General features: G+C 63.1%; 46 protein-coding genes and 1 pseudogene. 29 read left to right on the forward strand and 18 right to left on the reverse strand.

Annotated features, from left to right (window positions below):
• The 3 genes from GR702_RS19020 to GR702_RS19030 form a co-directional block, all read right to left on the reverse strand.
• Positions 1 to 599 (reverse strand): Crp/Fnr family transcriptional regulator (locus GR702_RS19020; RefSeq protein ID WP_160987248.1); only part of this gene is annotated, 599 nt, incomplete at its 3' end.
• A 7-nt stretch (positions 600 to 606) separates the two neighbouring features.
• Entirely contained in the window at positions 607 to 1275 is a 669-nt protein-coding gene (locus GR702_RS19025) for a DUF6969 family protein (protein WP_160987249.1), read from the reverse strand.
• A gap of 78 nt (positions 1276 to 1353) precedes the next feature.
• Positions 1354 to 1656, reverse strand: a complete 303-nt coding sequence (locus tag GR702_RS19030; protein ID WP_160987250.1) for a hypothetical protein — start codon at positions 1654 to 1656, stop codon at positions 1354 to 1356.
• Positions 1657 to 1933: 277 nt separating this feature from the next.
• On the opposite strand from GR702_RS19030, the gene GR702_RS19035 reads away from it, so the two are divergent.
• The 5 genes from GR702_RS19035 (at position 1934) to GR702_RS19055 (ending at position 5541) form a co-directional block, all read left to right on the forward strand.
• The gene (locus GR702_RS19035) at positions 1934 to 2512 is read left to right on the forward strand and encodes a GNAT family N-acetyltransferase (protein WP_160987251.1); all 579 of its coding nucleotides are present in this window, start codon (positions 1934 to 1936) and stop codon (positions 2510 to 2512) included.
• A 139-nt stretch (positions 2513 to 2651) separates the two neighbouring features.
• Complete coding sequence (locus GR702_RS19040) at positions 2652 to 3389, forward strand: hypothetical protein (protein ID WP_160987252.1); 738 nt, start codon at positions 2652 to 2654, stop codon at positions 3387 to 3389.
• Positions 3390 to 3583: 194 nt separating this feature from the next.
• The gene (locus GR702_RS19045) at positions 3584 to 4048 is read left to right on the forward strand and encodes a YHS domain-containing (seleno)protein (protein WP_202408381.1); all 465 of its coding nucleotides are present in this window, start codon (positions 3584 to 3586) and stop codon (positions 4046 to 4048) included.
• Positions 4049 to 4083: 35 nt separating this feature from the next.
• Positions 4084 to 4572 carry a hypothetical protein gene (locus GR702_RS19050; RefSeq protein ID WP_160987254.1) on the forward strand — a complete coding sequence of 163 codons (489 nt, stop codon included), beginning with the start codon at positions 4084 to 4086 and terminating at the stop codon, positions 4570 to 4572.
• A gap of 27 nt (positions 4573 to 4599) precedes the next feature.
• Complete coding sequence (locus GR702_RS19055) at positions 4600 to 5541, forward strand: YeeE/YedE thiosulfate transporter family protein (RefSeq protein ID WP_160987255.1); 942 nt, start codon at positions 4600 to 4602, stop codon at positions 5539 to 5541.
• A 369-nt stretch (positions 5542 to 5910) separates the two neighbouring features.
• Here the strand turns inward: GR702_RS19055 and GR702_RS19060 are convergent, their stop codons facing one another.
• Together GR702_RS19060 and GR702_RS19065 are read right to left on the reverse strand one after the other, a co-directional pair.
• Positions 5911 to 6204: a hypothetical protein gene (locus tag GR702_RS19060; RefSeq protein WP_160987256.1), complete on the reverse strand. Its 294-nt coding sequence runs from the start codon at positions 6202 to 6204 to the stop codon at positions 5911 to 5913.
• 88 nt (positions 6205 to 6292) lie between these two features.
• On the reverse strand, positions 6293 to 7018 hold the full coding sequence (locus GR702_RS19065) for a lysophospholipid acyltransferase family protein (RefSeq protein ID WP_160987257.1): 726 nt from the start codon (positions 7016 to 7018) through the stop codon (positions 6293 to 6295).
• 462 nt (positions 7019 to 7480) lie between these two features.
• Between GR702_RS19065 and GR702_RS19070 the strand changes: the two genes are divergently transcribed.
• On the forward strand, positions 7481 to 8359 hold the full coding sequence (locus tag GR702_RS19070) for a LysR family transcriptional regulator (protein WP_160987258.1): 879 nt from the start codon (positions 7481 to 7483) through the stop codon (positions 8357 to 8359).
• 17 nt (positions 8360 to 8376) lie between these two features.
• On the opposite strand, the gene GR702_RS19075 is transcribed toward GR702_RS19070, so the two are convergent.
• On the reverse strand, positions 8377 to 9021 hold the full coding sequence (locus GR702_RS19075) for a peroxiredoxin-like family protein (protein ID WP_160987259.1): 645 nt from the start codon (positions 9019 to 9021) through the stop codon (positions 8377 to 8379).
• Positions 9022 to 9220: 199 nt separating this feature from the next.
• On the opposite strand from GR702_RS19075, the gene GR702_RS19080 reads away from it, so the two are divergent.
• From GR702_RS19080 to GR702_RS19120, 10 genes and pseudogenes are all read left to right on the forward strand, one after another.
• On the forward strand, positions 9221 to 9826 hold the full coding sequence (locus GR702_RS19080; protein WP_160987260.1) for a VTT domain-containing protein: 606 nt from the start codon (positions 9221 to 9223) through the stop codon (positions 9824 to 9826).
• Positions 9823 to 10704 (forward strand): AraC family transcriptional regulator, encoded by an 882-nt coding sequence (locus GR702_RS19085; RefSeq protein WP_160987261.1) that lies wholly within the window; start codon positions 9823 to 9825, stop codon positions 10702 to 10704. Before GR702_RS19080 ends, GR702_RS19085 begins: the two co-directional genes overlap by 4 nt.
• On the forward strand, positions 10701 to 11924 hold the full coding sequence (locus GR702_RS19090) for a tetratricopeptide repeat protein (RefSeq protein ID WP_160987262.1): 1224 nt from the start codon (positions 10701 to 10703) through the stop codon (positions 11922 to 11924). Before GR702_RS19085 ends, GR702_RS19090 begins: the two co-directional genes overlap by 4 nt.
• 53 nt (positions 11925 to 11977) lie before the next feature.
• Positions 11978 to 12745 (forward strand): alpha/beta fold hydrolase, encoded by a 768-nt coding sequence (locus tag GR702_RS19095; protein ID WP_160987263.1) that lies wholly within the window; start codon positions 11978 to 11980, stop codon positions 12743 to 12745.
• Positions 12742 to 13827, forward strand: coding sequence for a D-alanine--D-alanine ligase (locus GR702_RS19100; protein WP_160987264.1), 1086 nt, complete (start codon positions 12742 to 12744; stop codon positions 13825 to 13827). Before GR702_RS19095 ends, GR702_RS19100 begins: the two co-directional genes overlap by 4 nt.
• Positions 13758 to 14927 (forward strand): serine hydrolase, encoded by a 1170-nt coding sequence (locus GR702_RS19105; RefSeq protein ID WP_160987265.1) that lies wholly within the window; start codon positions 13758 to 13760, stop codon positions 14925 to 14927. Before GR702_RS19100 ends, GR702_RS19105 begins: the two co-directional genes overlap by 70 nt.
• A gap of 23 nt (positions 14928 to 14950) precedes the next feature.
• On the forward strand, positions 14951 to 15388 hold the full coding sequence (locus GR702_RS22600) for an oxidoreductase (RefSeq protein WP_202408382.1): 438 nt from the start codon (positions 14951 to 14953) through the stop codon (positions 15386 to 15388).
• Positions 15388 to 16221: pseudogene (locus GR702_RS22445) on the forward strand (oxidoreductase). Before GR702_RS22600 ends, GR702_RS22445 begins: the two are co-directional and overlap by 1 nt.
• A gap of 18 nt (positions 16222 to 16239) precedes the next feature.
• Positions 16240 to 16707 (forward strand): MFS transporter, encoded by a 468-nt coding sequence (locus tag GR702_RS19115; protein WP_160987266.1) that lies wholly within the window; start codon positions 16240 to 16242, stop codon positions 16705 to 16707.
• Between the two features lie 101 nt (positions 16708 to 16808).
• A complete protein-coding gene (locus GR702_RS19120; protein WP_160987267.1) occupies positions 16809 to 17252 on the forward strand; it encodes a hypothetical protein in 444 nt (147 codons plus the stop codon).
• Here the strand turns inward: GR702_RS19120 and GR702_RS19125 are convergent.
• From GR702_RS19125 to GR702_RS19140, 4 genes are all read right to left on the reverse strand, one after another.
• Positions 17215 to 20184, reverse strand: coding sequence for a Tn3 family transposase (locus tag GR702_RS19125; RefSeq protein ID WP_014072601.1), 2970 nt, complete (start codon positions 20182 to 20184; stop codon positions 17215 to 17217). The genes GR702_RS19120 and GR702_RS19125 overlap by 38 nt on opposite strands.
• A gap of 91 nt (positions 20185 to 20275) precedes the next feature.
• On the reverse strand, positions 20276 to 21694 hold the full coding sequence (gene merA, locus GR702_RS19130; RefSeq protein ID WP_039330847.1) for a mercury(II) reductase: 1419 nt from the start codon (positions 21692 to 21694) through the stop codon (positions 20276 to 20278).
• Positions 21695 to 21731: 37 nt separating this feature from the next.
• The gene (locus tag GR702_RS19135; RefSeq protein WP_004213249.1) at positions 21732 to 22061 is read right to left on the reverse strand and encodes a heavy-metal-associated domain-containing protein; all 330 of its coding nucleotides are present in this window, start codon (positions 22059 to 22061) and stop codon (positions 21732 to 21734) included.
• A gap of 12 nt (positions 22062 to 22073) precedes the next feature.
• The gene (locus GR702_RS19140) at positions 22074 to 22469 is read right to left on the reverse strand and encodes a mercuric transporter MerT family protein (protein ID WP_014072602.1); all 396 of its coding nucleotides are present in this window, start codon (positions 22467 to 22469) and stop codon (positions 22074 to 22076) included.
• 76 nt (positions 22470 to 22545) lie between these two features.
• On the opposite strand from GR702_RS19140, the gene GR702_RS19145 reads away from it, so the two are divergent.
• Together GR702_RS19145 and GR702_RS19150 are read left to right on the forward strand one after the other, a co-directional pair.
• Complete coding sequence (locus tag GR702_RS19145; RefSeq protein WP_014072603.1) at positions 22546 to 22968, forward strand: MerR family transcriptional regulator; 423 nt, start codon at positions 22546 to 22548, stop codon at positions 22966 to 22968.
• 167 nt (positions 22969 to 23135) lie between these two features.
• Positions 23136 to 23696: a recombinase family protein gene (locus GR702_RS19150; RefSeq protein ID WP_017184234.1), complete on the forward strand. Its 561-nt coding sequence runs from the start codon at positions 23136 to 23138 to the stop codon at positions 23694 to 23696.
• A gap of 84 nt (positions 23697 to 23780) precedes the next feature.
• Here GR702_RS19150 and GR702_RS19155 read toward each other — a convergent pair whose 3' ends face one another.
• The 4 genes from GR702_RS19155 to GR702_RS19170 form a co-directional block, all read right to left on the reverse strand.
• Positions 23781 to 24875: a Cj0069 family protein gene (locus GR702_RS19155; protein ID WP_137776362.1), complete on the reverse strand. Its 1095-nt coding sequence runs from the start codon at positions 24873 to 24875 to the stop codon at positions 23781 to 23783.
• A 71-nt stretch (positions 24876 to 24946) separates the two neighbouring features.
• A complete protein-coding gene (locus GR702_RS19160) occupies positions 24947 to 25615 on the reverse strand; it encodes a superoxide dismutase (RefSeq protein WP_171007877.1) in 669 nt (222 codons plus the stop codon).
• Positions 25616 to 25690: 75 nt separating this feature from the next.
• Entirely contained in the window at positions 25691 to 27088 is a 1398-nt protein-coding gene (gene chrA, locus GR702_RS19165; protein ID WP_062342956.1) for a chromate efflux transporter, read from the reverse strand.
• A gap of 2 nt (positions 27089 to 27090) precedes the next feature.
• The gene (locus tag GR702_RS19170) at positions 27091 to 28041 is read right to left on the reverse strand and encodes a chromate resistance protein ChrB domain-containing protein (RefSeq protein WP_237449821.1); all 951 of its coding nucleotides are present in this window, start codon (positions 28039 to 28041) and stop codon (positions 27091 to 27093) included.
• Positions 28042 to 28209: 168 nt separating this feature from the next.
• Here GR702_RS19170 and GR702_RS19175 point away from each other — a divergent pair, with 168 nt between their 5' ends.
• The 3 genes from GR702_RS19175 to GR702_RS22810 all read left to right on the forward strand — a co-directional run bounded on the left by GR702_RS19175 (position 28210) and on the right by GR702_RS22810 (position 29903).
• Positions 28210 to 29100 (forward strand): DUF1259 domain-containing protein, encoded by an 891-nt coding sequence (locus GR702_RS19175; protein ID WP_066659794.1) that lies wholly within the window; start codon positions 28210 to 28212, stop codon positions 29098 to 29100.
• Between the two features lie 77 nt (positions 29101 to 29177).
• Complete coding sequence (locus tag GR702_RS19180) at positions 29178 to 29501, forward strand: PepSY domain-containing protein (RefSeq protein ID WP_202408384.1); 324 nt, start codon at positions 29178 to 29180, stop codon at positions 29499 to 29501.
• A gap of 75 nt (positions 29502 to 29576) precedes the next feature.
• Complete coding sequence (locus GR702_RS22810) at positions 29577 to 29903, forward strand: Rap1a/Tai family immunity protein (RefSeq protein WP_223178489.1); 327 nt, start codon at positions 29577 to 29579, stop codon at positions 29901 to 29903.
• Positions 29904 to 30015: 112 nt separating this feature from the next.
• On the opposite strand, the gene GR702_RS19185 is transcribed toward GR702_RS22810, so the two are convergent.
• Positions 30016 to 30303 (reverse strand): hypothetical protein, encoded by a 288-nt coding sequence (locus GR702_RS19185; RefSeq protein ID WP_062342959.1) that lies wholly within the window; start codon positions 30301 to 30303, stop codon positions 30016 to 30018.
• Between the two features lie 488 nt (positions 30304 to 30791).
• On the opposite strand from GR702_RS19185, the gene GR702_RS19190 reads away from it, so the two are divergent.
• From GR702_RS19190 to GR702_RS19210, 5 genes are all read left to right on the forward strand, one after another.
• On the forward strand, positions 30792 to 31103 hold the full coding sequence (locus GR702_RS19190) for a PadR family transcriptional regulator (protein ID WP_081096815.1): 312 nt from the start codon (positions 30792 to 30794) through the stop codon (positions 31101 to 31103).
• Entirely contained in the window at positions 31100 to 32278 is a 1179-nt protein-coding gene (locus tag GR702_RS22165; RefSeq protein ID WP_196490289.1) for a putative peptidoglycan glycosyltransferase FtsW/RodA, read from the forward strand. The genes GR702_RS19190 and GR702_RS22165 overlap by 4 nt, the downstream gene beginning before the upstream one ends.
• 5 nt (positions 32279 to 32283) lie before the next feature.
• Entirely contained in the window at positions 32284 to 33216 is a 933-nt protein-coding gene (locus GR702_RS19200; protein ID WP_062342963.1) for an alpha/beta hydrolase-fold protein, read from the forward strand.
• A 49-nt stretch (positions 33217 to 33265) separates the two neighbouring features.
• A complete protein-coding gene (locus GR702_RS19205; RefSeq protein WP_337192648.1) occupies positions 33266 to 34258 on the forward strand; it encodes an alpha/beta hydrolase in 993 nt (330 codons plus the stop codon).
• Positions 34259 to 34353: 95 nt separating this feature from the next.
• On the forward strand, positions 34354 to 35295 hold the full coding sequence (locus GR702_RS19210; protein WP_062342967.1) for an alpha/beta hydrolase: 942 nt from the start codon (positions 34354 to 34356) through the stop codon (positions 35293 to 35295).
• Between the two features lie 388 nt (positions 35296 to 35683).
• Here the strand turns inward: GR702_RS19210 and GR702_RS19215 are convergent, their stop codons facing one another.
• Together GR702_RS19215 and GR702_RS19220 are read right to left on the reverse strand one after the other, a co-directional pair.
• Positions 35684 to 36877, reverse strand: a complete 1194-nt coding sequence (locus tag GR702_RS19215) for an IS91 family transposase (protein WP_160987268.1) — start codon at positions 36875 to 36877, stop codon at positions 35684 to 35686.
• Positions 36878 to 36883: 6 nt separating this feature from the next.
• Positions 36884 to 37792 carry a tyrosine-type recombinase/integrase gene (locus GR702_RS19220; protein WP_160987269.1) on the reverse strand — a complete coding sequence of 303 codons (909 nt, stop codon included), beginning with the start codon at positions 37790 to 37792 and terminating at the stop codon, positions 36884 to 36886.
• A gap of 182 nt (positions 37793 to 37974) precedes the next feature.
• Between GR702_RS19220 and GR702_RS19225 the strand changes: the two genes are divergently transcribed.
• A complete protein-coding gene (locus GR702_RS19225) occupies positions 37975 to 38607 on the forward strand; it encodes a tyrosine-type recombinase/integrase (protein WP_053556534.1) in 633 nt (210 codons plus the stop codon).
• A 157-nt stretch (positions 38608 to 38764) separates the two neighbouring features.
• Here GR702_RS19225 and GR702_RS19230 read toward each other — a convergent pair whose 3' ends face one another.
• On the reverse strand, positions 38765 to 40138 hold the full coding sequence (locus GR702_RS19230; RefSeq protein ID WP_160987272.1) for a transposase: 1374 nt from the start codon (positions 40136 to 40138) through the stop codon (positions 38765 to 38767).
• Between the two features lie 200 nt (positions 40139 to 40338).
• On the opposite strand from GR702_RS19230, the gene GR702_RS19235 reads away from it, so the two are divergent.
• A complete protein-coding gene (locus GR702_RS19235; protein ID WP_067399893.1) occupies positions 40339 to 40971 on the forward strand; it encodes an imm11 family protein in 633 nt (210 codons plus the stop codon).
• Positions 40972 to 41102: 131 nt separating this feature from the next.
• The gene (locus tag GR702_RS19240; RefSeq protein WP_160987270.1) at positions 41103 to 42131 is read left to right on the forward strand and encodes an IS110 family RNA-guided transposase; all 1029 of its coding nucleotides are present in this window, start codon (positions 41103 to 41105) and stop codon (positions 42129 to 42131) included.
• Positions 42132 to 42490 lie beyond the last annotated feature (359 nt).

The raw sequence follows: 42490 nt of genomic DNA on the forward strand, positions 1-42490 counted from the left end.
GCCCAATCGGTGTCGTTGGCGCCGACGGCGCACAAGACAACGTCGTTCTCCGCCTCGACCTTGCTCCACCACGCGGGCGTCCGCGTGCCGACCCCAGCGCCCAGAACCGCGACGGATCGCCCTTCGCAACGGAGAGCGCGGGCAAGCCGCTCGCTCAACCCGCGGGCATCGGTCCGCTCGCTGAGCGTGGACAGCACGATGATCTTGGGCGGTGCGTAGCGCGCTGGCGCGCTTGCATGCTGCGCACGGCGAATAAGCAATCGGGCGATCTCGGTCATGACCTCGGGCCGGCGCCGGGCAGTTTCGAAGAAGGCAGGCGCGGGCAGGAGGGTGACTTCACTGTCGCGCAGCGCGACGACCGTCGCCGAACGGGGTGCGCCGGCGAGCACTGCGGCCTCACCGACAATCTCGCCGCTACGCACGAGACCAAGGAGGCTGCGGTTACCCGCAACCGTTTGGAACACCGCGAAGGTGCCGGCGACGACCAAATAGACCGCCTCGGCGGGCGCTCCCGCTTCGTAGAGCGCCTGGCCGCCCGCTACGCATAGCCGGGCTCCGCCGCGTTTGTCGAACAGGTCGGCAAAAACGGCTTGCTCCATGAGGCGTTCAGCGGTCGAGTTCAGTGACGCGATGTTGGAGGTCGATATCGACGGATGACAGGATTTCAGCCGAGCGATCCTCGAAGAAATCGTCGGAAACCGCGTCGAGCGCGAGATCGCGCGCGATGAGAATACGCTCGATTTCGGGGACAAATGTCGCGACGGCGGCGGTCAGCCAGCGGTTGACGAGGTCGTCGCCCTCAGATGCTTCGCTCAGATCGAACATCTCGAGCCGCTCGAGGATTGCGCGAGCGTCGTACAGCCATTCGTCTGTCACCCATCGGTTGACGGTGAAAAGCTTGGTCGGCAGCCCGTTGAGGTCGATCGACAGCGCGGCGATGTGCACCACGCCGGCGTCGGGCGCTTCGGGGTCGAGCGGTTTGGCGCGCGGCTGCAGGCCGTCGAACGTGTCCCGGTCCAGGAATAGGTGAAAATGGCCGTGCTCGCCTGCGTCGCGTTCTTCGGGGGGATGCGCGTGGTAGAACCAGCGCGCGCCGGTTTTGGCATCGACGGCGTCATCGGGGGGATAGTGGTCCCAGACCCGGTAATTGCTGTCGGGCACGACACGTAGCATCAGCGGGATGCCGCTTGCGGCCATCGCGACGGTCGCGGTGATCAGTTCGGCCGCTGCTTCGGCGCGGCGCTCGGTGCCGGTCAGTTTGGGATCGATGAGCATGGCTCGTCCTGAACGAACGAGGAAAAGAAAGGCGGCCGGCCCGAGGAGGGGGAGGAAGGCCGGCCGCCGGTCGCGCGCTTAGCGGGGCTTGCGCGACTTCTTCTTCGCGGCGCAGGGGTTCGCCGCGCAGGGGTTGGCCTTGGCCGCGCACGGATTGGCGGCGCAGGGGTTGCTCTTCGCGGCGCACGGGTTCGCGGCGCACGGATTGGCCTTCGCGGCGCAGGGGTTCGCCTTGGCGGCGCAGGGATTGGCAGCGCAGGGGTTCGCAGCCCGCGCGGCGGGGCTACACGGATTGTAGGTTTGCGCGGCGACCGGCGCAGCGACGGCGAGGCCGCCGGCGACGGCGAGAAGGGCGAGAAGGTTGGGGGTCGACTTGGTCATGATTGGCACTCCGTAGAAGGGGGGGTCAGAGAGCCGGAAGAGGGTTCGGTCTCCCGGTCCCGCTCCGACGCTCGTTCAATGCCGGGAACAGCGGACGCGCGGAAATGCCGATGGGCTATCCGTTTCATGCCTGACGCGCCGATAGCCACAGGTCGGGGTGAGATGGATGCGCATACAAGGGAGCGCGCGTTTACGATTGACCCGGTCACGCGATTGTGGCGAACGGGTTGCTGGCTGGGAACTCCCCAGCATGGAGATTAGATGACCCTCTGACTGGATGCTCTCCCGCGATGGAGAGCCGTCTCGGCGCGATCATCCGGTGCTTTTGCCGGATGCTTTCTCGCGTCCACAGTCAATCTACTGCCGAGTGGCAGTACATGAAGGTCAATCCATGCCAAATATTCAAATCTATGCGCTTGAGCGCGCGCATTTGCCCGCGCTTCGGCGCATCCTTGATCGTGTCGAGCTATTTCCCTCGGAGATGCTGCAAGACATGGCATCGCCGTTCCTCGAGCGGACGGCTCCGCATCACTGGCTGGTCGCTAAGATCGACGACGTGGTTGTTGGGTTTGCCTATGCAGAGCCGGAGCGCATGACCGAGGGTACCTTCAACCTTCTGGCGATCGCCACCGATCCCGACATGCGGGGAAGGGGTGTCCCAACCGTGCTCATATCGGCATTGGAGAACGAGTTGCGCGGACAGGGCGGGCGCATCTTGCTGGTCGAGACCTCGTCGATCGATCAATATGCGGCGACGCGCCACTTCTATCACAATCGCGCCTTTGTCGAAGCGGCGTGCATCCGCGACTTCTACACTGACGGAGAACATAAGATCGTCTTCTGGAAGCGGCTCTAACCGGCGGCGGGGGCGGCTGGACATCGGCCGCCCCACTCACCGGCGATGTCGCCACTTGTGGAAGCGTGCGCTTTTATTGGCGGCGATTGTGCGTGCACTCGCGCCTGCTAGACCTCGTCCAACATCAAGGAGCGTGCGTGTGGCGTCAGCAAGGGACCTCGAGCTAGAGGACGATGAGCTCGCCTTTTACTTCGCGAGTGAGGCGGGAATCGAAGCGAGCGATCTCGGTCAGTTCCTGCAGCGCGCAGCAGCTGTAGCACGTCAGGCCGGTGCAGAGCTGCGGGTGACCGCGCTCGAGCCCGGCAGCCTGTCGGTTATCATGAAGGCGGTCCGCAGCTCCAAAGCGGGAAGAGCGGCGGTCAAAGAATTCAATAAGGCGCCGATCCAGGTGACGGCCGCGGGCGCAGCACTCGCTGGCACGGTGGCGACGGCGATCGCGTTCGCGATGTCGCCGGACGAGGCGGGCGTCACACCGCTTGGCAAGGCGGGCGCGACGGTGATCGAGCACCATCATGTCGAGCGGATCGAAGTGGTGACGACCCGCGAGACCATCATCATCATGGACCCCGTGCGCGCGCGCGGGCTGCGAGCGCTGGAGGAACAGATGCGACGCGAGACGCCCTTGCTGCCCGCTCCCGACGTCCGCGTGCTGACCGACCAAAGCCGGCGAGGTGTGTTGACAGGGAGTGTGCACGAAGTCGCGGGTGAGCTTCACTTCCGTCCCGATGGCTATCGCTACTTGGTGCCGATCGACATGGCCGGCAGCGATGCGGCCGCGAGCCTGCAAGCCGGGGCGCACGTTCGGGTGTCTGGAAAGCTCCATCTGCATCGCGGACAACCGCATGCGATCAGCATCGGCGACGCAACGCGAATCTAGCGGGAAGGCGAGCGCTGCCCGTTTGTGTTCCGGAAGATAGATCGCACACAACGGCTCGCGACCTTTCAATCATCCGCGCGTGTATCGAAAGCATAGGCAACCGGCATTTCCGCTTGCGCACCGGTCGGGGCATTTGAGCGTCACGTCAGCGGATACCCCCGTCCGCTGCCGACAGACTTGAAAGGATGAACCCAATGCGTACCCCCAAACTCTTCGCGTTTATCGCCACCGGCCTGATGGCCGCCGCCGCGCTCCCGAGCGTCGCCCATGCCAAGACCGACGCGGTCTACACCGGCACCTTCAGCAATGTCGCCCTCGATGGGTACGATTCGGTCGGTTATTTCACCCAAGGGCGCCCTGTCCTCGGCAACGCCCAGTTCAAGACCGTCTACAAGGGCGCCGAATTCCGCTTCGCGAGCGCTGCCAACCTCGCCAAGTTCAAGGCGAACCCGGCCGCCTACGCGCCGCAGTATGGCGGCTATTGCGCCTGGGCCGTGAGCCAGGGCTATACTGCTTCGGGCGATCCGAAGGTGTGGAAGATCGTCGGCGGCAAGCTGTACGTCAACTACAACCGCGAGATCGGCAACAAGTGGGAGAAGAACATCCCCGGCTTCATCGCGTCGGCTAACAAGAACTGGCCGAAGATCCTCGCGAGCTAAGCCTCGCCAATCGATCCCCTAAAGGAGCCTGAGCCATGGCCATCCTTCGTAAAGCGCCGATCGCGCTCGTGCTGTTCATCGCTTTTGTGTTCGTGCAGTCGCTGTTCTTCAAGTTCACCGACTCGCCCGAGACGCAGTATATCTTCGGGACGCTCAATGATTGGGCGGGTGGGCTCGGGCTTCCGGGCATCTTCGCGCCTGACGGCGTTGCCTCGCAGTATGTCGTCGGCACCGCCGAGCTGGTCGCGAGCCTGCTCCTGCTCGCGAGCCTCGCACCGAAATTTCGCGGGATCCGTCCCGTCGGTGCGCTGCTGGCGCTCGGCGTGATCTCCGGCGCGATCTTCTTCCACCTATTCACCCCGCTCGGTGTGTCGGTGCTCAATACTGACGGCACGCGGGATGGCGGGCTGCTGTTCGCGATGGCCTGCGGTGTCTGGGCTTCCGCCGCGATGTTGCTCTGGATCGATCGTGATCGCGTTCGTGCGCTGATCCCGGGGTCCGCGGCGCGCCGCGCCACCGCCTGATCAGCGGCATCTATGTCGGCGCCGCTGATGCTGCTCATCTCCGCGTTGTGCGGCGTCGCCTTTGGCTACGCCGCACAACGCGGAAGCCTTTGCGTTGTGAGCGGCATCGAGGCACTGCTTGAAGGCAAGTCGCCTCGCGTTTTTCTATCGTTCCTGCGTTGCAGCGTCTGGGTGATCGCGGTCACGCTGCCGCTTGCCTGGTTGATCAACGGAGAGCAGCTCGACGTCATCGCCGCCCCTGGATTGATCACAGTCGCCGGCGGACTCCTGTTCGGCGTCGGCGCGGCAATCAACGGCGGCTGCTCGTTTGGCACCTTGATAAGGCTCGGAGGCGGCGATGCGAGTTTTATAGCGACGCTCGCTGGCCTGGCTTTCGGCTATCTCCTTCAGCGGCACGCACCGGCGTTTGACGTTTCGCTCGATGTGGTCGGCCCCAGCCCGCTCGAAACCCCGACACTTGTTGGCGCATTGGCATTGCTTTTGGCTGTCGCCTTCTGCGTTCGGGAACTCATGCTTGAACGACGACGAGGAAGCAGTTTGGGACGTTGGGCGCCCGAGCGTGCCGCGCTCGTCATGGGTGTTGCGGGCGGGGTTCTTTACGCACTTCATGGCTCATGGGCCTACACAATTGCGATCGAGCGCGGCTTGGCCCACATGCGTGCCGGTGGCATACCCGACCTAGACCTTGCATTGATCTTCATTGCCTGCCTGATCGGCGCCGCGCTCGGTGCGCGCCGGCTCGATCGCTTCCGAATTCAGTTGAACGCCCGCGACGTACCCAAGCATCTGCTTGGCGGCACGATAATGGGGGTCGCCGCCGCGCTGATCCCCGGCGGTAATGATGTTCTAGTCCTACATTCGCTGCCCGCGCTTTCGCCGCATGCGCCGGTGGCCTATCTGACGCTCGTTGTCGGCGCCGCCGGTGCGTTGGCCCTTTCGTCGCGACTTAGGCGGCGCGCGGCGATGTAATGGTGTGGGCATGCTCAACCGAAAGACTATGCGCGGTCGCCAGGCAGCGATGAGCCGAGACCGGTGAGTCCGCCGGGTCGGTGGAGATAGCGGTTAGCCTTCCGCAACGAGTATTCCGGCAGCTACCTCGTGAAGGATGTCGAGCGGATCGAGGGGCGTTGTCCTGAGGGAGTTTCTCAAATAGCGCGAAGGCACGCCATCGGCTCAAGCTGCTTGTGTAAGAGTGCTCCCAGCAAATAAGCCTACCGACGATGCCCCACGGGGCGTGGTGTGCTTCAAGCGTCGAGCCGTCACCCTGTGCCCGGAGCAACCGCTCGCCATCGGTTGGAACCAGCTTGCGATGGAGAAGCGGCGTCGCGCCTGCGCGCACTAAATATTGCGTGTTGAACAGGCTGTTTCCGAGACGTTCATGCGCGCCAAAGATACCAGCATGCCGCTCGCATCCATAAGCGCCTGGACGGGCTCAAGCCGTGAATCGCTTCGCCGAAACGCTCGGGAGAGGAGAATGCGGTGTAGCGCCGTCGTCCCTTCAGCCTGCCACATTGCGGCTCCAGTTGCGACATCGAACCGGAGCGGGTAGCCGTCGATGAAGCTTTCGCCATACGCGGCCAGCGCGATGCTGGACGCCGCAAGAGACTGGGCACGCGGGAGCAGGTCCCGCATCCCCGCATCGATCGATAATGACATCGGTGCGGCCTGAACGATCGCGACCCGCAGACCGGCTACCGCAATCCACGTAGTTCTCGGCTCATCACGTCAGATCCAGCGGCTCGCTCACGATCCTGCGACATAAGGTTGCCAGCGCCTTACGGTCGCGGACATCCGCCACCACTGGGGAATGTACCATCACGTGGCAGTCGATCGCCGCGCCACCGCTGACCTCGAGCAAATGTGGCCAGAACTCCTTGTCGCCATCCCAACTGAAACGGGCGAGTTCTCCAACTCGCCATGCTCGGCCACGGGGCCGGTAAAGGATGGAGACTGGCTGGACGCGCCCCTCTCCCGCCGCCGCGAACAGCGTCGGACGAAAAGGCAGGACTTCGGCGCCGTTCCCGGTGGTGCCTTCGGGGAATAGGATGACCGGGCCACGCACCAGCGCCGCCGACACCGCCGCGACCTGCTGGACCACCGAGGATCGCTCACCGCGACGGACAAAGACCGTACCGTTGAGCCGGGCCAGCAACCCAAGCAGCGGCCAGTTGCTAACTTCGGACTTCGCGATAAATGCCATTGGCCGCAGTGATCCCAATGCGAGGATATCCGTCCAGCTGATGTGGTTGGCAACGATGAGAGCGTTGGGGTCGAGGTCACCCGTACGATAGACCCGGATACGCAGACCCCAAAGCAGCAAGCGCTGAAAAAGCATGCCCAGAAGCGACGGTCGGCCAGGCGCGGCACTCTCGCTGAGCAACCGCGGCGGAAGCAAAATGAACAATGCAGCGCCAAGGACAAGAAACAGGCGCGCGCGCCGCGCCATTCGTCGCCATCTAACTCCGTCAGAGACCGAAGACAGATTGCTGGGCGGGACAGGCACTACGGTCGAGCTCAATTAAGTGGTCCCCTTCCTCCCGCCATAAAGCTTAGCTGAGCATGGGTAAAGTCGGCCGCCAGAAACGCCGCCAGACCGTTGGCGCGTGCGCCGCCGCGCCGATAGATCGCGTTCACGAACACACTTAGGCCCCCGTGCTGCGGATGGTGAGCGCGTTGTCGGTCTACCAAGCGGGCTGGACGGCGGTGCGACGCTGATCATTGAAAAGGTCCTTACCAGTCTGGATGTTGTCACAAAATCATCGCTGTCTATAGTTCGGCTCCGCGGCCGTCCACCTATGCCATCATATGTATGGCGCAGCGTGCATGTTGTCGCGGCCAGCAATTTTATCCTAGCGCGCATCCTGAGTGCGCGTAACTTCGGTTTTCAGGTTCGCGCGAGATACGTCCCATGGAGATGCACCAAATTCGCTATTTTCTTGCGGTTGCCCGCACTCTGAACTTCACGCGCGCTGCTGAGGAATGCAATGTCACTCAGCCGTCACTAACCCGCGCGGTGCAGAAGCTGGAAGATGAACTGGGCGGGCTGCTGTTTCGTCGCGAACGCGCTCTGACCCATTTGACTGACCTGGGAAGGCAAATGCTACCCTTACTTGAACAGACCTATAAGGCGGCTCAGGCCGCAAAAGCTTTGGCCAAAGGGATTGGCAAGGCACAGGTGGCACCGCTTCATCTCGGCATCGCATCGTCAGTCGAATCGAACGAATTGCATGCGGTGTTGGCGGAGGTCGCATGTGGGCTCAACGGCTTCGAGCTGTCCACGTCGGAAGGAAGCTCAGCGGAGTTGCTTGAACTGGCGTTTAAAGGTGACCTGGATCTTATCGTGATAGAGGCGCCCCCCGACGTGCACGACAGGCTCGATCCGTGGCCGCTTTTCGAACAGCATTACCATATGGTTGCGCGGGGTGATCACCGCCTTTCTGGACGGGATGATGCGTCGTTGTCGGATTTGATAGAAGAGCCCTGGATAGACTGCGGCCAGGACTCGACGGCACGGCTGCGCGCCGTTGCCGGGAACGCGGGCGTCGAGGTCGCCTTTCGGCATAAAGTGTCAGGGCCAAGGCAAGCCGACCGGTTGCTACTCGCGGGTCTCGGAAGCGCACTATTGCCCGTGCCTGCACCGCTCCACGCCGACCTCCGCGCGCTCGCTTTGATGGATGAAGGACTGGTCGCCCCGGTGATCCTGGCGGGTATAGCCGGCCGCCAACGTTCACCCGCGGCCGACGCCTTTGTGCGCGCGGCGCGCGCTCGCAAGTGGCCGGATCGTTAATCGACGGCCACTCGGCATCAACCCAAACCAGCGACTACGGCAATGACATCGTCAGGCTCGGCACGGACGCGAAAATCCGGGTCGGCAAAAGCGAAGCGCACCGTCTGCTCGCGGTCGATCACAAAAGTAGCCGGGACGGGCAGGATCCAACCCGGTCCGCCATAAATGTCGGCGAGATCAAGGCCGCAGGCCCGGTAGCGCTGCTGCAGGTCCGCATCGCAGTGGAAGGCCAGGCCGACCGAAAGCGCGAGCCCGTGATCAATGTCGCACAGGATCGAGGCGTCGGGTCCGATCAGATCGCGAAGCCGCTCCGCGCGGCCGCCGACCTCGCCGGTGATCGTGACAAAACGTCCACCGGCGGCGGCGAGCGCGTCGACGCGTTCGCCCCACGCGCTCAGCTCGCCGTGGCAGAACGGGCACCAGCCGCCGCGATTGAAACTTAGCACGATTGGCCCATCGGAGACCAATTCTGTTAGTGACCGATACCTCCCGAGGGCGTCAGGAATGGCAAAATCGAGGAAACGCTCGCCGACCTTAGGGGCGTTTTCGGCGACCGCGCCCCTGCGCAGCTTGGCGACGAAGGCGTCATAAACCGGTGTCCATTCGGGAGTGGAGTCGCGGCATTCATCGAGCAGTTCGGAAAGGGCGGGTGTGTTTTTCATGAGTGGAAGATGGAAGTTGGGAGCGTAAAAGGGAAGCGCGTTGCTACTATCAGTTTCATACACGGCTGACATGCAAGCGCAGCGTCATCATGCGTGGTGGCTATCAAAAGGATCGTGACCCGGCATTTCCTTTGCATGCGCGCGCGGGGCATTGCAGCGTCACGGCCGATGACAACGGCCGCGACCTGGAGTGCCTGACGTGACTGCGACTGCGACTGACCTTCTCACCAGCGGCCTAATGGCCGTCGCTAACCAGCCGGTGCTGCTGGTCCTGGTGATCGTCGTCGCGACCTTCATCCTCGAGGATGTCGCAACCGTGACGGTGGCCTTGCTCGCTTCGCACATGGTCATTGACGGCACGATCGCGGTGGCCGCGCTCGTTGCAGGCACGATCCTCGGTGACCTTGCCGTCTACTACGTGGCGCGCCGCGCCGCGCATTTTCCCTTGGTGGCGCGCTTCCTTGGCGGGGCTGGTCTGCGTCCAGTCCTCGCCTGGCTCAAGCGACATGCACTCGGGATGGTGCTGATCGCGCGCTTCACCCCGGGCCTTCGCCTACCGGTTTTCGCCGGTGCAGGGTCGTTGGGTGTGCCCGTGCGCGGTTTCGTGATTGTGATCGCGCTTTCGACTCTGGTGTGGACTCCGGCTCTTTACTGGGCGGCAAGCCGCCTTGGCATGTCGGGGCTAGAACGCTACGGTATGCTAAGCTGGGCGCTGCCCGCCGCTCTTATCGCTGTGTTTTTATTGGCGCCACGGATCGTCTCCTGTCTCATTAAGCGCGGCGCTGTCACGGCGGTTCCTGTATGACCGCCGAGCGCGCCAGCTTTCATATGCACCGCGACCTTGGCATCGAGCATATCAGCGCGACCTATCGCCAGCACCGTTTTCCGCCGCACGCCCATCAGGAGTATCTGATTGGGCTGACGATCGCTGGGGTAGAGCACATCATCCAGGACGGCGAGCGCTGGCAGAGCCGAGCGGGCCAGGTGCGCACCATTAACCCTGGGGTGGTCCACGAAGGCGGTTGCGGCGAAGGTGAACCATGGGCCTATGAGGCGCTTTATATTCCTGAAACGCTGATCCTCGAAGCGGTCCTGTCGGTTGGGCGCGTGACCACTGCGCCGCGTCTTTCCGACCCGGTACTCGACGATCACAAACTTGCGGGAGAACTGCGGCTGCTGTTTGCGCTGTTGAAGGCCGAGGACGAGGCGCTGATTAGGGAAGAGGCTTTGACCGGTTTCCTGAGCCGCGTCGCCCGGCACCGTATTCTGCGCGTCGACCGTCCGCTGAACGGGCGCGAGCCACAGGCTGTCGCACGGGCCCGCGACTATCTCGCAGCCAATGCCCGACGGCGCGTTCCGCTCGAAATCCTGGCCACGGTTTCAGGCTTGAGCAAATTTCACCTGTTGCGCGTGTTCAAAGCGCAAACCGGTCTCACCCCGTGGCAGTTCCAAACGCAGATCCGGATCGACCTTGCTCGACGGCTGCTCGCTGCGGGCGAACCCGCGGGGCAAGTCGCGGCCGCTTGTGGGTATGCCGACCAAAGCCACATGACGCGCCGTTTTCGCGAACTCGTGGGCCTAACCCCTGCCGCCTATGCGGCCGACACACGCCGCTCCTTCTTGCCTAGCCGGAGCAATATTCTACAAGATCGGCGGTCAGCGCTGGACGGAGAAACAAGATGATGACCGTTGTTCTCACGCCGCGCGGCCTTCCAGTCACGACATGCTCGGCCGCACTCGCCGATGCGCTGCATTGCTTTGAGGAAGAGGTGCTCGACTACGGCTCACAAGCTGCCGCCTTGTTCGACGCGCTTCCGCTCGACCCGGAATGCGCGCTCGCAACCAGCTATGCAGCGGCGCTACACCTTTTTCGCGGAACGCGCGACGGCCATGACCGGGCAAGCCCGCTCGCGGCCAACGCGCTCAATCTTGCCGCTGGGAGCGTCCGCGAAACGCAACTGACGGTAGCGATCGAGAGGTGGGCGGCTGGCGATGTTGCCAGCGCCACCGCGATCCTGGCCGCATGGGTCAGCCAAGAGCCGACCGATCTGTTCGCGGGCAAACTGCTCCAGCATCTCTTATTCTCAACCGGGAATGTGGCAGCGATGCTGGAGTCGATGACGCCGATCGCTGCCGCCGTCCCGCGCGAACCACGCGTCCTTGGAATGCTGGCCTTCGCGCTTGATCAGACCGGGCTCACACGCGAAGCGGAAGGCGCTGCCAGGGCGGCGCTCGAGATCGCGCCCGACCCATGGGCGCATCATGCGCTCGCGCACGTACTCGATGCCGAAAGGCGGTATGAAGAGGGCCAGGCGTGGATGCGCGCGCACTCCGGGGCGTGGGCAAACTGCACGTCGTTTCTTTACACGCATAATTGGTGGCACGCGGCGCTGTTCCACCTTGCTTTAGGTGACACCGAAGGCGCGCTAGCGCTTTACCATGACCGCATCTGGGCCGTTCGCAAGGATTATGTCCAAGATCAGGTGAATGCCGTCTCATTGTTGGCTCGACTGGAGCTCGCTGGCGTCGACGTTGATGACCGCTGGGAGGATGTGGCAACGTATATCCGACCGCGCCGCGCCGATGCGCTAGATGGCTTTCTCGACCTCCACTACGCCTATGCGCTGGCGCGGTCCGGCGACCGACAGGCGGTCGACGAGTTGCTCGCCGCGCTTGCACATGCGGCTGCCTCTGGTCAGCGCTCTCGCCGTATCGCCCTTGACGCGGCTGACGGGCTGGCTTCTTTCGCTTTCGGCGACCACGTCCGCGCTTCACAGCGCCTCGGCGCAGTCGCGAAGGATTTGCACCTGCTTGGCGGCAGCACTGTCCAGCGCCGGCTGTTCGGCACGATCCTGGACTGCGCCAGAGCGGGTACGCGCCATCTGTTCAAGTGCGCGGCGTAGTGCTGGCTAGAATCCTGACTGCGGCGGCGTTCCTTGTCGGCGGAGGCTGCTCAATGCCGGCCGGCCCGACGGCGACGTCCGATGAGATTGCCGGATTGGAGCGCGGCTATTTCGCGCTGCCGGGCGGCACGGCATCGAAGGTTAGCTATCTGCGCGCCGGCGATCCTGATGGCCGACGCGTCATTTTCGTGCACGGTTCGCCGGGAGAGGCGGGCGGCTGGGCTGACTATCTGCTGCATGTCCCACCAGGTTTTGAGTATATCGCGATCGACCGGCCCGGGTTCGGCGCATCGAACCCCGATGATGCGGAGCCGTCTCTGAAGCGCCAGGCCGCCGCGCTCGCGCCGCTCCTGCAACAACGATCGGGCAAATGGCCAATACTGGTCGGCCATTCGCTCGGCGGGCCGATCATCGCCCGCGCGGCCGCTGACCTGTCAGGGCGGATCGATGCGTTGCTGATCCTTGCCGGATCACTCGATCCGGAACTGGAACGCGTACATCCAATGCAGCCGGTCGGCGAATGGTGGGGGGTGCGGAATATGCTGCCGCGTCATTTGCGCAACGCCAATCGCGAACTGCTAACTCTTAAGGGCGAGCTGGATGTCCTCCAACCGAGACTGCAGAAGCTCACGCTGCCAGTGACCATTATCCACGGCACAAGCGATACGCTGGTGCCGGTTGAGAATGTCGCGTTCATGCGCAGGCATTTGGCTGGCACCAAGCCGCTAACGGTAGAGTTATTGCCGGAGCAGGGGCATTTTATACCCTGGGAACGCCGTGATACGATCGAGCGCGCGCTCACGGTGCTGGCGCGCCGATGAGCGCGGCGATGCCTCCGCTCGACCCGGCGCCGCCGCTGTCGCGTTTCGAGTTCTGGTCGCCAGGGTTATTCTATCTACCGGTCTGGGGATGGGCTGTTTGGCTGGCTTTGCGTCATCGCGGGGTCAGGCTTCCCCTAGTTGCCAATCCGGGGTTGCCGGCGAGCGGGCTGGTGGGTGAGTCCAAGAGCCTAGTGCTCGGCAAAGCGGGCGCCGAGGCGAAAAAATGGATCGCCCCGTTTACGACCGTGATGCGCGACGGGCTTGCCCCTTCGGACGCAGCGGCCGACGCGCTTGTGGCGCTTGATCGCGCCGGGCTGGCGCTGCCGGTCGTCGCTAAACCGGATTTGGGGTGCCGCGGGGCGGGCGTCCGCCCGGTCCGGACCAAGATCGAGTTGGCTGACTATCTTGCGGGCTTTCCGCTCGGCCAGACGATCATTCTTCAGCAGCTTGTGGATGTAGAGGGAGAGGCCGGCGTGTTCTATGTGCGTGAGCCGGGGACGGAGCACGGGCAGATCTTTTCGCTCACGCTCAAGCATTTTCCGCATGTCACGGGCGATGGCTTATCAACGCTTCGTGAGCTTATCAGCCGCGATCCGCGCGCCGGCCAGCTCCCGCATCTCTACCTGCCTCGACATAAGGCGCGACTTGACCAGATTGTACCGGACGGCGAGCGTGTCCGGCTCGCTTTTGCCGGTAGTCATAGCCGCGGCGCGATTTTCCGCGATGGTTCGCGCCATATCACCGAGGCGCTCGAGAGGCGGTTCGACGCGATCGCGCGCGATATTCCTGAATTCTGGTTCGGTCGCTTTGATGTTCGCTTTGCCGATTTCGAAGCATTCCGGCGCGGCGAGGATTTCACGATCGTCGAAGTCAACGGCGCGGGTGCCGAAGCGACGCACATATGGGATAGCCGCATGCGCCTTCGCGATGCATACCGCACCCTGTTCCGCCAGTTTGGCATGCTCTGGGCGATCGGCGCGGCCAATCGGCGCCGTGGATTTCGGCCCGAGCCGTGGCGAACATTTCTGGAGCGCTGGATGGCAGAGCGGCGCCTCATCAGCATTTACCCTCCAACTGCATGATCGAGCCGCCACCTCAGGATTTTGACCGCACACGCTGGAAAGACGCCCGCTGGTCGCGCTGGTCGTTTCGCAACACTGCTCACTTCCTCCCCACATGCGCAGTCGCCGCCTCCCCGAATCCGCGCCCGCTGCAGTTAGGCACCCCGTGGCGACCTGAAGGCTTCGAGACCTTTCTCGCCGAGACGCACGCAACAAGCGCAATCCTCCTCACCGGTGGCGCAGTGTCGGCCGAGCACCCTGCCGGCGCGGCGTCCGATCCGCGCCCCCATATGCTGTTCTCGATCACGAAGTCCGTGGTCGGCCTGGTCGCGCGCATGCTGATAGTTCAAGGCGAAGTCGACGCCGAACGTAGGGTCAGTGACTATCTAGCTGATCTCGCCGGCACGGCGTTTGGTGACGCGACGCTGGCGGGGCTGTTGGACATGGAGGACGGTGTCGCTTTCGATGAAACCTATGCCGATCCGGCGGCCGATATCCACACTTATTCGCGCGGATATTGGGGCGATGCGAACGGCGGCGCGCGCGGCCAACTCGCCGCGCTGCCGCGCCGCCCAACCGTGACCGGCTTCTCCTACCGCACTCCGGTAGCCGATGTCGTCGGTGCCGTGCTGACCGCCAGCACAGGAGTGCGCTTGTCGACGCTGGTCGAAACCTTGTTGTGGAACCCAATGGGAGCGGCGCACGACGCGCATTTCCTGCTTGATACCGACGGCGTTGAAATCGCCGGGGCAGGTCTCAACGCCGCGCCCGCGGACTTGGCGCGGCTTGCATTGCTGTTGCTTGATCGCGGCGCCTGGAACGGCCGCCAAGTGCTGGCTGAACGCGTAGCTGACGCGCTGTTCGAGGGAGGAGACATGGACGCCTTCGCGCGCGGCTATAGCGGCCGGCCCGGATGGTCGTATCGCGACCTTTGGTGGCACATGGGCGGTGAGCGACTGGCGGCCCTTGGTGTCCACGGTCAGCGCCTGATCATAGATCGCAAGTCAAATTTTGTGCTGGTCCGCACCGGCGCCCAGCCGGAGCCGGACAACCGACCGATCGATCCCGCTCACGATTCAATCTTAGTAGCCATTGAAGACCGGCGGACCGGACAACATTGAACCGAGAAAGGAGCTTGGGTTCAATGAGCCATGTCGATCCCGATCGCGAGCGTATCGCTGCGCTTCAATCCATCACCCGCGATGCTACGATACGAATGCTCGACCTCAGTCAAATCAGTGGCTTCAAATCGGACAACGAGGTTCTCGATCATATGCGCGGATTCCCGAATTATGCCGTGACGATGGGTCGCTCTTTGAAAGGTAACTATATGTCCGCCCTGTTCAGCCCGTTCGACCTTGGCCCGGTGCCGCTCACCAATCGCATCGTCGCCTCGCCGATGTGTCAATATTCCGCCGACGATGGCTCGGCCACGGACTGGCATCACCAGCATTTGCCCAGCTACGGCATGAGCGGTGCTGCGCTCGTGATGACCGAGGCTACGCATGTCGAGCGGAGGGGGCGGATCACTCACGGCTGTCTGGGGCTGTACTCCGACACCAATGAGCGCTTGGAAAAGTGATGACGGCAGCGCGCAGATTCGCGCCTGAGGGCACGCGTTTCGGTGTCCAGCTTGCACATTCCGGCCGCAAGGGATCCGCTGCGCGCCCGTGGGAGGGCGGCAAGCCGCTGCGCACCGATCAGGACCCCTGGGCCACTGTCGCACCGTCGGCCATTCCGTTCACGGAAGGCTGGGCAACCCCCGAAGCGCTGGACGAAGCGGGGATCGAACGCGTTATCGCCGCCCTCGTGCAGGCCGCCGAACGCGCCGCGCGGATCGGCTTCGACGTGGTCGAGCCTCATGCCGGCCATGGCTATCTGTTGCACCAGTTTCTGTAGCCGCTGTCGAACCAGCGCGATGACCGCTGGGGCGGCACCACCGAGAGCCAGGCGCGGTTTCTGCCGATAATCGCCCAACAGGTGCGCGCCGCACTCCTCCGAGGTATCGCACTCGGGGTCCGCCTGACCACCACCGACTGGGCAGACGGCGGCGTCGATACCGGTGATGCCGTCGAAGTTGCACGCCAGCTGAGGGCGCTTGGGGTCGACTATATCTGCGCGACCGGAGGTTTTGTCATTCCGCCGTCGGGCATTCCGTTTGGGCCTGGCTATCAGGTGCACCTTGCGGAACGGATCAAGCGCGAGTCGGGAATCGCCACCCGCGCGGTCGGCGGCATTTCAGATCCGCCCCAGGCCGAGGCGATCATCGCTGATGGTAAGGCCGATATGGTGGCGCTCGCCACCACTTTCCTTGCCGATCCGCGCTGGGCGTGGCGTGCCGCCGACGCGCTTGGCGCGACCATTGCTTATCCTGGCCCCTATGCCCGCGCCAAAGGCGTGTGCAACGTCGCATAGCAAGAAGGCGTTCCAACCATGCTGCTCACCTCTACCCCTGCGCGTCTCATCGCGATGACCGGCCTTACCAACCTGGCCTTCTGGCTGCTTTGGCCGGCCGCGATCGTGCGCGTCGCCGGTCTGGGCTGGGGACCGGCGGCAACCGGGCTGTTCGGGTCGATCGCGCCGCTGGCCATGTTCGCCGCCTTGCCGCTGGCATCGCGCCTGGTTGCCATCGCCGGACCAAGGATCGTCACGTCATTGGCCATCTCTCTATTGTCTGCCGCAGCAATCGGGTCCGCACTACTGCCCGGCGGCGCGCTGAAATGGCTCTGGACTGGCTTGCTGGGTGCTGGAACGGGGCTACGTTGGATTGCAGAGGACTTCTGGATCGCCGATGCCGTGCCACCGGAGCGCAGTGGGCGCATCCTCTCGGTTGGCGAAACTGTCGTCGGCCTGGGATTGCCGCCGGACCTACGCTGGCATCGGCAGCGGGCGGCAATGTGATGGCCCTTGGGCTTGCGGCTGCCGCCATGTCATTGGTATGCGGGCTGCTCATCGCTGGCGTGAATGAACCAGATCACAAGCCTGGAACACCCCCCGGCGGCATGGATGAGGCTACCCGGTTTGCTGGCCTTCCGCTCTGTGCCGCGGCATTGCTGCTAGCGGCAGCGCTGCTCGGCGGCATCAACGAAACCGGCGTTGCCGGTGTCGCACCACTGCTGTCCATCGCTGGCGATGGGAGCCAGCCATTGTTTGCTGCGGCCGCAGTTGGGCTTGGCAGCTTCGCCGCACAATATGGACTGGGCGCGGCGGCCGATCGCTTGGGTGGTTGCAAAGTGCTGATGGCCTGCGCAGCGCTGCTCGCCGCCGCACTGTCCGCGATCGCCATCGCACCGACGACGCTGCCGGTCGCGTCCTTCATCATCGGCGGCGCGGGCGGCGGGATTTATAGGCGTCACCTCAAGCTTTGTTCGCCAGACAACGATTTCTCGGACATAAGCGGAACATGGGCTACGCTACACGCTTCAACCGCGCCATTGGCTCGTTGAGTGGGTGGAATTCACCTGCTGGAAGTCGCCTGGCCTGCTCCCAGAGGTAATCGCCGGTCAGACTGATGTGCGCCCAGCCCATCGGAGAAAGGTGCGCAAGCAGTGCCGCATCGAACGTCGTGCCGACAGCGTTGAGGTGCTGGGCGGCCCGGTCGAGATAGACCGTGTTCCAGTAGGAAATCGCCGCAATCAGCAGGTTCAGCCCAGATGCGCGAAATTCCTGATTTTCCAGCGAGCGATCGGTGAACCGACCCTGCCGGTTGGTATAGATGGCGGCGGCAAGCGTGTGCCTCGCCTCGCCTTTGTTGAGACCGGCCTGACAGGCACGTCGCAGTTCCGGTTGTTCAAGCCAATCGAGCGTGAACAAAGTGCGCTCGATACGGCCCAGTTCAGCCAATGCAAAATCCAGCCTGTTCTGGCGTTTGTAGGCGGCAAGTTTTCGCAAGATTACTGACGGCGCCACCGTGCCATCCTTGATTGAGGCGACAATCCTGACGATGTCATCCCAATCGGCCTCGATCGCTGCCGTTTTGATGGTGCGGCCCATCAGATTTTCGATGCCCTTGTATGTCGATGGCGCAGCGATCGAACCCAGCTTGCGGTCGCCAATATCGCGCAGCCGGGGCGCGAAGCGGAACCCGAGTAGGTGGCAGAGTGCGAAAACATGATCGGTGGCGCCGCCGGTATCGGTATAGTGCTCATGCAACGGAAGGTTGCCGGCGCCCAGGACAAGCCCGTCGAGCACGTAAGGCGCTTCACCTGCCGTCGCGGACATGATCCGTGATCCGAATGATGCGAAGTGATCGGAAAGGTGAGAATAGATTTTCACGCCAGGTTCGGCGCCATATTTGGCATTGACGTCCGCCGCCCCTGAACGGCTCCGCCCCGACCGGAAGAACTGGCCATCGGACGACGAACTGGTGCCAGCGCCCCAATGCCGCGCGAAGGGTAATTCGTGATGGGCTGAGATGATCATGGCCAGCGCGGCCTGATAGTTCTCGGGTGAAAGATACCAGTTGTGGGTCCATGCGAGTTGGGCATAGCTGACGCCTTCGCTGGCATTGGCCATCCGCTCCAGCCCGAGGTTGGTGCCATCAGCCAGAATTGCGGCGAGTACCGTGCTGGGGTTGTCGTGCTCCTTGCCTGAGCGCAGGTCACGGAATGCGTTCAAAAAACCAGTGCGTTCGGCGACTTCAAGCAGCAGCTCGGTGATGCGCACGCGGGGAAGCAGGGTATCGAGCTTGCGATCGAGGGCTTCAGCTTCCGGTGGGGTGACAGGCGGCATTTGCTGAAGCTTGAGCCGGTCTCGTTCGAGCGACACTCCCTCAAGCTTGTTTGTTTTCAACTGCTTGGCAAATCGGCGCAGCCGCCAGTCAAGATTTCGTGCCCGGTCAGCGAGGTAGGATGCAGCATTTGAATCGAACGGAAGCACATCCGCCACTTTGGCGGCGTCGCGCCGACCCAGCAAATAGGCATCGAAGCGCTGATAGTTGCGGGTTCCCTCGATCCATACATCACCGGCGCGCAAACGATCACGCAAGGTTGCCATGATCGCAATTTCATAACGTCGGCGGTCGATACGGCCGCTTTCGGTGATGAGACGCTTCCACTGCCGATTGGGGAATGGCAGTGGAACGCCATCGGGAAGGTCGCGCGACTTTCGTGTGTTCGCATCGCGAATGACATCGATGGCTTTGATCAGTGCCGTCCCTGTTCCAGACGCCTTGAAGGTGAAGGCGTCCAGAAATGCCGGGCTGAAACGCCGTAGCGTGGCGTAACGCTCGGTTGCCGTTACCAGTGCGTCCTCGCCGGCAAGATCAGCAAGGGCATCTACTTGGGCCTTTGCCGCAACAAGCCGGTGCCAGCCCACCGCTTCGTCAATCAATTCGAGCGGATCGCCGCCATTCTGGACAGCCTCATCAAGTGCTGTAATCGTGGCGCCAAACAGCCGCATGAGTTGCCCCACCGACTGAATACTATCTTGGTAGCGACGCTCGCGCCCACGCCGCGCGCGCGTGAACATGCCGCCGATAAGTCGGTCAAACATTTGGATCGCGGCATCGGCAAGTCTGGCCTCAAGGTCGATCACTGCGGCCGTCAACGTCGCCCGCCTGCGATTGACGCTGTAATCCGAAAGCAGGAATGCCGGTGCCACGCCGCCCTCGCGGACAAATTGGGCAAAGCGGAATTCCGGAATGGCGCCCCCAACTACCGGGTGGATACCTATGCCGCGAACATAGCGCAGGCGCTCAAGCAAGCCATTGATATTGGCCGCAGTCGGGGCTTCTTCGAAATTACGCAACCACGCCAGCGGTGTCATGCCGAAATCCGGGTTGTTGATTACGAGTTCGTCTAGCCGTGTCAGTTCAGCAGAGCTGAGGCCTTCGACGATTGCGGCTGCGGCAGCTTTGCGTGCGCGTGCCCGGCCAGCAAGACCGGCGCGTTCCAGTGTGTCGCCTGACGGAAGAATGAACCGCTCACCCTTCAGGCCAACCATGAGGGCGCGAACAATCGGTTCACCTCTGTCTGTATACTCGGCGGCTTGCGCGGCAAGATTCAGGGCAAGTGCCAGGTCGCCGCGTCGAAACGGGCGTATGCCAAGATAACGCGCCACGAGATCGGCATGATCGGTACGGGTTTGCGCGCGCTGACCATATGCAGAGAAGGAGGAAGGATCGACGAATAACTGTGCCGCGAGGTACTGAAGAATGACGTCGGGAAGCCCGATCTCGGGTTGCAGACCAAAGCCGGGATGTCGCATCAAAGCGATTTGTGCAGCCAGACCGAGGCGATTTGCTGGACCATAGCGGCGCCCAACCAATTCAACATCTTCCGCAGAAAGGGTATAATGCCCAATGATCGCGGTTTCTTGGACAGGAGGATCGAACAGGCGCCGGCGCTCGTCTCCGGTCAGAAGTCGGCGTCGTGCCATTTTGCTCTCCCGCTGAGGCGAATTACAAAATTGACACCAAAGCGGCTTGCACTGGAGGGAGGCCATTCGTTGCCGGTTGATCCCCGAGCAATCACCCGGCGCAGCAAGACAGTTTGGCGACATCCTTATCAAACGTTTGGGCCGCCAGTTTGAGGCCTTCCACAGTGGTCAGGTAAGGAAATATCGTTGCACCCAATTCCAGGGTGGTCATGCCGTGTTTGATCGCCAGCACCAGTGTCTGGATCGAATCCGCGCCTTCGGGTGCCATGATCTGGCCGCCCAGCAAACGGTCGTTCGCCTTGTCGGCAATCAGTTTGATGAGACCCCGCGTATCGCGTGCTGCCAGTGCCCTTGGCACAGCATCGAGCGGGAGCAGCGAAACCTTGATGTCCAGGCCTTGCGCCCGTGCTGTCGTTTCAGTGAGGCCGGCGCTGGCGACTTGCGGGTCGGTGAAGACGACGGATGGCATGGAGGAATTGTCGTAGCGGTATTGGTTGCCCGTCACCGCGTTGCGCGCGGCCAGTTTTGCGCCATAGGCGGCCATGTAGACGAACTGGTCCCGTCCCGTTACATCGCCCGCCGCGTAAATGCCTGGAACCGACGTTTCGAGGTGGTCATCGACGACGATTCCACCATTACGGGCAAGCACTATGCCGCGCTCCTCCAGCCCAAGCCCGTCGCTATTGGGTCGGCGTCCGGTGGCGATGAGCACCTGTTCCGCCGCGACGGTGTCACAATGCCCCTCGCAGGTCAATTCGACCCCGCTCTGTGTTTGGGCGATACGCTGATAGCCGACACCTGCGCAAACCCGCACGCCCTCGGCTTCCAAATAGTTTTTCAGCGCGGCACTCACTTCCGGGTCCATTTCGGGGAGCAGGCGGCTTCGGCAGCAGATGGTGACATCAACGCCCAGACGCGAAAACATCTGTCCCAGTTCTACCCCGATCACCCCGCCACCGATCACCAGCAGCGATTTGGGCAAGCGATCCAGCGCCAGCGCCGATGTGCTGGTTAGGTAGGGCACGCTGTCCATCCCCGGAATCGGCGGCACGGCGGCGTGCGCACCCATCGCCAATATGACCTTGCCGACCTTCATGGGCGCATCGCCGACAATCAGCGCACCATCGGCAAAGCGTGCCTTGCCCTCGATATAGCTCACACCTTCATAGGCGGGCAGCAGATCGACATATTTTTTTTGGCGCAGCGTCGTGACAAGATCGTCCTTCGACGCCGCCAATACGGACCAGTCATCCATCTGGACAGCGCCCCCAAGGCCGGGAAAGCGCGCGGCGGCAAGCCCACCATGCACCGCTTCGGCGGCGCGGATCAGCGTCTTGGAAGGAACGCAGCCAACATTGACACAGGTGCCGCCAATCGTGCCGTGACCGACGAGCGCCACTTTCGCGCCCAGATCGGCAGCGGCGATCGCGGCGGAGAACCCGGCAGAACCCGCGCCGATGACGGCAACGTCAAATCCTTCCTGCCCGGGGCGGTTGCAACAGTCGTTCATTGCTTATCGCTTTCTTGAGGCGCTGGCGGCGCCCCGCTCAGTTTTGAATAGCGCGCGCCGGATAACCCGCGTTGGTTGATGCAGCGGCAATCGCAGCAGCATTGGTGCGGCGCGGGTTATAGGTTGCGCGCGCGGTCTTGGCTGCGAAATCGACCGTGACCGCCGTTACCCCGGCGACGCCTTCCATCGCCTTCTTCACGGTGATCGGGCAGGTGGCGCAGGTCATGTTCTCTATGGCAAAGGTGGTTTGCTTCTGAGCGGTTGCGGTAGCCGCGGGGCGATCTTGCGCCGTGCCACTAACTGCATAGGCGACCCCGCCGCCAGCCATAGCCAGCACGGCCATAGCGATACATACTGTCTTTTTCATGGGTATTTCCTTTCAATAGAACCAGGGTGCCCACCAGTCGATGGTGAGCGCCAGGATGGCGACGGCAAGGCCCAGCCACAGCACCGCCTTGGTGGTCCAAGCCGATTGTGGACGAGCGCAGTAGGAACCGTCTTCACAGGGCGGTTTCGGCTTGAAATAGACATGCCAGAAGCCGTAGCCGAGCAGCGCGAGCGTTACGCCTGCGACATAGGGCTTGTAAGGTTCGAGCGCCGTCAGGTTGGCGATCCACGCGCCGGAAATTCCGAGCATAACCAACAGTAGCGGGACGACGCAGCAAGCCGAGGCGAGCCCCGCGCCGATCAATGCGCCCGCCGCAACCCAGTTTGCCTGCTTCGGCTCGTGGTTTTCGGTGAGGGCTGGCTGTCCCGCTTCCGGCGTTGAGACCATGGCTTGAATCCCTTGTTCCAACTGAGTGATTCGCAATGTAGGCTCTGTAGCCACTACAGACTCAAGAGGTATTTTCATGGAGCAACAGGTCGGCATCTTGCGTGCCCAGCTTGCCCGGAAAACAGGCTGCAATCTCGAAACCATCCGCTATTACGAGAAGGTGGGATTGCTGCCGGGGCCGCCTCGCAGTTCCAACGGCTACCGCGTCTATTCGCCGGAACTGGTGCAAAGGTTGCAGTTCATCCTGCGCGCGCGCGACCTTGGCTATGCAATGGATGAGATACGGTCATTGTTGTCGCTCACCGATACCGGTGCACAAACCTGCGCGGAGGTTATGGCGAGAACCGAACTCCACCTTGAAGATGTCCGCCGCCGCATTGCAGATTTGCAGAAGATAGAGGTGACGCTGGCGACCACGTTAGCCAGATGCACTGGAGATGACGTTGCCGAATGTCCCATCCTGGAAGCACTCCAGTTTTTACCCCATCAAGGCAATTGACGCCATCTTTGAGGGATTTGATTTTGTGATGTCAGCTTGGAGTATAGCCTAACCGGACGTCAGGATGCAGCGGCGGTTTCTGTCAGGATAGGGTTATGGCAAGCATTTATTGACGCATGTTCCGCCGTGTCATAGAATTCAACCTGACATTTTGACCGGAGGCGGCGATGAAAGGCCAGAGGATCGGTTACGTCCGGGTGAGCACATTCGATCAGAATGTCGATCGCCAGTTGGACGGGCAGTCGCTCGACCGGATTTTCACCGACAAGGCATCGGGCAAGGACATCAACCGCCCCGAACTCGATGCCATGCTCGCCTTCGCCCGCGAGGGTGACACCGTCGTGGTCCACAGCATGGATCGATTGGCGCGTAATCTCGACGATCTGCGCAAACTGGTTCAGTCCCTCACCAAAAGAGGCGTCCGGATCGAGTTCGTGAAGGAAAGCCTGGCCTTCTCGGGCGAGGATTCCCCGATGGCCAACCTGATGCTCTCGGTCATGGGTGCGTTCGCCGAATTCGAGCGCGCCCTGATCCGGGAGCGGCAGCGCGAAGGCATTGCGGTCGCCAGACAACGCGGTGCTTATCGCGGGCGGAAACGTTCCCTCTCCGACGAAATGGTCGCCGAGCTGCACCGCCGTGTTGATGACGGCGAGCGCAAGGCCGTCATCGCCCGTGACCTGGGGATCAGTCGCGAAACCCTCTACCAGTATCTCCGCGCTGCCACCTGAGCCGGTTTCACCCAGCCTCGCTCACCCTTAGGCTTGTCTGATTGATACGACCAATGTCACGTCTCTTGAATTGCTTGAATCATATCAATGAGGATTGGAGGTCTCCTTCGTCAAACGAATGGCAAGAGCGCGACCGATTGCCGCTGCGGCGACTGGCTGGACGGCGCTTGGCGGAAATGGTGCAACCGAACTAGCATTGATCTCGCAAAGCGCATAGGAGCCATCGCTGATGGCTTCACCAGGGCGAAATAGGAAGTCGGCGTCCCAAAGAAGCGGAAGATCGTGGTCGGCGATCGACAGCAACCTTTGCATCTCTGGAATCCAGCGATCCTCCATCGCTTTCCGTAAGGCTGCGAAGCGCGTCACCTCCGGTCCGAACATGGCGCGGCCCATCGGCTGTGGGGTTGACGACGTTGTATCAATGGCCGTTGGCGTCATCAGCGCAGTGATCAGGTTGTGCCCAAAGCCAACCACTCGGTGCCCGCACACGTAGCAGCGGACCATGCCCTCGGACGACTGCGGCTGATAAGCCTGATCGATCAGCACGCCGCCGTCGTTTAGAAACGGCACCCACCTTTCCAAGCACTCGGCTAGGCTGATGCGCTCCGATTTGCTTCCTTGGCGGGCCTCTTGAACTTTCACCGACGTTTTCAAAGCCGGAGCGTTTCCCGCTTCGTCTAGTTGGACACGCCATACATTCCTGCCGCCGTTGCCGTAGTTCGGCTTCAGCACGCGCGGGCCTGCGGCAAGATGTTCGGGGAAACGAGCGCGAAGGCCTTCAGCGTCCACGTATCGATCGACATCGCTGCCCCATTCCATGGATCGCGTTGTGTAGAGCACTTCCTTGACGCCGATTTTGGCGATCACGTCAGGATGCGCGCTGACGACAACGCCGCACGCCGCGACTTCGCGCAGCATCGGGTCGAGCACCGAGCGGTCGCCTGAAATGTCCAACGGATTCACCCAGACCAGCACCGCGTCGAACGACAGCAACTCGTCACGAATGTCGCGAACCGCTTCGTCTCTGTACAGTACAGGCCTTGTGGTCGCCCCGAACGACCGCAAGGCTTGAACGATCGGCCACTGCCGAGCTTCATGAAAGCGATGCGTCCACTCGGCCGCTTGTCCGCGCCAAAGAAGAGCGATGTTCGGGCCGGATGTCACTGTTGCATCTCCCATCGGACCTGCCCCCTTTGTGGTCGCCAACTCAGGTGTCGCGCAGAAGTGGGTGTTGATCCTCGGCGGACGGGTCAGCCGCCGCCGCGCAAAGCCGCGGCATAGCGGCGGTCGACCACTTCCCAGTCGATGTTGCGGAAGAAGGCGTCGACGTATTTGGCGGCGGCGGTGCCGTAATCCATGTGAAAACTATGCTCGTACATATCGAGCGCCAGCAGCGGCACGCCGGCGATTGCGCCGTGCATATGATCCCACGCCCAATGGTTGTGCAGCGAGCGGGTGTGGAGATTGTAGACGAGCACGCACCAACCTGATCCGCCGGCAAGACTCATGCCGGTGCGGCGGAAGTCGGTCTCCCAGCGGTCGAACGAGCCGAACGCCGCGCCCAGCGCGTCGCGGATCGAGCCGGCTGCTTGACCGTTGCCGCCCAGCCCGTCGAAATAGATTTCATGGAGCACGACCGAGCCGGTGCGGTGCAGCTCCTCGCGCTTGAGGCCGCCATAGACCACCGGCGGTAGGTCCGGGTCAGCGAGCGCGGCGGCAAGGCGTGTTTCGATCATATTCAACGCCTTGACCGAGCCGGCATAATTGTTCTCGTGGTGCGATGTGATCAGCCTTTCGGAGAGGCCGTGGAGCCTGGCGGGATCGAACCTGAGCGGCTTGATCTGATGATTGCCGGCGAATGCGAGGACATTCGTCGGCGCTGCGGTCGGCGTCTGCGCCGAGGCTTCGTTCATAGTCATGGCTGCGGCTCCAATGCCAAGAGTTGCGATTGCACTGCGTCGGGAAAATTGGTCGATCGTCACACGTCACTCCCTTCAGATGATCATTACATATGCGGCCCCGAGGACGGAGCAGACGCCGAGCACCGGCAGCATGCCGGCCTTGAACCGGAACATGGCGAGGATCGCACCCACCGCCAGCGCTAACGCGGGCCAGTCGACGGACGTCAGGACTGGGAGATCGATGGCGCCGGCCGCGAACGGCACTTCGCGGACTTGCCCGAACAAGGTGTGAATCCCGAACCAGACTGCCAGATTGAGAATGACACCCACCACTGCGGCGGTGATCGCCGAAAGCGCGGCCGACAATGCGCGGTTGCCGCGCAGGCGTTCGATGAACGGCGCGCCGGCGAAGATCCACAGGAAGCAGGGCAGGAAAGTGACCCAGGTGGTGAGAATCGCGCCCAACGTCGCGGCGATGAGCGGCGGCAGTCCGGTGGCCTCGCGGAAGGCTGCCAGAAAGCCGACGAACTGCGTCACCATGATCAGCGGCCCGGGCGTGGTCTCGGCCATGCCGAGCCCGTCGAGCATCTCGCCGGGCTGGAGCCAGCCATAGGTCTCGACTGCCTCCTGCGCGACATAGGCGAGCACCGCATAGGCGCCGCCGAAGGTCACCACCGCCATCTGGCTGAAGAAGGTGGCGATGCGGCTGAACACGTCGTCGGGGCCGAACGCGAACAGCAGCGCTGCGACCGGCCCGAGCCAGAGCAGCAGCAGGACGCCGGAGATGCGCAGCGACCAAGAGAGGTTCGGCCGGGCATGGTCGGGAAGGCCCTCGCCAAGAGCGGTGTCGCGGTCGTGGACTATCTCAGCGCCGGCGGGACCATGTCCGCCGCCGCCCTTGAATGCGGCGTAACCAGCGCGGCCACCGAAGAAGCCGATCAGCGCGGCGGCAAGCACGATCAGCGGGAAGGGCACGTCGAGCACGAAGATCGCGACGAACGCCAGCGCGGCAAAACCGCGCATGACGTTGTTCTTCAAGGCACGCGAACCCACCCGGACCACCGCCTGTAGCACCACCGCCAGCACGGCGGCCTTCAATCCGAAGAACAATCCCTCGACCAGCGGCACTTCGCCGAGCAGCACATAGACATAGCTGAGCCCTAAAATCGCGAGGAAGCCGGGCAGCACGAATAGCGCGCCCGCGACCAGGCCGCCCTTGGTCTTATGGAGCAACCAGCCAATATAGACAGCTAGCTGTTGCGCTTCAGGGCCGGGCAGCAGCATGCAATAGTTGAGCGCGTGGAGGAACCGCTCCTCGCCGATCCAGCGCTTCTCCTCGACCAGGATGCGATGCATCACCGCTATCTGGCCCGCCGGTCCGCCGAAGCTGAGCAGCGCGACCCTGATCCAGACGCGCACCGCCTCGCCAAAGCTGATGCCGTGCTCGTGCAGCGTCTCGACTGCGATTTCAGCGCGTGCGCTGGCCTCCATCTTTAGTCCTCTTTTCGCCGGGTGAAGTGAGCATAGAATCCGTCGAGCGCGGTCGATCCGCGCGCGATCCGCTCCTCGTCGTCGTCGGTGCCGGCACAGATGCCGGCGATAAGCGCGCTCACTCCCGGAGTTTCCGGGCGCTCGAACCGAGCATCGGCAATATCAAGGTCGTGAACAATTTCGCCGAGCGCCCGCAGCGCGGGGTCGGTCTCGAGACCGGTGCGGAACACCAAGGTCTCGAAGGAGCAGCGGTCGCCTTCGTGGGTGAGCTCAGCGTCCGCCATGTCGAACCTCAGTTCGTCAGGCTCCGGCACATATCCTTTGCCCTCGACGAACTTGAAGCTCGCCTCGGGGTCGATGAAGCGGCGAATGAGCCAGGCGGACGCGATGCGATCGACATGGACATGGCGGCGCGTCACCCAAACGCGGCGCTTTAGCTCCGCCGGGGTCAGCTCGGGCGCACTGGGGCCGCTCACATCGGGATGTTGGTGAGAGCGGCGGTCCGCCTCGGTGATGGCGGCCTGTGCCGCCTGCCGACCATGCGCACCGAAAAAGTCGATCGCGGCGACCTCGTTCAGGCGTTTGCGCAGGCGGCCCACATCCGCCGCCGCGACATACTCGCCCTCACACAGCGCGCGCGCCTCGCGTGCCAACTCCTCATAGTCGGCGTCACGCGCAGCGTCGAACACTCCGCGCAGCTCCGCATCGCCCATGCCGCCGACAAGGCGCGCTTCGAGGATCAGCGCCTCGCCGCCATTTTCGGTGATCTCGCGATGCAGTTCTTCGAACAGCGCGCGCGTGTCCTCGCGATTGGGGAGCGCATGGACGGCGTTCTTGAGCGGCGCGGCCCCGATCGCCTGCAAACGCCGCCAGACCTTCACCCGCAAATAGGCAGGCTTAGCCGGAAGCTGCGGGATCAGGAGCAACCAAGGGGAAGCTTGTGTGTTTGTCATAGTTGTATCGTCACTAGCCTACAAGTGTAAGGGTTGCATCACAAGCCTCATGAGCATAGGACTGCTTATCCCGAAGAAAGAAACCGGAGCGCAATGTCGCGGCTCGCCGGCGGCGCGCTCGCATGACGTGAGGCTTTCCGTGTCGAGTGCGCTGATGAAGGATCAATTATGCTGAAAAAGACCATCGCCTTGGGATTCGCCAGCCTCCTGCTGGCAAGCCCGGCATGGGCAGCGCCGGACTGGTCGGCTGTCGACCGGGCGATAGGACGAGCGGGGGCCGAACAGCCGGGGGGCGTTTACCGCTACAGCTTCCCGCGTTCGGACCTGAGCGTCACGCTGGATGGGGTGACGATCAAGCCCTCCCTCGCGCTCGGTTCCTGGGCGGCGTTTCAGCCGATGGGCGACGAGGCGATGGTGATGGGCGATCTCGTGCTGACCCACGACGAGGTGAACCCCGTTTTGAGCCGCCTGCTCGCAAGCGGTTTTACGATCACCGCGCTCCACAATCACCTGCTCCGCTCTTCGCCTGCGACCATGTACATGCACATTGCCGGCCACGGCGACCCGGTGAAGCTCGCGGCCGCGCTCCGGCAAGCGCTATCAGCCAGTCGGACCCCGCTCGCCGCGCCGCAATCGCCTTCGGCCAGCGCAGCCGCATCGCGGCTCGACCTCGATGTGGCCGCGCTCAACCGGTTGATGGGCGGTGAGGGCAAGACGGCCGGTGGCATCCTCCAATACAGCTTTCCGCGCGCCGAGCGGCTGATGGACGGCGATATGGAGACTCCGCCGACGATGGGCACGGCGACCGCGATCAACTTTCAGCCAACCGGGGACGGCCGAGCCGCCATCACCGGCGATTTCGTACTTGTCGCAAACGAGGTCGATCCGGTCCTGCGCGTGCTGCGGACGAACGGGATCGAGGTCACGGCGCTGCATAATCATATGCTAAACGACGAGCCGCGGCTGTTCTTCATGCACTTCTGGGCCAACGACGACGCAGCCAAGCTCGCCCGTGGGCTGCGCGCGGCGCTCGACAGGATGAACAATCAGAGGAGTTGAACTCGGACGACGGCTCATTGGGCCGTAACCGCCGCCCGCCCGACCCCACGGCCCTTATGCAGGAAGTGGAATGGAACATGGCTAGCAAACGAACTCTCACTGTTGTCGCAGGCGTGGGCGCGGCCGCGCTGGCGATCGCGGGCGTGGCGATCGCGCAAAACCACGAGGCGAACGAAAACCGGATAATCGGCAAGCACAGCGAACGAGACATCCCGCTTGCTCAGGTGCCCGAGGCCGCGATGAACGCGGCACGCGCGCAACTCGCGTCAATAAGCAAAGCGGAGCAAGTCACCCGAAAGGCGGACGGAAGCACGCTCTATGAAATCAAGGGCAAGAACAGCGACGGAAAGACGATCGAACTGTTCGTCACGCCCGAAGGCCAGGTGCTCGGCCGCGAATGATGGATCAGCACGGGGCGCCGGCCGTCGAGGGCCGTGCGCCCCTTCCGAAATGATACTGCGGAATAGGAGACGAAAATGCGGCCAAGACGATGGATATTGTTATGCGCCGCTTTGGCCGCCCTGCCTGATAGTGCGATCGGCCAAACCGAACCCGCGTCGGCGACGGGCTCGGCGTTGTTCGTAAGCTGTCAAGCGAATGAGCCGCGATGCGGCGCTTACCTCCAAGGCGTGCTCGACATGATGATCGTCGCGCGAAAAGCGGAATGCCGCGCTCCACGCTATGACCGATCGGCGCTGCGCGCGGCATATTTACGCTGGGCGGAGCAGAATAGCTATTTTATGAGTGTTCATATGGTGGCCGGAGCTGAACGCTCGTTAGCGAAGGCTTGGCCATGTCAGTAGCATCGTACCCCGCGGCGTAGCCTGCCCGGCGGCTGCCTTTGAGGGCAGGCGGAGCGTCCGCCTGGCGGTGAATTCCGCCAGCTCAACGATCCCATGTCGCGCCTCAAGCTCGCTAATTAGCCGATGTTCGCATTATGTCTGCCAAATCGTTGTCTGGCGCACAAACCTTGAGGTGACGCCAGGTGGCGGCGACCCGACTGTTGAGGTCGATGGCCATGGCCGCCAACAGATGCCCGAGGCATGCGAAGAGCACGATCGCAGCCAATGTGGTGGTTGAGCCTTGCCGGTCGGGCATGGGGCTCAGGAGGTCATCGGTTGAACCGGCTCGAACGCATACCCACCCGACGATGCCGGGCAGGAGAAGCAACAGAGCAATAAATAGCTGGTAGCCGAGCGTCATGCCGGCTGCGGGCGTCGACCGCCAGCCTCGGGCTGTCGCTCGGCGATCGGGCGTGCCTCGCGCAGGCACGGGAGCTGGAGCGCCCTGCCCTCACCGCCGATAAGTCGTGGCGGGCTGTGAAGGTGAAAGGGCTGAAGGTCGAGGTGTTGCGATAGCCGGCGACGACCGCTTTGCGCCCCAATGCTGGTCGCTCAGCGAGCGCCCGGGCCTGCCCGGAAGCGGACATTCTGACCTACGATTGTGGTACCGACGGAGGGGCAGGCTACCGTGCATCGGGATCGCGTGTCAGAACCGACCGGTTGTGACACAAAGCTCACGGCGAAAAGCGCCGTTGCTTCAGCGCCCTGCTTTCCTGCAAGCGGTCGGGAAGCGGGGACTGAAGAAGGCTTCTCAAACCATTACAGTGAGAAGGTAGGCTGATCCGAGCGGCACCGACACGATCTAATCAGAGCTTGACTATAAAGCTATCTAGGTAGACTTAATGGCGCATGTCTCGAACACGCGCGCTCTCACCCCAAGCCCGGATGATCCTCGCCGTCCTGCTCGACGCACGTGACGGATGGTCTCACGGCTATGAACTGGCGCGGCTCGCCGGTGTGAAATCCGGCACGCTCTACCCCCTCCTGATCCGTCTGGAAGCGCAGGGCTATCTTGAAGCGGAATGGCAACAGCCTCTGGAGAGGGGACGACCGCCGCGGCACGCCTACCGACTGACGGCCAGCGGGGTGCAGCTCGCCCACGCCAATCCTCCGGGTCAATCGGCGTCACCGGCTTCAGGCCAGCGGGAGGCGACAATATGAGCGTTGGACGTCGGCGCGGCCTTGCCGATCTTGCCTGTCGCGCTCTGCAAGCCACGCTACCTCCCTCCTTGCAATCATGGGGAAGGGCCATCCGTTGCGAAACGGCGGAGATTTCCAACGATACCAAGGCGCTGCTGTTCGCGCTCGACAGTGTGTTCGGCCTCATACCACGCGTGCTCGCGTCGTATCTGCTCCGCCCCTTCGCCTCGCTGATCGGCGAAGGCGCCCTTTCCTCCGAAGGACTAACGACCATGGACTTTCACGAAAGCGCGGCGCGTCGCCCCCGCGCCATAGGTATCGCGTGCGCAACCGCCGCGGTCGCGCTGGGCCTCGCCTACATGGGGGTCGCCGGCGCTCCCGCGCGCTACCTGGGCATCAACCTCGTCGCGCTGGCGATCGGCATGACGCTGCTGGGTCTCGTCGGCCGCGTTATGCTCGCGGGCCCGCGGTGGGCGGGCGGGACGATCGCGGCGATGGCGGGTGCGCTGCTGGCTACCGCCCTGCTCGGCGACGACGTCGACGGCGCGGTGCGGTGGGTACGCCTCGGTGGGCTGTCCATCCAGCCGAGCCTGATCCTGCTGCCCCTGATGGTCGTAGCGTTCGCGCGATGCCGCGACGCGCTCGCGACGGCGGGCATGATCGTCGCCGCCGCCGCGATGGCGATCCAGCCCGACCGTGCGATGGCCGGAATGCTTGCGGCGGGTCTGGGCGTCCTCGCGGTCATGCGCCCCGAAAGGCACCTCATCGCGGCGCTCGGCGCGAGCGTCGCCAGCTTCGCCGCGACGTTGGTCCGTGCCGACACGTTGGCGGCGGTCCCCTATGTCGACCAGATCCTCTACTCGTCCTTCGACGTCCACGCAGCCGCCGGCGCGGCGGTACTGGGTGGCTCGGCCCTGCTCCTCGTTCCTGCGATCGTCGGCTGGCGCCGCGATCCGGCGAATCGCGACTCCTATGCCGCCTTCGGGTTCGTCTGGCTTGCCGGGATCATGGCTGCCGCCCTCGGCAACTACCCGACCCCGATAGTGGGTTACGGCGGAAGCGCGATCATCGGCTATGCCCTGAGCCTTCTGGCGCTGCCGAAGCTGACGGGAGCAGGAGTCGGCGTGGACGCGCAGGCGGCCGGCGAGGCCGAAACGACGCCGCTCGATCGCCATCTGCTCGTCGGCGCGGCCTGATCCGAATGGCCGACGCCCACACGGGCGGCCGCCCTCGCCGCGCGGCCAGCTCGATACTCAAGCGCCCATACCGGTCTTGGCTGCTCGCGATCCTCGTCGCCGCTTCGATCTACTACGCATGGACGGAGATCACGAAGACGCGAGGTGCCCAGAAGGTGTCCTTCGTCCCGGCGGAACAGGCGTGCGGGACGGCGGGCCCGTTCCGCTACTGCGTCAACCGGGACCGGCGGGGCTCCAACGGCGACATCGTCTATCATCTGCACGGTCGGAACCTGGACGAACGCATCTGGAACGACGACACCTACTTGACCGCGATGCTGCAGGGCGAATGGCAGCGTAGCCGGGCGCTGCCGCCCACCGTCGTCACCCTGTCCTACGGATCGACCTGGATTCTGACGCCCAAGGGCGAAAAGGCTGACAGCGGCTTGCTGGACGATCTGATGACGCGCCTGCCGGCGATCGAGGCCAAGGTCGGGCGCCCGCACCGCCGCCTGCTGATGGGCGAGTCGATGGGCGGGCTCAACGTCCTGGTCGCGGGCCTCTCCTACCCATCGCGGTTCGCCAAGGTGGCGGCGTTATGCCCCGGCGTATATGCATCCTCGCCGTTCGCATCGCTGTCTACGATCCGCACGACGGCGGAGCGTACGGGTGCGAACCCCAAGATCGTGTTCGGCGTTTTGCTTATGGCACGGAAGTATTTGGCTAGCGATGCGGAGTGGCGGCGCGTCTCGCCGCTCGATCTGATCGAACGGGCGGGGCCTCACTATCCGGCGCTCTACCTCTCCAACGGTCTGTACGACACCTACGGCAACTTCGAGGGTACTCAGCGACTTGCCGACATGGCTCGCCAGCGCGGGGTCAGAACGGAGTGGCATCCGATTTATGGCGGGCACTGCGCGACCGATACGTCTTCCTTGGCCGCGTTCCTTCTTTCCTAAGCACACCTGCTCTCTCTCAATAGGAGACTTTATCTTGCCAAGAATCCGGGTGGTCATTCCCACGCTCCTTGCAATCGGCATCGCTGGAGCGGCCTGTGGGCAGGCAATGAAGAATGACAGCTCACCCGCGAGAGTCGAGGTTCCGAAGGTAGAACGGGAGGGCGTCTGGCAATCTACCCCTGGCGGCACGCAGGTGCCGCTCTGGCCTGCGAACGTCCCTCTCGCCAAACCCGACAGCGGCGATCGTCCCGAGACGACCGGCAACGGCTCACCCCTTGTGGGGGGAAGAAAATGGCATTGGGCGACCTATGTCACCCGGCCGACCATGACGGTCTATCGGCCGAAGGGGCGCAATACCGGTGTTACGATGCTGGTCCTGCCGGGCGGAGGTTTTTACGCCGTAGCTATGGACCTGGAAGGCACCGAAGTCTGCGATTGGGTGACCCGGCAGGGTATGACCTGCGTCGTGCTCAAGTACCGGACGCCGCAAGTGTGGCCGAAGGAGAACGGAGAGCAGCAGCGACCGAAGGTGCTACTGGGTTTGGAGGACGCCCAGCGCGCGATTGGGTTGCTGCGGCAACGCGCCTCGACCTACGGGATCGACCCGCGCAAGATTGGCGTAATCGGTTTCTCGGCCGGCGCGTATCTCGTGGCGAATATGAGCAACACGGAAGAGCGCACTTATCCGCTTACCGACGCGGCCGACCGACAATCCCCGCGGCCCGACTTCGCGATCGTGGCCTATACGGCCCGCATGTTGGATAACAGCAAGGGGAAGAACAGCCTCGAACTAAAGCCTTGGGTGAAGATCAGCGCGAAGGCGCCGCCCACGCTCATCATTCACGCGATGAACGACTCCGTCGATGATATCCGACAGCCGATGGCTTATGCGCTGGCGCTGAACGACGCCGGCGTGCCGGTCGATATGCGTGTCTACGCGAAGGGTGGTCATGCATTCGGGATGCGGCCGACGGCCGATCCGATAACAACGCAGTGGCCTGGGCAGGTCGAACAATGGCTGCTTAATATAGGCATGCTGTGACGCGGACGACACGACCACGTTCTTAGAGACTCTAAATCGTCTCACATGCTCTGCCGTCTCCTTCAGCGTCTGCGGCAACTCTTAGGGCTTGTACTATGATTCGTTCCTGGCTTTGCGCTGCGCTCCCCTTTATCCTACTCGTTCCGGGCGCGACGGCTTGCGCCGAACAGGTCGCTCCAGAGCCGCCCAAGGTCACTGACGCGCTCCCGCCCATCACCTTTCCCACTAGCGCCGCGCACGACGCGCCCTCGGCACTCGGCCGCCGTTATCAGGTGTGGGTCGACCTACCGCCGTCCTACGCACGTTCTAAGAAGTCGTTGCCGGTCGTCTTCGTCCTCGATCCACACTGGGCGCTCCCGGTGACGCGCTCGGTGCGCTCGCTCGTCGGACAAAGGGGTCGCAATATCGAGGACTTCATCCTGGTCGGTCTTTCCCATGACCAGGACAGGGGCTTGGAGGGGCAACGGCGCGACTACACTCCTACCGATCCCCGACGCGACCCCGCGCACTCTCCGGGGTCATACTCGGCTCCGAGCTACGGTGAGGCGGAAGCATATCGACAGTATATTGAGACGGTCGTGTTCCCCTTGGTCGCTCGGAATTATCGCGTCGACATGAACCGCAAAATCTTGGTGGGGCACTCCTATGGCACGCTGTTCGGCTTCCACGTGCTGTTTACGCGGCCGGAGATGTTCAACGGCTACGTCTTCGGCAGCCCCTCTCTCTGGTTCGATCTCGGGGTGATGTTCCGTACGGAAGAAGCGTGGGCGCGCTCCGGCCGGAAGCTGTCCGCGCGCATACACATGGTGACCGGCAGCTTCGAGGCGATCGCTCCAGGAGCCCGCTACAACACCACCAACGACCTCGTCGCGGATATGGAGCGGATGCGCCGCACGCTGGCCTCACGGGGGCATCCCGGCCTTTTGATCACAAGCGAAATCGCGCAAGGCGAGGACCACCTGACGGTATTCCCCGACGTGGTCACGCGCGGTCTCCTGGCAGTGCTGCCCGGCCATGGGCCATATACGGGCAGCTGAGCAGCAGGGTCACAACCGAACGGTTGTGACACCTTGCGCCTTGGTCCGCTTACCACGCCGATGCGTCCGTAAGCCGACGTTCCGCTTCCGTTTAGAGTTTCGGACGCCGCGAGGCGTCGGAAAGTCGACGGTGCCCGAACCCGCGGGCCGCACGCGGTGCGCTATGGGGATTTCGACTTTGCACTGATCCCGACGGCTGCTGACGGTGCCGATAAGCGGAAGGGTCCGATAGCAGCCGGTCCGATTTTGCGATGACAAAGCAGCCGTAGGATGCCGGTTCGTCCGATTTTGGTGATGCGACTACTGCTTTTGGGCGGGTAATATGCGGACGTCATCGCCGCCGGAAGCGTGGCTGCGGCGGGGTGGAACAGTGTCATGCCGAGCCGGGTCACGGCGCAGGTTGCCCGGATGGAGCGGCTGCGCTCGGCGGACCGCGTGGCGGATGGCAGCGCTGGAAGGTCTCGATGATGACCATGTGCCCGCCGCAGCAAGGGCATGCCGGACGCGGATCGGGCGGTTCGATGGAGGGCTCGTCCGTCGCCGGCGGTGCGATCGCTAGCAGCTGACGGGCGCGTTCGAGATGGGCTTTGCGGGTGCTGGCGGCGAGCAGGCCGTAGTGGCGGATGCGGTGGAAGCCACGAGGCAGGCAGTGCAGCAGGAAGCGGCGGATGAACTCGTCGGCGCCGAGCGTCATGATCTGCTGCCGGTCTGGGGCAGAGCGACGATAATCCTTGTAGCGGAACGTTACGCCATCCTCGTCGAAGGAGATGAGCCGACTGTTCGAGATCGCGACCCGGTGGGTGTAGCGCGAGAGATAGGCGAGCACGGCCTCGGGCCCGGCGAACGGCGGCTTGGCATATACCACCCAGCGCTTCTTCCTCACCGGTGACAGATGGCGCAGCAACGCACGGCGGTCGGCCAACTCCGCCAGCTTACCGAAGAAGGCGAGCTTGCCGGCATCGTGAAGCGCCAGCAGCCGGGTCAGGAACAGACGGCGGAACAAAGCGCCCAGCACGCGCACCGGCAGGAGGAAGGCCGGGCGGGACGATATCCATCGGTCCCCGTCCAGCGCGATACCGCCGCCCGGCACGATCATGTGGATGTGCGGATGATGGGTCATGGCCGAGCCCCAGGTGTGGAGCACGGCGGTGATGCCGATGCGCGCACCCAGATGCTTGGGATCGGCAGCGATGGTCAGCATGGTCTGCGAGGCGGTCTTGAACAGCAGGTCGTAGAGCAGAGCCTTGTTGTGGAACGCGATGGCGGCGATCTCGGCGGGCAGCGTGAACACGAGGTGGAAATAGCCGACCGGCAGCAGGTCGGCCTCGCGCGCGGCGAGCCAGGTCCGCGCGGCGGCGCCCTGGCACTTGGGGCAGTGGCGGTTGCGGCAGGAGTTGTAGGCGATCCGCCAATGGCCGCAGTCGGTGCAGGCCTCGACGTGCCCGCCCAGCGCGGCGGTGCGACAGTGCTCGATCGCCGACATGACCTTGAGCTGATGCAGGCTCAGGTGCCCGGCATGGGCGGCCCGATAAGCAGGCCCGGCAGCACGGAAGACGTCGGCAACCTCGAGCGAGGTGCGCACCGGCTCTCAGCCGCTCGGCACCTCGTTATCCGGTGCCGCCAAGGCCAGTCGGTCGAGCGGGCTGACAACTGCCCGCATCGTCTTCGTTGCCACCTTGGTGTAGAAGGCCGTGGTGTTGAGCTTGGCATGGCCGAGCAGTGCCTGGATAACGCGGATATCGACGCCGTCCTCGAGCAGATGCGTCGCAAAACTGTGCCGTAGGGTGTGCGGTCCGACCCGCTTGGCGATATCGGCTGCCTCTGCCGCTTGAACGACGACCCGGTAGAGCTGGCGGGTGCTGATCGGCACCGTCGCGTTCTGACCTGGGAAGAGCCAGCCATCGGCATGAAGCACACCCTGTTGCCGCCCCGCGCGCCACCACTCCCGCAGCAGCACAAGCAGACCTTCGGGCAGCATGGCGTTGCGATAGCGTCCACCCTTGCCGCGTTCGATCCTGAGCAGCATGCGCTTGCTGTCGATATCGCACACCTTGAGCGCCGAGACCTCGCCGACCCGCAGCCCCGCACCGTAGGCCACCGACAGCGCGGCCTGGTGCTTGAGGCAGGTCGTGGCGTCGAGGAGCCGCTTCACCTCGGGCTGGGTCAGCACCACCGGGATCTTGCGAGCATGAGCGGTGCGGACCAGCTTGCGGGCAAGCCCGGGCCGGTCGAGGGTGTGGGTGAAGAGGAAACGCAGCGCAGCCACGATGCTGTTCATGGTCGGCGCCGGCACCCCGGCTTCCCGTTGCTCAATCTGGAACCGCCGGACATCCTCGGCGGTCGCGGTGTGGGGCGAGCGCGCCAGCCAGGTCGCGAACCGCCCGACATCGCGCAGATAGTTGCGCTGCGTCTCCGGGCTGAACCGGCGCATGGTCATATCCTCGATCAGCCGCTGGCGCAGCGGGCTGATGGGCGAAACAGGTACAAGATCGTTCATCTCTCGACTCCTCGGTTGAAGGAGCCGGAATGGTCGGCCTTGTTCGATCTACTCGCTACGTTCTTGCTCTGGCGTCACCCGCGCCGCCAGCACCCCTCCCGCGAAGCGGGTTCGTGCTTCGGCCCAAAAGCCTCCTCTTTCAGCGTTCCCCGCTTGGCCAATGACGGCCGAGGAGATGAACCATGGGATACTCTCGATTTGACCCCGCAATACAAGCCCGTGCAGCCTGGAACGCCGGCAAGACCGTTGGCACCAAGCGACCTCTGACGCAGAAGCAAATCTGGGCGATACGCTTCCACCTAGATCGCGAAGGCCGTCTCCGGGACAAGGCTCTCTTCGATCTCGCGATCGACAGCAAACTGCGTGGCTGTGATCTCGTCAAGGTCAAGATTGGCGATGTCGTTGCTGGCGCGGACATTCGCAATCGCGCCATTGTCATCCAGCAAAAGACCAACCGTCCCGTCCAATTCGAACTGACAGCGGATGTTCGCGCGACTCTGATCGCCTGGCTAGAGCGACGCGGCGGTTCGGCTCACGATTATCTATTTCCGAGCCGCGTCGATCTCCATGGCCATATGAGCACACGCCAGTATGCCCGCCTCGTCGATGAGTGGGTGACCGCCATCGGTTTGCGTAAGGCTGAGTACGGCACTCACTCGCTGCGGCGAACGAAAGCTGCGATGATCTACCGTGCCACCGGCAATATCCGAGCTATCCAAATTCTGCTCGGCCACACCAAGATCGAAAACACGGTTCGGTACCTTGGTGTCGACCTCGAGGATGCCTTACTGTTGGCGGAGCGCACCGAAATCTGACACAGCAAGCGGTCGACCGACCTATTCGGTCGGCCGCTTTGAGGCGGCGTTAGAATGGCGTGATCGACCGAAATTGGGTGTATTCTGTTGAAGAAGTCGCTGCTGGTTCGGGTTAAAGACCGTTTTGGACAGCGGTCGAGCGGAGGCCCCGGTCGCTTCAGGCGGTTGCGAGGCCCGGCATCGGCTTCATCTTGGCCAGTTTACGGAGGTTCTGGGCTGCTGCTGCGAGGTGGAACTCGTCTTTCGCTCCATTTGGGCCACGTAGGCGCAAGCGGTCCAGCTTCAGGATGCGTTTGAGGTGGGCGAACAGCATCTCGACCTTCTTTCGCTGGCGACTGGAGACGAGGAAAGCGTCGCTGGCGGTGATCTCGCGCGTCAGATCGCGCGCGCCCTCATGCACTGAGCGGGTCACCTTGCGAGCGGGTATGTTGGGTGTGCAACGCTGGCGCAGGGCGCAGGCCTGACAGTCCTGCTGCCGCGCGCGGTAACGGATCGACCCGTCCTTATCGATCCCGCTGCGCGGTGTGCTGAAGTTGCGGTTTGAGCGTCGCAGTCGATTGCCACCCGGGCAGATGTAGCTGTCGTCTTCGTGGTCATAGGTGAAGGCGGATCGCTCGAAGGTACCGTTGTTGCGCGCGGATTTCTCGAACACCGGGATATGCGGCTCGATGCCTCTCTCCTCGACGAGCCAGGCCAGGTTCGGCGCTGAGCCATAGGCGGTATCGGCCACGAGCTTTTCGGGCCACAGGCCGAAGCGGTCCTGCGTTCGCTCGATCATCCGCCGCTGGGCAAGCACCTCGGCCTGCCGGATCGCGGTCGTCGCCTCGACGTCGACGATGACGGCGTGGTCGAGATCGATCAGGTAGTTGGTGCTGTAGGCGTAGAAGGCCCGCTCGCGCGTAGCCGCGGTCCAGCGCGCAGCGGGATCGGTGATGTTGATGCGCTTGGGTGGGACCGGGGTCGATCCGCCGAACGCGGCATCATCGAGCACTTCGAGATACTCGGCCACGGCGCGGCCCGCAGCCTCGGGTGGCAGGCCCTCTTCACCAGACACCGAACGCTGGCGATGCACATCGGCGCGGATCAGGCTGGCATCGACCGCGAAGCCTTCAGCACCCACCAGCCCTTCGGCCATGCAGCGCTCGACGGTCATCTCGAAGAGCTTGCGCAGCAGGTCGCTGTCGCGGAACCGGCCGTGCCGGTTCTTGGAGAAGGTGGAGTGATCGGGCACCGACCCCTCGAGATCGAGCCGGCAGAACCAGCGATAGGCGAGGTTGAGGTGCACCTCCTCGCACAAGCGGCGCTCCGAGCGTATGCCCATGCAGTAGCCGATGATCAGCATCCGGACCATCAGTTCCGGATCGATCGAGGGCCGCCCCATCGAACTGTAAAACGGCTTCAGGTACTCGCGGATGCCGGTGAGATCGACGAACCGGTCGATTGCGCGCAGCAGGTGATCGCCTGGCACGTGATCCTCGATGCGGAAGCTGTAGAACAGCGCCTCCTGCATCACCGTCCGCTCGCCCATCATCGTCACGTCTCCACTTGCCTGCGAAAACTGAATCAGGACTTCACGCCGATCGCAAGCGAGACTTTTTCAACGGAATAGGGTGGAAAGCTGACATTCACGACAACGCTCGTTCTGTCCATCGTCGTGGCGACTGGAACGCAAGTCGGAGTCAACTTATGGAGCGAGAACGCCCCATGCGGGCCGATGAGAGAACGCAGTAAATGGCCTGGCTTCTTGAGCGTGAGAACACGACGGTAGCGACCGTCAAGTTCGACATGGAGCCATCATGCTCCGAAATAATGATACCTTACGAACTTCTGGAACAGCGCGGTCTTGCTCATGTTTCGGCTCGTCCCACCCGCGCGGCCATCGATATCGACGATCAGTTTTGGCCGAAACGCGCACGACTGAAAACGCCACGAAAATCGCTTCCCGATTGGGTTGGGTTCTGCTCCTTCTGGGGGGTTAGCCAGCCATTCCGTGATTGCATTGATGGCCTGGAGCCCGGGCTTCACGAATTCAGGGCGGTAGAGGTGCTTCGCTCCGACGGGGCACCCTTTGAGGTTTCATATTATGCCATCAACGTTCGCCGGGCAATATCCGATGCCGTCGATTGGCAGAAAACCGATGTCCCGTCGAAAGAATACAAACATGGGCGCAAGATGCTGGGACTAAAGACTCTGGCAGAGACGCGCAATATTGTCATGAAAAGATCAGCAATAGGGGGCTCCCATTTGTGGGTTCCAGACGAGTTAATCACGTCGGCTATCGCTGTATCTAATGAACTCTACACATTGCTGGGACAGAGGAAACTTCTAACTGGCGTTGCCTGTTTTCGTGTTATCGAAGAATGATGAGGCCAGAGGCATGGGCAATAATCATCAGGGATTTATGCTGGTTTTCGGGAACGGCCGCAATTGATGTCGTGGACGGCTCTCCACCCCGCGGGATAATTTCTGCGGATGAGTCGGAGAGGAGAGTGACGATGGAGCAAGTATCGGTTGTTGGGCTGGATCTGGCAAAGTCTGTTTTCCAGGTCCACGGTGTCAACGCGCAGGGCGAAGCAGTGCTGCGGCGCAGGCTGACGCGCGGTCAGCTGGTGAAGCTGTTCGAGAAGCTGCCGCCGTGCCTCGTTGGGATGGAAGCCTGCGCCTCGGCCCACTACTGGGCGCGCGAGCTGACCGCGCTGGGACATGAGGTCAAGCTGATGCCGCCGCAATACGTGAAGCCCTATGTGAAGCGCGGCAAGAACGATGCTGCCGATGCCGAGGCGATCTGCGAAGCTGTGACCCGTCCGACGATGCGGTTCGTTGGCGCGAAGTCACCGGACCAGCAGGCGACCATGATGCTGCACCGGGTGCGCAAGATCTTGACCCGCCAGCGCACCCAGATCAGCAACGCCCTGCGTGCCCACATGGCCGAGTTCGGTATCACCGCAGCCATCGGGCGCGGAGGACTGGAGCGCCTGATCGCGGTCATCGCCGATCAGGATGATGCGCGCTTGCCTGACGAGGCTCGGGCCTGCCTTGCGGTGCTCTGCACCCAGCTCGAGATGGTCAAGGAGCAGATCCTCGACAATGACCGGCGCATCCTGGCCGATGCCCGCAAGACCGAGGCAGGTCGCAGGCTCATGAAGATACCAGGCATCGGTCCGCTGCTGGCCAGTGCGATCGTGGCTTGCGTGCCCGACCCTTCTACCTTCGGCGGCGGACGAAGCTTGTCGGCATGGATCGGCCTCACACCGCGCCAGAACTCGAGCGGCGGCAAGGAGCGGCTCGGCAGCATCACCAAAGCCGGCAACCCCTACCTGCGCGAGTTGCTCGTGGTCGGTGCCATGGCGGTGGTCCGGCGCGCCAGGCAAGGCAGCACCAAGCGGCCATGGGTGGCGCAACTGCTGGCCCGCAAGAAGCCCAAGGTTGCCGCTGTCGCGCTCGCGAACAAGAACGCCCGGATCATCTGGGCGATGATGGCGACCGGCGAGCCTTACCGGGAACCGGAGCTGGCAGCCGCCTGAGAGATCGCGCCCTAGGGCGTCACACGAGTTGGAAAGGGCAGACTGAACTGACGCAACAAGCCGGTTGAAACCGCCGGAGCAGGAGAACCCGAGCGACCCCAGCACTTCGAGTGCGTGCAATTGGGAGGGACCTGAACCGCGCGAATGGCATCAGGGCCAGCGGCCATGCAAAGCCGCGCAAACAGGCCGGACACATGGGCGCCACGACCAGCCAGCGCAGGACAGAAACACCCTTGCCAACGGAGAGCCGTCCACACAGGGGTCGCTTCCTGAATGGCAGAAATTTTTCAGAAGCATGGCAAAGCTGCAAGACCGCTTTTGGGATCAAGCCCAGGCTTCCGTTTCGACTGAAACTGGGT

It is taken from the genome of Novosphingobium silvae, from assembly GCF_009856825.1.
Classification (GTDB): domain Bacteria; phylum Pseudomonadota; class Alphaproteobacteria; order Sphingomonadales; family Sphingomonadaceae; genus Novosphingobium; species Novosphingobium silvae.

Bases quoted from the DNA above. Each gene is read 5' to 3' on its own strand.
- GR702_RS19025 (WP_160987249.1), bottom strand. From the start codon at position 1,275: ATGCTCATCGATCCCAAACTGACCGGCACCGAGCGCCGCGCCGAAGCA.
- GR702_RS19030 (WP_160987250.1), bottom strand. From the start codon at position 1,656: ATGACCAAGTCGACCCCCAACCTTCTCGCCCTTCTCGCCGTCGCCGGC.
- GR702_RS19035 (WP_160987251.1), top strand. From the start codon at position 1,934: ATGCTCTCCCGCGATGGAGAGCCGTCTCGGCGCGATCATCCGGTGCTT.
- GR702_RS19045 (WP_202408381.1), top strand. From the start codon at position 3,584: ATGCGTACCCCCAAACTCTTCGCGTTTATCGCCACCGGCCTGATGGCC.
- GR702_RS19050 (WP_160987254.1), top strand. From the start codon at position 4,084: ATGGCCATCCTTCGTAAAGCGCCGATCGCGCTCGTGCTGTTCATCGCT.
- GR702_RS19055 (WP_160987255.1), top strand. From the start codon at position 4,600: ATGCTGCTCATCTCCGCGTTGTGCGGCGTCGCCTTTGGCTACGCCGCA.
- GR702_RS19060 (WP_160987256.1), bottom strand. From the start codon at position 6,204: ATGCGGGACCTGCTCCCGCGTGCCCAGTCTCTTGCGGCGTCCAGCATC.
- GR702_RS19065 (WP_160987257.1), bottom strand. From the start codon at position 7,018: ATGGCGCGGCGCGCGCGCCTGTTTCTTGTCCTTGGCGCTGCATTGTTC.
- GR702_RS19070 (WP_160987258.1), top strand. From the start codon at position 7,481: ATGGAGATGCACCAAATTCGCTATTTTCTTGCGGTTGCCCGCACTCTG.
- GR702_RS19075 (WP_160987259.1), bottom strand. From the start codon at position 9,021: ATGAAAAACACACCCGCCCTTTCCGAACTGCTCGATGAATGCCGCGAC.
- GR702_RS19085 (WP_160987261.1), top strand. From the start codon at position 9,823: ATGACCGCCGAGCGCGCCAGCTTTCATATGCACCGCGACCTTGGCATC.
- GR702_RS19090 (WP_160987262.1), top strand. From the start codon at position 10,701: ATGATGACCGTTGTTCTCACGCCGCGCGGCCTTCCAGTCACGACATGC.
- GR702_RS19095 (WP_160987263.1), top strand. From the start codon at position 11,978: ATGCCGGCCGGCCCGACGGCGACGTCCGATGAGATTGCCGGATTGGAG.
- GR702_RS19100 (WP_160987264.1), top strand. From the start codon at position 12,742: ATGAGCGCGGCGATGCCTCCGCTCGACCCGGCGCCGCCGCTGTCGCGT.
- GR702_RS22600 (WP_202408382.1), top strand. From the start codon at position 14,951: ATGAGCCATGTCGATCCCGATCGCGAGCGTATCGCTGCGCTTCAATCC.
- GR702_RS19115 (WP_160987266.1), top strand. From the start codon at position 16,240: ATGCTGCTCACCTCTACCCCTGCGCGTCTCATCGCGATGACCGGCCTT.
- GR702_RS19120 (WP_160987267.1), top strand. From the start codon at position 16,809: ATGGATGAGGCTACCCGGTTTGCTGGCCTTCCGCTCTGTGCCGCGGCA.
- GR702_RS19125 (WP_014072601.1), bottom strand. From the start codon at position 20,184: ATGGCACGACGCCGACTTCTGACCGGAGACGAGCGCCGGCGCCTGTTC.
- merA (WP_039330847.1), bottom strand. From the start codon at position 21,694: ATGAACGACTGTTGCAACCGCCCCGGGCAGGAAGGATTTGACGTTGCC.
- GR702_RS19135 (WP_004213249.1), bottom strand. From the start codon at position 22,061: ATGAAAAAGACAGTATGTATCGCTATGGCCGTGCTGGCTATGGCTGGC.
- GR702_RS19140 (WP_014072602.1), bottom strand. From the start codon at position 22,469: ATGGTCTCAACGCCGGAAGCGGGACAGCCAGCCCTCACCGAAAACCAC.
- GR702_RS19145 (WP_014072603.1), top strand. From the start codon at position 22,546: ATGGAGCAACAGGTCGGCATCTTGCGTGCCCAGCTTGCCCGGAAAACA.
- GR702_RS19150 (WP_017184234.1), top strand. From the start codon at position 23,136: ATGAAAGGCCAGAGGATCGGTTACGTCCGGGTGAGCACATTCGATCAG.
- GR702_RS19155 (WP_137776362.1), bottom strand. From the start codon at position 24,875: ATGGGAGATGCAACAGTGACATCCGGCCCGAACATCGCTCTTCTTTGG.
- GR702_RS19160 (WP_171007877.1), bottom strand. From the start codon at position 25,615: ATGACTATGAACGAAGCCTCGGCGCAGACGCCGACCGCAGCGCCGACG.
- chrA (WP_062342956.1), bottom strand. From the start codon at position 27,088: ATGGAGGCCAGCGCACGCGCTGAAATCGCAGTCGAGACGCTGCACGAG.
- GR702_RS19170 (WP_237449821.1), bottom strand. From the start codon at position 28,041: ATGACAAACACACAAGCTTCCCCTTGGTTGCTCCTGATCCCGCAGCTT.
- GR702_RS19175 (WP_066659794.1), top strand. From the start codon at position 28,210: ATGCTGAAAAAGACCATCGCCTTGGGATTCGCCAGCCTCCTGCTGGCA.
- GR702_RS19180 (WP_202408384.1), top strand. From the start codon at position 29,178: ATGGCTAGCAAACGAACTCTCACTGTTGTCGCAGGCGTGGGCGCGGCC.
- GR702_RS22810 (WP_223178489.1), top strand. From the start codon at position 29,577: ATGCGGCCAAGACGATGGATATTGTTATGCGCCGCTTTGGCCGCCCTG.
- GR702_RS19185 (WP_062342959.1), bottom strand. From the start codon at position 30,303: ATGACGCTCGGCTACCAGCTATTTATTGCTCTGTTGCTTCTCCTGCCC.
- GR702_RS19190 (WP_081096815.1), top strand. From the start codon at position 30,792: ATGTCTCGAACACGCGCGCTCTCACCCCAAGCCCGGATGATCCTCGCC.
- GR702_RS22165 (WP_196490289.1), top strand. From the start codon at position 31,100: ATGAGCGTTGGACGTCGGCGCGGCCTTGCCGATCTTGCCTGTCGCGCT.
- GR702_RS19200 (WP_062342963.1), top strand. From the start codon at position 32,284: ATGGCCGACGCCCACACGGGCGGCCGCCCTCGCCGCGCGGCCAGCTCG.
- GR702_RS19210 (WP_062342967.1), top strand. From the start codon at position 34,354: ATGATTCGTTCCTGGCTTTGCGCTGCGCTCCCCTTTATCCTACTCGTT.
- GR702_RS19220 (WP_160987269.1), bottom strand. From the start codon at position 37,792: ATGAACGATCTTGTACCTGTTTCGCCCATCAGCCCGCTGCGCCAGCGG.
- GR702_RS19225 (WP_053556534.1), top strand. From the start codon at position 37,975: ATGGGATACTCTCGATTTGACCCCGCAATACAAGCCCGTGCAGCCTGG.
- GR702_RS19230 (WP_160987272.1), bottom strand. From the start codon at position 40,138: ATGATGGGCGAGCGGACGGTGATGCAGGAGGCGCTGTTCTACAGCTTC.
- GR702_RS19235 (WP_067399893.1), top strand. From the start codon at position 40,339: ATGGCCTGGCTTCTTGAGCGTGAGAACACGACGGTAGCGACCGTCAAG.
- GR702_RS19240 (WP_160987270.1), top strand. From the start codon at position 41,103: ATGGAGCAAGTATCGGTTGTTGGGCTGGATCTGGCAAAGTCTGTTTTC.